The sequence below is a fragment of the Acinetobacter sp. UC24323 genome, from assembly GCF_024151445.1.
GTDB lineage: Bacteria > Pseudomonadota > Gammaproteobacteria > Pseudomonadales > Moraxellaceae > Acinetobacter > Acinetobacter baumannii.
The window spans coordinates 283,016-340,079 of the sequence record NZ_JAHIBY010000002.1; the positions used below are offsets into that span (position 1 = coordinate 283,016).

The window sequence follows — 57,064 nt, forward strand, 5'->3', positions numbered from 1 at the left end:
AATTGCCTGTTTGTCACCAGATCCAGCAGGCGTTATATTATTTTCAGGGCATGGGTTGCCATTGAAAATCTGAGCTTGTGGATATTTATTTTTGTACTGAAGGAACGTATATAAAATACTATCAGTATCTATGAAATATTGGTCGGATCCATCAAGTGCATTATTAATGATACAAATTCGGCTCATAATAACGAATCCTTCTAAATATCTTTTTAGCGTGATGCAAAGTTATCCGCTGTACACTTTGCTCGGTTAAATGAAAAATCTTATGACGAAAAAAAAGCCCAACATGTGAGCTTCCATTTAGATGCGTCATTAAGACAATGCAGCCCTCAATAGGCATCTTAATCAGCTTATTTTTATGAACAGTTTCACGAGACGTTTTTAAAGTCTCATCTATTGAGCCAGTTAACCCAATAAAACACGGAGAGTAGTCCAACTGATAAATATGCTTTGCCGCTGCAATAACAAAGTGAACACAATGAAAATTTATTGGATCATATCTAAGATGAAATAAAGGACCAATATCCATCAATAAAACCCTTTTAAACTTGGATCAGTACTTGCCACATAAAGCTCACCAGTGCCCGAATTATTTAAATTAGGTGCATTCGCCTCAAAAGTGGACCCCTTGTAGCTTCGAGAGACATTTTCAATAAGCAAACCTTTATCAATAAAAGATGGCTCGTTATAAACACCTGTGAGATAGGCTCTATAATTCAACACAGGCAGAATGGGCACATCATCAAGATAAACCTGATCAATTAAATCAGGGATTTGCTGACCTAAATCCCCCACTGATACTCTTATAGACTGATCAAGATTGTCCTGATCGCTTCCACGCTCAACAGTAAGTACAGTTGGTTTATATTCAAATGCCTGACCATCTTCATGAGTTAAAATCAATGGCTCACCTGAGTTAACAACATAACGGAGAGCCTCAGACCAGTTCGGATGAGTAACCTCAATTGACTCAACTAAACCAACTGCTCCACTTGATTGATCCAAGAGGGAAAGCATAATTGGTGTGATCTTAGCCATTGTTGACTCCAGTAGCTTCAGGGAACCATTCATTAGGGATTTTAGAGACATCAGGAGTTAAACCTCCTTGGTGATAATTAACGATATTTCTATCATCAATTTCACTTCGGTGGATTGGTTTAACTAAGACTTCAAACGTCACTTTTATGACTACCTTATTTCGATATGATTCAATTGGTAGCGAAGATGAAATAAAGCGGCATTCACACTCTTCAGAAATCCCATTATCTAATGATAATTTCCAAAGCCAGTTTTCAGGTTTCCTTTGTTTAAGCCGCCAAAATGCCCAAAAGTATTGACGTTTACCTTTTTTATCCAACAGCACTGTGACTTTTACACGGTGGTAAGCACCAATAAAAAAGGGGACCTGCCTAGGCGGTCCCCCTTCTGCTTCTTGTTCTCTCAGGTTATTCCCTGGTGTGAAGCTATAGCCCTCTTTCATAGGGCAAAGCATAAATCTATCCACCTTTACCCTCCTCGATTTCGACCAACATTAAAGTTATCCATGATCGCCCTAGACTCATCGCTATTAGCCCGACTCAAATTTTCCCAAGATTCAGCAATACGCTGATCAACAACCTCAATTGTTACTCCGCCATTTGAGTCTTGACGGGCAGTAACCTTTGAATTGGTATGGTTGTTAATCGTAATATTGACCTGAGACTCAAACCGCTTTTCAGCCATTGCACGAGTAAAATCTTGGTTCTGCTTCGGACTTAATACACGCTCACCCTTGTTTAATAACCAAGTCCCTTCTTCAGGTACATAATCAATACCATCGTGAGCCATACCAGTTAAGTTTGTTGACTTAATTTGTGCAACTTGAGCCAATTGAACTGCAACCGCAGCACCAGCCATTACAGGAGCCAAATAAGGCCCAACATATGGAATTGCAGCAACCGATGCATAAACGTCCGAAAACGTTTTCGGTGCATTAATAATTGCTTGAGCAATGGCGAACGCTTTCGACATCGCAAACATTGCTTTATAACCCGCTGACTGCTCACCCAACAATGCGCCCATTAAGTCCGTCATGCCCGATAAAGTATCAGCAGCTGCTTTTGTTCCCAAGGAAGCCTTATCAAGTTCATATTGCTGATCAATCATAAGCATACGTTCAGCATGCGCTTGCCAGATAGCTTCCCTTTCTGCTGCTGTTTGTGCCAATGCATCTTGTGCATTTGCCAAAGCCATCGATTGAGAAGTTCTCCCCTGCCGCTGCTGATCGAGCTGGTAAAGTTGAGCCGTACCATTCATATCAGCGTAAGTAGCATCCCACGCACTACTCGATTGAGTTGCATGATCTAAAAGACCTAGCTGCTCTTGAGCCTTTGATAGTTCAATTCGCTGTTGCTGCTCATCTTTAGCAAGTTGAGAATTAAGTAAAATTTGCTCACGCTCAAATGCATACCGAAGTTGAATATTTTCAATATCAGTTCGCAAAAATGCACTCGCATCACTTAATCTTTGCTGTTGCTCAAGCTTTTCCCATGCAATTTCCTGTTCTTTCTGACGATCTAAAGCCGCAGTAATTTCTGCCTTTTTAGTCTTGTCATACTCAACATTGGCTTGGACGAGCTGCTTTTGATTTTCATAATCACGTTCAATTTGCTTAATTCGATCAGTTTCAAAAGCAAAGTACTGGTTGTACTCGTTTTGCTTATCAGCCATTAATTTCGCTGATTGAGCAGCATATAGTGCATTCTCCTTATCAATCATTTCCTTTAGCTGAGGCGAACCAGCATAAAGCATTGTTGCTTTTTCTAGGTTATCTTTATGGTCCTGTAAAAGCTTCTGTGGCTCGGTCAGATAATTGCTTTCATAATCCTTGCGAGCATCATCTAGTTTTTTCTTAGCCTCCGCAGCATCATCAATCAAACCAAGTAGGTCTGCTTGTGTAGGCATCAGAATTGAGTCGTCTACAGTAGATTTACCATTTACAGCTGAAAAATATTTAGCAAACTTTGGATAATACCCAGCTACTTCCTTGGCTTTTTCTGGCGACATTTGACCTTTTCCATAGCCAATATTGCCATTTAAATACCTTTTAGTCCCTGTAATACCAGCATTAATTGACATTAATGCCTTATCAAGACTACCGAACTCTCGTATGCCCAAAGCAATAGCATCTGCTACCGCAGTAGCTTGAGATTCAATGGAATTGCCACCTTTGGACAATATGTCTTTATACTGTCTCCTAAAAATACTGGTTGTTTGAAATAACCCAGTCGCTCCAGTAGGACTAACGGCTTTTTCATTTCCACCAGACTCACCCAAAACATATGCAGCTAGAGTTCCTGCGGGCAAACCGTACAATCCTTCAATCTGCGCAAAATTATTTGCCTTGGCGATACCTTGAACTTTTGCAATAGCCGCCAAATCCTGCTTACCAAAGGTATAGTTCTTAAGGTTAAATTTTTCACGTGTAGCAAGCAAAACATCATTCGGCAATGGTGCCTTGAATGCATTTTCCTTATTTGCCGCTACTTGAGCATCAGCGAAAAGATTTGCTTTCTCTACACTTACCCCATCCCTGACAAGAGTCTTGATGTAGCCTTCCCTTAAAACATCTTGCTTGGCCTGTGTTATATAATCACGCTGTGCCTTGGCTAATAACTGATATCTAGAAACAGCATTATCTAAAGATCTATTTTGGTCCTCTTGAGTCTTTGTCACTTTGCGATTTGCATCGGACAAACTATCTACCAAACTCTTTTGATTACCTAGTTTAGTATTTGCCTTATCAGCAACAGAGGCATACTCAACCATATGAGAATTGTAAGCGCCCTGAACATCAGTAAGTGACCCAATCAAATTTGATAATTCTGTAGCAGTCATTTCGCCTGCTAAATACTGTTTACGCCATTCCTCAATGAGGTGAGCAGACTGACTACTAACCTTTGCTACATTCGCTATGCCACTTGCATATGCTGCAACTTGGTTTTTTGCTTGTTCATACTCTTCAGTAGCTGTAATCAGTTTTTGCTGCTCATCGAACAAAAACGCTTTCTGTTTTGCGACACTTAATGAATCATACTTAATAATAAGATCATCAATAGACTCACCCTGATTATCTAAAGATTTCGTACTATCTTCAGTTGCAGACTTCATTGCATAGTAAGCACTACCAGCAACAACGGCCTGAACAGCAAGCATAGCTAAACCTGCTGGGCCACCCAAGAAAGCAATCGCACCGCGCAAAATGCCCATTGAAGTTGCAGTAGATGCTGCTGCACCCTGCATACTAATTAAAGTAGCTTCCATTACCCCAGCACGGATAGCTGCCATTGTAAATGTGCTAGCTAAAATAGTGCCCTGAACAACTAATTTTGTACCAATCGCAGCCGCTGCTGCTACTGCTACTGCTTTAATCGTATCGGTGTTTTGTACAACCATTTCAAGAACTGGTATAACATCAGCAACTAGGCCATTTTTCAGACCTTCCCATTGCATTTCAAAAATCTGTAAATTCTTTTGAGCTTCAACCAAACTTCCAACCATGTCATCTGACATAACTGCGCCAGTTTCTTTAGCCCTATCACCCCACTCTTTAAATAATTTTCCATTATTTTCTAAAAGTGGAATAAGCTGGGAAGAGTCAGAAATAATCTGCTCCATATAGAATTTAATATCGTTTTTTGTAGCGCCAACTTTCTCTAATGAATTATAAAAAAGTTGTAATGCTTCAGGTCCAGATAACTTTTGAAACTGCTGAATAGTCACACCAACTAATGGGGCGATATTCTCAAAAAAATCGGCCAGTGGTCCACCGCCTGTTTGCTGGAAGTCACCGATACGATCTTGCATATCCTTCATTTGATCGGCGAATTTTTCAGTGCTAATACCAGCAGTTAAAGCACCTTTAGAATAATATTGAAATTGCGAAACTGAAGAATTTGAAAGCTTTGCAAGCTTGTCTATTTCATTACCTGTTCTAATTACTTCTAAAGCGAATGATGTAACACTCGCTACAGATAAACCAGCAACAACACCTTTAAGAACAGTTAATGATTTGCCCACCAAATCAAAGCCATCGGCCATTCCCCTTGTACTATTACGTGTTTGACGCTCGGCTCGTGACAAACCTTGGATATATGACCCAGTATTTGCCAGCAAGTTTAAGGTCAAAGTACCAAGATTAGTTGCCATAACTTTTCTCCAGACACAAAAAAAGCACCCGTTAAGGTGCTTTTTTAAGATACGTATTTCTTAGAAAACTAAGATTCCAATAAACACAAAAATCGCAATGATTCCAATAATCCACCAAATATAGGTGTATTCAATATTCTCTTTTACCGCATTTTCAACTAAATCAATTTCGGTATCTGCAATCTTTGCATCAATTTTATTAATATTTTCTTTAAATTCACTTTGTACAATTGATTGCTCTCGCTCAACCAAATCAAGAAGCTTTTTGGCATTTTCAGAACTTAAAGTTTCACAAAAACTTATAAGCTCGTCTTGGGTTATTTGGGAAGCTCTATAAATTGAAATCCCTTTATATTCAGATATTAATTTTGATTTTAACCTTTTAGCTTTCACCAAGTCGGAAATTTTTTCATGTGTTAATGGCTCAACTAGCTCAACATCAAACAAGGTCCCTAAATACATTTCTTTCAACTTTATAAACCCAAATTTATCATGAGATTATCAACATGTTTTTCAAAAAGCCATCCTTAGATGGCTTGTTGTCTTCTACGTCGCTTCATTGCTTCTTCTTCAAAGGTAGTTTCAACCTCATCCTCATGAGGCATAAAATCATTTGGATCTGCATGATCTTCTGGTTTTACTTTCCCATTGTGATAGAAGGCCATTAAATTACCTATTGCCTGCTCAACTCTACGACCAACAAAAAGCGAGCCTCGTTTTGCACGATAAGCTCGCCATATATTAACTTCCCAGTTACTTAAGTTTCGCCATGTGTCTTCGATTCGGTTTCCACCGATTCCGCAGATGACAAGTTCACACCAGAATTCGTACTCTTCGAATTCTTTTTCTGAGACTTTCCCGAAAACTTATTCACCGAGTCAGCAACTTGGTACAAGGCTTCAACAAAGATTGGGTCAGAATCAAATACATCGTCTACAGATTCAAAGAACTTAGTGCCCTTTTCATCTTCACAAACCGATCCCAATAACTGAGCAGCACGTAAAAGGCGGTGGTTAAGACCAATAACTTTTGAGTTTTCAATATTTTCAAAATCAAAGTCCCATTGGTAAGCTTTTGATGTTGCTTCAATATCTTCAAAGCTCAAACGCTTAATAAAGACTTGACCCGAAAGGTCCACCATTTCACCTAATTGAAGCTCAAGGTTTTCTGTTGAATCTCGAAGAAAATCAATGTTTTCTTCAGTAACTTCAACAGCCCAATTAACCGTCCGCTCAACTGGAGCAGCGATTTTTGTTACCCCTTTTAATGATTTGAGCTTCATGCTGTAACCTTCCACTCATCAATAATTTCAGATTGACGACGTAACGGCAAACTATGATTAAGAAGCGATTTCGCTTCAATGACTGGTTTACCACGACGCAATTTAACTTCTGCATATGACCATGAGCGCGTATCTGGTAGGTCGACATTACCACCTGTCAAGGTCGGAACACCTGTACCATCCGAATAACCAGCATACAGAATAAAGTTTTCAAGCGATTTTGCAAAATCAAGCACTAATAAGTGAGTTGCATTTTTTGGATCGGTATCAATTGCAATTGAACCGTCGCCCGGCTTACCGAGTACAAATTCACTTTTGTCTACATCAGGATCGTCAAGACAGCCACTTTCAATTTCATCGTAGTTTTCATCCCCCCAATCGAAGGTTTTAATACAAAGTAATTTGGTTAATGTCGGAACAGTGCCATGCAAAGCCCAAAATTCTGTACCCTTACCTACAATACCTTTTTTAGCCATGAGATTTGCTCCTATAGGCAATAAAAAAGCACCCGATTTGGGTGCCAATGTTTAAATAATTTAATTAAGCTTCATGAATCCAACTGGCATCAAAGCCGCGGAAATATTGTTTAGTTTGAGGGTCTACACCGCTAATCCGCGGATTCATGATGAAACAATAAAGCTCTAGAGCCTTGCGGACAGCAGTTCGTACTTCTGAAGCACGATTTGCCTTAGTGTCATATACTTTTACCTGATACATAACTTCATCATTATCGGCTGGCATATTATCTACATAGTTTAGGGATTTACCCCCCAACTCTTGCCAAACAACATATGGAACCTCTGCCACAACTGGTGCAACATCTTCATAAACTCTTGGCTCTATACCCAAAAGTGCAACAACAGCAGGAGATTCTTTTAAAGTTTTATAAATTGGCAGATAACTCATAATGTCGCCAACTCCTTATCCAATTCATCACTAAAGACTTGGGCGAAGGTTTCAATCACGTCATCCATTTTGCTGAAGAAAGCAATACGCATAAAAGGAATAGCTGGTACAAAGGCAGTACCAAACTCAACAAAGCGCCAGTGACGAGTATCACCCCCACTGGTAAGCTTGAGTGCTGCGGCAAATGAAGCACCGCCATCAACACCAACACGCATTTTGATCAAGTCTCTATTGCCAGTTTTTCCTGCGGCAACCTTTATATTTTTTGCAATATTTGCCCTAGTTTCAGGGTCATCAATTAACTGAGCATTTTGCCGTGCAGCATCACGCACTTTATTCACGCCCTTTCGAGCAGCTTTTCTTGCTATACGCCTTGTTACTTTCGGATCAGCTAATTGTTGTAATTTACGTGATACATTTTCTTCACCACTCCAAATTGCAAAGGATTCCAATTAATCCTCCTTGAACTTTTCCACCCCACTTGAAAGCAAAAAAGTACTGTAAATATTCCCAGTCTCAGGATCGTCTAAAGCAGGGCCATCAATTGCATATTTCACACCACGGAAAATGACACGCATTGAACTATCAATATCCGTCCGATGTCGTATCTTTAAACGTGCAATGACTTGTGACTGATTCCCTTGAGCTGCAATTAAGTCACGTGCAGACAACGGTGTAAATTTGGCCCATAAATGTAAATAATCCTGCCAATTAGCAGGATCTGGATAACCATCATCATTTCTTTTCGAGCCTTCATCACGTTGTATTGTGACTCGATGGCATAGCTCTCCAGCACTAACACCCGACATAATTATTCACTCAAATATTCAGGATTATCGTCATCATCTTCATCATCAGATTGCAACATTGAGATTAACTCACTGTTCTGATCCATGATTTGGGCCATCACTTCGTTCTGCGCCTTGACCCCCTGAATTAAATCCCGAACCACTAGAATCAATTCGCTGACCAGCGAGCCATTGCAACAGCAATTTCCGTTTTCGCTCTGCTCGCTGGAGGTTTTGTTTAAGCCATTCACGTCTCGCCTCGCATCCTGAACATGTCATTTTGTCCAAGCCTCATAAGCCAATTGAATTGCCAAAATCTTAAAAACCCCATTTTCACGAATGAAGAGACAATCTCCATGCATAAAAATGAGGTTTTTATAATGTGGCGTTTGTTTTACCCACTCTATGAACTCGTCCATAATTAAATCGCCAATGGCTTGTAATATGGATTGAGTAGGACCAATACAGGTTGTGGCAGGAAAAAACCATTAGTGGGCATTTCACCCTCCAAATTTCGATATTTATCGTAATACCCGCACAATAATAAAATTGCACGTTGCTGAGCTTTGTTTTCTGCATCGTACTTAGTCAACACATGATCTTTTACAGCCTGTTCAGCTACATCTAGCAAGCTTTGCAAATCATCTAGATCAGCACTGCCGTCATCGTACTTAAGATGACGGACAACATCATTCACTGTTAGCGGCATTATTCCCTCCATTGCTTTTTGAGAAAGGATCATCTTGCGAGTCTCGTTTCGCCAAAGCTTCCAATGAAAAGTTTTGCTGTTGCATATAAACAGACCAGCCACCAGCCACAGGTTTAAGATTGAATTTAATGCGGGCTTCATTAGGTGCAATAACACCACCCTTTACACCTTTGGTGTAAAAGTCCATTTTTGATGAAGAATCCATGCGAATAAAACTTTCTACATCTAAAAAGACCTCATAACCTAGCTCTTTTAAACCCAGCTCATCATCTAAAAGGTTTTCAATAGCTTCAATTGGACTTTGAAGACAATCAACGTAATAAATTAAGTTAATATCTTCAACTTTATAGCCTTGCGGTAGCCCACTTACACCAGCTTTAAAAGGTGGAACATGAAATGCAGAACAAACAACCTCAGCACTCATCTTGTGTTGTTCCAACATTTGAGCATCAGCGGCAGGAATTGCCATTGGGACATATTTCATATCACCGCCAAGAATTGCAGTTTTACCCACATTCCCCGATGAATAATTCTGATTCCATGCATCACGAATTTTCTTAGCATCCTCTTCGTCAATCTTCCCTGCACTTGTCAAAATGCCACTTGGTCGACTCATGTTTGCAAAGAAACTTGCTCCATATTTTTGAATGGCAATGCCTTGGGATGCAGCCAAAGAACAAGCAATAATAGGACTCAATCCCACAAGAGGATGATAAAAACAATTCCAACGATCATGAATGATTTCTGAAGCTGGCAAAATGATGGACTGATCTACTTGAGCCAATTTATCGATACTGATTTGATAAAAAACTTCACCAGTTTCACTAACCAATGGCTTAACTAAATCTGGATTTAATACAATTAATCCAATAATTTCACCGAAAGCATCTCGAAACTTTAAAACATAGGTATTGCCACGCGTAACCTTTGAAATAATCCAGTATTCCAAAAACTGTTGCATTGTTTGAAAGCGATTAGGCTTTTCAAGAAACTCAAATCGCTTATCTTTTGTAGGAACCCAGATTTCACCTTCTTTTTTACAAAGCTTTAAAGGTAGTTTCCCAATATCTTTTGAAATTAACGAAACACAGGTAAAAACAGCATGAAATGAGAGCAAATCTTCACGCTTCAACTCCATATTTCGTTGCCAAGCACCCGTAAATGGTTCACTTATTACTGAAGTCCAACCACCAGAGCCAGAAACGGGCGATATGGACTTTTTGCGGAAAATATTGCCTAAAAATCCCATTTATTTACCCTTTCTACCTTTTTTAGTCTGCTTTTCTTCATTGTCAAGAACGACCAATGAACCGAAATCATCAACTACAGCTGCACCATTTTTGTTTAATAACAAATCAATTTTTTTAGCAAAACCCAAAAGTGTAAGAACTCTCCCTTCATATTCCTGCACTGTAGCAATCTGACCCTTTTTTCCTAATGGCGCATCTTTGAGATATTCAACTAACATAGAGACCTCTCACAAACAGGAATAAAAAAAGCAGCTAAAGAGCTGCTTTTTAAATCTAAGTGTTTATTCAATTGTTTGAGCTGAATAATCGATGTAGCCAGCTGCATTCGCGTGACGTTTTTTCCAACGCACATAACGCTCAGCGCGCACCCCAACCATGTTTTCTTGCCATAAATTGACGGATACGTCATTTGTACCATCATTAAACTCAAGAGTAGCTTCAGTTGATATAGAGAGATCAATACCACCGTCATCGGCTAATAAAATTTCAGAAGGCTTAACTAATGCGATCCACTTCCCAGCTTTCTCTGATTCAACAACAGGCAAACCTTTTAAAGTTTTTTCCCCAACTGGTGCATCCATACCTTTAAAGATTGGATTACCCAAGGCATCAACCAAGTCGGATAAGAAACTTGCCATAGTTTCACTCATCACATAATAAACCCCTGTCAATGAGATATTTGCAGAGATTAACTTGGCTCGAAGTTTACGCAAATCAGTACGAATTGCATCTGCTGTAACACCTGAAGCGGTGATTTTGTCCACCCCATTCAATACTGAAGCAGGACTGTCTGTAGTTTCTGCTTTTGTTGGATTAAGAAATTGATCATCCATGAATTCAAGGATCGTATCTTGTAAATCACGCAAAACCATTTCATCAACATTAGGATCTGAAAAACGTCCCAATTCATCTGTAAAAGGAACAATCCCTGCAATTTTAGCGAAGGTCAGACTTGTTTTACCAAAAGAGAGATTAGTGACTGGTTTTTTTTGCCCCTCACCAACCCAATTTACAATACTTGAATTAGTTTTAGTTGGGACTGTGATATTAAATGGTACTTTTCGGAATCCCTTCATTTGACCAATGATTGTCCGTGGACGTAAAAGATCAATAAATTCAGTAGCCAAAACTCGAGAGTTAACTAAAGCTGAATAATCAGAACTCGTTGTAGTACCTACCACTGCTTTTGCAACACTTAATACGCGTTCTGGAGCATCCCATGATTTGAGTAAATCACTTGCACTTACATATTCACTATGATTTTTTGCTAATTGTTGTGAAGCTACTTTTGCTCGTACCAACATTGCAAGGCCGATACCTTTAGGTAAATTTTCAACTACTTCAATCACACCACCTGCTGAGTCTTTACCTTGTTTTGCGGTCTGCCCATTTACGGGTGTAGATTTTCCCCATTCTGCTTGAGATTTTTCAATATCCTCAAGACGCTGTAAATTTGCCTTTAATACATCAACTTCGCCTTGAATACTTTTGATTTTATTTTCAGTTTCTTCATCAGGTGTTACACCCTTTTCAATTGAAGCACCCGATAGTTTTACAATCTCATCCATCTTTTCACTGATAGATTTTTTGATTGCTGCGATTTGTTCTGCAAGCGTCATAGCTTTACTCCTTGAGATTCTTCATTAAACAATTTCACAACGACATGCTTTGACGTTGGAACAACAGGTTGAGGTGGCACACAAGGCAAAGTTTTTTGTTGTGGCTCAGTTGGTGTTTTTTCTGGAGCTTTATTACATAAGGATTTAATTCCAGTAATAGTTGCTTCCTGATTTGCAGGAATAGTTACGGCTGACAGCTCGTACCAATCCCATTTAATAAATTTGTAGCCCCATGTTCCCTGAATGTCGGCAATTTCAAGCCCACGAAATCCAATCGACAAACCACGAACAAGGCCAGTTTTTATACTGTCCCATGCTTCCTGAAGACGGGCTTTTAAGGTTTCTGATTCAACTTGATCAGGCTTAGTCAGCTGAATTTTGACTTGAATTCCTGCATCAGTAACGATTGCCTCAGTAACCTGTCCAATTGGTTGCCGTTTATCGTGCTGCCAAAGAAATGGAACTGGTAAGGTGAATTGAGCACCTTTAGGCTCCACAACATCATCAACACGGTCAGGCGTTGGCGTTGTTGCAATCCCCTCAAGCACCCATTGCTCTTCATCAACTGCTTTGATTTCGAGCAAACTATAGGCTTGCTTCATCTTTTTAGACTCCAAAAAAAAGCGACCTATTAGGTCGCTCGAAAATTAGAAAACTTAAATAAAAAACACACTAACTTTTGATGATGGAGGCTCAGGATTCATTGACATCAAAGCCACCCCGTTAAACGTTGCAATTAATGGGTCAATTTTTCCCTTCCCTGATTCTTGCTTACGGATCGTCAAGGCATTCCCTTGATATACCCCCTTCGCATTTCCTACACACCAGTTCATCATGCGTTGACCAGCGTGTAAAAATTTACCTTCGGCCACTTTCCGTTCCGTAGTCTGTACATATCCAGACAATGCAAAACCTTGTGGAACGGCAATAAGCAACTCAAATGGCAAACCAACTTCAAGCAAACCATCTTGTAAGGACGGCATGCCCAATTTATCCAGCCCAATTGCAGCCTTTTCAGGAAGTTTGCCAGCGTCATAAATCCGCTTTACGATCATACCTGCTTGACGGACATCGTCACCAACTTCATTAACGATGACTAAATCACCATCTTGCTGAAAATCTCTTAACGTTGGAGCAATGTCTTTTCGACGTTCAAGCGCAATAGGATGTGCCCATGCTCGGTTCCAGCAGTACCAAAGTGAGCGATCATTTTTATCACGACCAATCACGCCCATACCAAACAAATCATCAAGGCCGCCACCATCGAAACCAACAGTGCAGATTTCACTTAGATCAAGAATAGACTCTACAAATAACTTATCTTTGTAAGCTGATAACATCCAAAAATCAGCACCAGCCCAACGGTCAGCTCGCTTATTCATGCCGATTTCGACATTCAAATATTTAGCTAAAAATAATTGAAGAGACTCATCGCCATTTTCCTTCGCCTGCTCAAACTTATTCAACAAATAACGAACATGTGTTGAACGTCCAAGGTTCGGATTAGTGACATAAAAATAATCAGGGTCTAAGTATTTTTCCTCATCAAGTAATTTTTGCGGGAACTCATACAAAACAGGTAAGAATGAAGGGTTTTCAATTTCCCCATCACGTACCTTACGGGCATAATCTAATTTCTTTTTAAATATCCCTGCTGGCGGCTTATCAGATTGAGTTGATAGCCAAATCAAGAAGCCTTCAGGAAAAGAAGTCATACCACCCGTTGCCTCTTCCAACATTGACTCCGCATTGGCACGTTCACCAAATACCCAAAGCTCATCCACTAAAATATATGCACCTTTTGCACCAGCACTAGAACCTGTTTCCGCGGCTACCACGGTTAAAACAGCTTTAGTCGCAAGATGCGTAATCGTTCTGGTATGCGGTGAAACACTAAAAAGGGCTTTTAATTCTGGATCATTCAGAATCATATTTTTCATTGGTATGAATGAGTTATCAGCTACCTTTTTAGTCGGTGCAAGGATGATAAATTCTGCTGCTTCACGGCTATTTAAAATAATAGCAGTGAGCATAATCCCCGCTGCCATTGTTGATTTTGTGTTTTTCTTACTTATGAGCAGGAAAAATTCATTAATTAACCGCTGGTTGCTTTGATAATCATAAGCACCAAAAATAGTTCCAACGAAATCAAAAACCCATTGAGCTGTAATCTCGCCAATTGTTGGTTTACCAGATACATCGACAACGATTAATTCTTTAAATACACGCAAAGCCATTTCGGCTTCATCTGGAAATAACGGCTTACAAGCAATTAAAGATTCTTTGGCTAAAATCTTCTTTTCCCAATCTGGGCAAGCTGTACTCCAGATCGGGGACATCGAAGACATATCAACTCACTCTTTGCTGTTGTTTACGCTGCTCATCTGCTGTTGCAAACTTACTAGTTTTTGCTGTCTCTTTAGCTTCATCTTCACGGCCTTCTTTAAGTCCCTTATCACCGACACGACCAAACTCATAGGGCAAAGCAGCTTTCGCAGCTTCTATTCTTGTTTTTTGATCAATACGTGGATTTTTGTAAATTGTTTTCAAAAAATCCAATGAATTTGATACATTCTCCATCGCTCGGAACTCGGCTTGAATAGCTGCTTCACCTAAAGGTGTAGCGTCCAGCCCCCCGCCCCCCTGAGAATTCAAGCTCGCCAGATATGCAACTACATCAGGATCGTTCTCCAATTGGCATCCTTTAGCAGCTGCCGAGCGTTCCGAATAGCCCGCCAGCACCGCAGCTTCCTCTTTTTTCTTACCCTGTAATCTTGCATGGGCAAACGCTTTCTTTCTTTGAGTCAAAGCCATATTTACCTCCATTGTGCAAAATATTGGCAAGAATTATCGAAATTTATCTATTTTCTAAAAAAGTTTATTTACTTCTTTGAAAATAGGAAAATTTTTTACAAATGAGAAAGGGGGGCGGTGTCCGCGGAGACCCAAAAAATAATTTTTGGATACCCCCCGTCATGCAAAAAATGCACCACAAAGGTGCATTATCTTTTAACTAATTTTGATGTTCCACGAGTTATTGCTTTACTAATCCTTTCTCTAAGTTCATCAGCCTCAGATGAGGTTGAATCGGTTTTATCAATATCACGTACAGTGACAGTTATTGTTGATGACTTAACCCTTGTTGCCTTTGGAGCATTTAGGACCTTCTCACCTCTAGGGACTATGAATGTACCTTCAGTCGGGATATCACGAATATCACCATGAAATACTCCACAACATTTAGCGCGCTGTTGCTCATCAGTTAAAGTTTCAAATGAATACTTGGAGTCAAGAACAACCACTGTCTTACTTACTTTGCTGAAATGCTTTTTAATAAATGCAATTTCTGCACGAGCTTGCTCTGAACTGTAGAACTTTGAGTAATCTACACGCACCAACACAAGCGATACATCTTGAGGAACCAATGTAAACTCAAGACTTAGTTTGTATTCTAAGTCTTTAACCTTTTGGCTTTGCTCGTTGTATGCTTGGCCCTGCTGGATTAGTAACTTGTCTTTAGCATTAATCTTAGCCTGCTGATATAACCATGAAGTCCAAGCAATATTGACAAGTGATGCAGCTATTCTTGATTCCTCGTCACTTCCTTTGGGTACATATGAACTCATTTGATTTGAATAAGATACATATGCAAGCAAGTGCCGAACTGGAGCAAACTCTAATTCAAACTGATTTCGAATTAATTCATCATGTTTTGCAGCTGTATTCATCGCATACCTGCCTTGCTTTCAGCTAATGATTTCTTGTCATGACATGGCTTGCACAATGACTGGAGGTTATCCAGATCATCAGTACCACCTTGAGCCGTGTTTACGATGTGGTCACATTCAAGCTCCATGGTTATGCAACCACAATGGCAGCAGGTCCAATCATCACGCTCATGCACTTGTTGTTTAAGCTTCCGCCATGAACGACCACCACGACCCTTGCCATAATTCTTTTCAGGTTTTGGTAAAGTCGCATGATTGCTTTTAAGCGTTGGTAAGTTTGATGAACCAAGTTTAGGTAGTCTCATTTTTAATAATCCTTTGCCCTGCCTCAACTTCATCCAGATCGGCTAAGCGTAGCTGCCCGATGACTTGAACTCGTGGATGATGCTCACCATTCCACAGCACCTTGAAACATGATCCTGTTTGAACCACCACACCAACCTCATCAAATCCGTTGTTGATGTCATCTCGGTATACAACTGGATCACCCAGCAATATCACTTCTTCAGACATTTCAATCCTCGACTAGATATAAATCAGCCTTGGTCGAAATAGGTTCCAGAACAACCAAGGGACAATCAGCAATCTTGCGTTCATAACAACTTTCGCAAAGAGTCAGCCAGTTATTACGATCCCAAAATAAAACCCGATCTGTTTTCGGGTCTGTTTTGTGAGCAACCTTGCATGCAACTGAAACAAAGCCACGACGGGCACAATCACTGCATAATTCGTTAACAGCAATGAAATCCGCTGTTACTCCGCGCCAAGTCTTTTCTTTGCTGCCTTTCTTACTTGCCCGTTCTAAAACCTTATCGGCTTTAGCTGCCATCGCCTCTTGATGTCTCCAATGTTCCTCTCGATCTTTTCGGCCCATAAATAATCCTCAAAAAAAGAGGGCTGTATGCTTTCCGAAACATACAGCCCTTTGAAAATGAGGCCGTGGCCTCCAAGGAATTAACTTTAAAACTTACAATTATTCATTATGGTGAAATGTAGATCAAAACTGGCTCACCCGTCAAGTGATTTAATCACTATTTTAGTGATTTTTTAATGCTCCCTCAATTTTCTGTGCTGCTTTGTTGATTTCATTTTCTAAAAGTTCTTTGTAGAAGTCTGCTAATTCATTTAAATAACGTTGCACTTGCATACGACTAACACCAGCTAATACTGCCCTGTTTCTCTCACTTGGTTTGTAAGTAGCTGGAACTTTGCATAACTCAAGCAATGCAATTAACAAAGCCTTCTCGCGTTTTTCCTCAAAAATAATTTGCTCACCTTTGTGGATTAAATTAAAGATTGGATGAATTAATTCCAAAATTTCAGATTCCTCATAAGCATTTAGTGCATACATACCAAAAAGAATTGTTTGCACTTTGGTCAATTTTGCATAACTAATCGCCAAAATTACATCTTGAGCCGTATATAAAGGCCTAGTGTTGTCGACTCTAATCGCTTCATAATTAACAGTTTTTGGATTCAATAACCGTATTAAATTTTCCATTCAAATCACCACTTATAATTATCAGTGTGTACCATGTGTACAATCTGTTTATGATTTTTGGAAAAGGTAAACACTGGAAAGCCTTTATATATAAAGCTTTCACTTAAATGTGTACCATGTGTACCATTTATATAAAGTTCTCTTACGTGAGAATGCTTTTTGAGTGATGGTTTAAGAAGTGCTTTGAAGGTTGTTAATTCAATATAGATATTACTTTTACGTATACGCGCGCGTGCGCAAATGGTACACATGGTACACATAGGATTAAAAGCATTGATATATAAGGCTTGCAGACGTGTACCATTGTTTTGAATGGTACACATAAAGGTACACATGGTACACATAAAGCTTTGATTTTTATATTTATATAGGCATCGGAACATTATCACCACCATCGAACGCCTTGTCAAATTTATCTATCTGTTCACCCAGCCAGTCCTGCAATGGCACATCTTCAGGAGGCACCCCAACAATAATCACTTTAGTTTGCCCTCTTGTGCCTTTAGGCTTGCGCCAATGCTTTTGATCTGTAGTAGAAACAATTCCATATTTCTTTGCCTCACCCATAAAGCGCTTTTGGCTCACAACGTGTTCATTTGTCCTTTTAGACCACTTTTGGTATGCATCATAGAGCTGCATAGACGTACAACTCACATATGGAAAATCCGTTTCACCCTTTATCCATTGAGTGACAAACGTGTCATAACCCGCTTTGGTATATTCAATAATGTCCCTTTTGGCCTCTGTCATCGGGGGCTTTGTGTGAGCATCAAAACCAGTTAAATCCACTTGTAGCAAAGCTGTGTAAAATGCTTGAATTACTTCTTTTGAATCGAGATCACGTGCAACTCTCTCCAGTAGGTCGGGTGGTAAAGTTGATTTCGGGTACAAGACTAAAAAACGACGGTCATTTTCTTCAATCGGTAGCGGTTGAGTATGGTTGGATAAAAATACACAATTCATGTGGTTCGCTTGGCGCATTGAAGCCAAGAATTTTTGATGAATTGATAGCGTGCTACCAGTAATTAAATGCTTAATAAAACCCATCATGCCATGCTTGGTTTTGTTGTTTGATATTTCTTCAAATAGCAAATACAACACCTGTTCGGCCCAATCATTGTATTGGCTCTCTAAATCGCGCTGATCTAAAGTTTTATGGTAAATAGTGTAAATTTTCTCCATGACAGCCCCAAAAAACAAAGATTTACCAGCTCCATGAATATTTCCGTGCATTAAAACAGAGGTTGCCATTTTTGCCCCTTTGTTTTGTAGAGGGTACGCTAACCATCTTAACAACCACCCAAATGCAGCCTTTTCTTCACCACAAAGGTGACGCAGTAAGTCGATAAAACTTTTGGCCTTATCATATGCAGTCTTGAGCGGCAATAATTGATCTGCCGAGTCTGGATCAACTAAAGCTGTAACCTCTAGACCAGTAAAAATATTAATTTGATGCTCTTTGGTTGAATTGGTCGGATCAAAAACTAAATCAACATGACGAATCATTCGACGGTGGGGCGATTTGGCCCAAATCTCATATTGATTTGGATACGCCTCTTTAATCGCAATATTTTTAATGCGTTCTCGGTTAATGGTATCCCATGACTCCAAAGTCCCTTCAAGATGCACAAAGCGCCCAAGGAGATCGGTAGCATCACTTGCATTTTGATCATCAATTTGTTTTTTCAAGGCATCAGCATCAATCATTTTTCTTTTGGGATGGGCTTGCCAGCGATTGGCAACAGATTTACCCACCATTTTTGTGAAAGCTAAAGACTTAATGACCTTCTTTTTGTAGTCATCCCAAATATCTGTTTTACCTTCCACAAGCATAAATCGACCTAGACACTTTTCTAGCGAGAATTCAGGACGTTCAAATTCAATGATTTCTCCCTTATTCTTGTTAGTAGCCGAATCTACACTAGGCTTTTCATTCATTGGTGGTGCAAAATCAAGCTCAAAATCACCTTTCAAATCAATAGCTTGAACTTTATTTTCCGCACTATTTTGGCACATTACCCCCAAATCTTGGCTTGCCTGAGCGGGAGGGGTGCGGGGAGAAGGCGCAGTAATGGTCGAAGAGTTAATTTTCTCTTCAATCTGCCTCCGCACTTCACTCAACCCCACTAACACATGTAAGTCATTAAAATCGGATGGATAAGAAGATGATGCTTGCGGCTGCCCCTCATTACCGTCATGACCCATTTTGCTGTTAACTGTACTAAAGTCGGGTAAAATCACCAGCCCGCCTGTGGCAGCCACAGCTTTATTCGCAGCTTTTAAGCCTGCATCTGGAGGATTACTGTGACTGTCATCATCTGCACAATAAACAATTTGAGCTTCAGGAAACTTAGAACGGATTGCTATCCCTACCTTGTCCACATTACTTGACTGGAAAGAAACAATAGTTGTGTAGCCTGTCGCCTCATAAATACTTGCAGCCGTCGCGTAACCCTCGGCGATACAAACGACCTGTTTAGGTTCAGCAATCTGGCCTAACATATAAAAACAGTGGTTGATTCGGCCCCCATTCAAATATGGTTTAAAACCGTCAGGATGAATTGTTTGAAGGTTCCAGATTTTCCCATTTATATCAAAAAGTGGAACAATTAAATGGCCGTTCCCATTGATACGGCATCCAAAATTTTTGACCTGTTTACGTTCCAAATATGGACAATCACGGTCAAAACTACGCCATTTAGACTCACGTTCTGCGCGCTTTGCGGCAGCCTCGTTCGCCTTAATCTCCTCTTGTTCAGCCTTGATACGATCTGCTTCTGCTTTATCTTTCCAGCGTTGTTTATCAGCTTCAGTTATTTTGGAGTCACCAGATAACCCCAAAATTGCTCCAACCTCTTGAAGTACTGCCGAGTAATCCATGTTCCTAGACTTTTCAATAAGCGCAAAACCATCACCCGCATTACATTGGTTGCAGATCCATGTACCCTTCCCTTGCTTGTCATCACATCTAAAACGGTCTTTACCCCCACAAATTGGACAAGGTCCATGCTGGTTTTTCTTCGCAGGAACTTGAATGGCAAAAGCTGGGAAAATTAAATCCTTCCAACGGCCCTCGGCTGCTTCACGTACTTGATCAAACCTTAGAGCCATTATTCTTTCTCCATAAAAGCTTCAACCATTGCGTAAAGATTCAATGCAACACGAATTAAATTTAAAACGTCTTTTTGAATTACAGCCGCTTCATCCCTTGTAATAACTTTATCGGCTATTGCCTGTGCTACAGATTGGGAAAGATCACCCTGTTCACGAGCAAGCATTCCGATAGACGTCATAAAATTCGCATCTACCAGCAATGTAGTTTCGGGAAGCTCAAACCAAGCGGCATTTCCATGAATAGCGCAAACACTATCCATAATTCGCTCATCTTTGGTTTCTGAAAGAATCGCTTCAAAGTGGTGGATATTTGCTTTATGAGTTGTAGTTGTCGGATTAATAGAATTGCGGAATGTATTGATATTAAAACCGTTATTTTCTGCAATTTGGGCCATTAAGCATTCATTGCTATTTGACACAGCAGCTTTTAAAGCCTGCTCAAGTGTTAACACAGCACGTTCACGACGTTCACTAAGCGTTAATTGCATGTTTAAATCCTCCTGAAATAGTCATGTTTTCAGGACTTGGAGCAAGATAAGATGCGTCCAGTTCATAAAGCCATGCAATAAATTGGATTTTGTTGAATGCACCATTTGACGCATTAACTAAAGTTTCAATCATCTCGATACGAGGTACGCGAGTTTTATGGATTAAATGTCGCTTTAAATACAAGACCGTTGTTCCAGCTCTTTCGGCATATGCCTCAAGCTCTTCTGGATTTTGATCAGAGATAAATTTATGAAATGAAAAATCAGAATTTGACATACTAAATCACCATAATGGTCACTTTAATGGTGAGAATATTGATTTTTTTGATTGATTTGTCAATACAAAAATCAATTTATTTTGATTTTTTGGTGATTTTTAATCAGCGATTTTTGATTGATAATTGCCTTCCAAGCATTTAAATGCAACGCTTTTACTGTGGCGATTGACAGTATTGAAAGAAATAAGTTGGGAAACTATGCAAATTTTATCCGATGTATATCAAACCCGAAAAAGAAATCTCCTACTCCTTATAAAATATTCTACCAGTAGAAGCGATTTCGCAGACCTTATTGGTAGTGGCTATAATAATTTAAATCAATATCTTAGCCAAAAGAATCCTAAGCAAATTGGAAGTAAATTTGCTGAAAAAGTTACAACAGCATTAAAATTACCTCGTGGCTGGTTAGATAGTCCTCAAGACGAGAATACGATTAAAGTTATTATGAAAGCGCATAATACGACAGGCTATGACGCAGGCCCTCAACAAAATCAAAAAAATGATGATGAAACACCTAGCTTAAATCAAAATAATCCGCTTAAAATGATCCCACTCATGAATATTCTGAAAATATCGAAGGGGGAAAATTTGGAAGTAACGGAAAATATTGATGAAACTAAAAATATATATGCTCCACCAGGGATTGCTAACCCAGTAGCGTATCTTATTAAAGGGACTGGATATTCAAAACCTTACCGAAATGGATACACAATTATCTGTGAATTTTCTGGAGCAGCTACATCTGGAGCTGAAACACTGATATTCACCAAAGACGAGAAAATATTCGCAGGTGAATTTTTATATGAACAAGATATTTTGATTGCTCTTGATTCAATCGACGGTGAAAAAATCAATATTCTCAAAGAAAATATAGCAAGAATTTCACCTATTAAGGCATTTCTAGCACCAGATTTATAGTTATTAAAATCACCAAAAAGTGGCTTAGGCCACTTTTTTTATATCTTTTTATTATATTTTTGATATTTTTTTCATAATTAAATCACCATTTTGATGATAAAAACATTTTTTCTATATTGACACTTTTGATTTTAGTGATTAATAATTCAATCACCAAAGTGACCATAATGGTGATTATTTTGATTAATGTAAAAAATCAACCTAGCCCAGTTGATCAAATCAACGAAGCTATTGAACTTATCAGTGAAGCAGTAACCAGCAAACAGCTCGATGAGGCTCGCAACACAGCAACCGCATTTATTGATGCAGCTTATGAAAGTGAAGACATCAATTTAGCCCAAAAGCACCAGCTACTTAAAAAAGTACGCACTGCTTACCGCATCCAGTACATAGGAGCAGCACGATGAAAGTATCTCAAGTTGCTGTCTTCAATATTGCCCTATTTGCAGCCTTCTCAGCTTGCACGTTTCTCGGTCTGAAATACGGCACAACAACTTTAAACCCTGTAAGCGAGTCTGTGGCTTACCAAGCACTATTCCAAAATAAGAATGAAGGAGACAAGTGATGATAGCTCCGCTACCTAATCGTTTTGTTTGTGTTGAGGATGATGAATGGGGCACAAAATGCGACCGACATCATGACCGCGAAGCAGTAAGCCGCATTTGTGTAGAAGCAGATAGTTTTGGAGCTGAATATTCAAATATGTGTCAAGAATGCTTAGATGAATATAAAGCTCACAAAAAACAAAAACTAAATGACCCTTCACAATGGGAACAATGCCCTCGTTGTAAAACTTTAATCCCTGAACTTTCTTCCTATCGCGATCCAGACGAAGGGAGCCATGGACCTGTATATCAAAGATGTTCTGATTGCGTTTCTAAATTTTGGAAACGTTGGGAAGAAGAAAATCTTGATGATGATTACTGGAGAGATTGATATGGAAAAGTTCCAAGGTTTTTCGTTTCTTACAGTATTACTTGCTGCCTATTTCATTGTCAGTCACTTGGAGGGCCTTTAAATGCTTATTTGCCCGTTACATTCTTATTTAAAGCAAAGCCTTAATGATCAAGTTGAAGCTTGGTTAGCACAAGGCAATGAAATTAAAAAGCTAGCACATGGCGAAAGTGGTCTTGACTGGTCTTTCAACAATCAGCCAATCAGCGCTCAATCAAATTTGCGTGAAATGATGACTAAATCTATCAAAAACCACAAAGCAAAAAAGGCTGAAAAGAAAAGTAGTAAACGAGCTACCAGAGCGCAGATTAATGAATTGATCAAATGGCTAGGCCAAAGCACAGGCCGCGGCACACTCTTAACTCAAAAACTAGATTGTGCCCCATCTTTTATTTCACAAATTAAAAACTTCACCCGTCCTTGTTCTGCCGAGAATTATAAAAAGATCAAGGAAGCAATGTTGGAAATTGAACAGGATGAAAAACAATGAATAGACTAATGGTTGATTTTGAAACACTTGATGTGGGTGAATGCCCTGTCATTTTAAGCATGGGCGCTGTTGTATTTAATGAGACTGGTATTGTTGACTGCATCAGCGAAAAGATTGATCAACAATCATGCCTAGACCTTGGTTGCACAATCTCTGAAAGCACTCTTGCGTGGTGGAAAGAACAATCAGAAGAAGCCCATAAAGCTGCTTTTGGTGGAACAACCAATATTGGCTATGCAATGGGAATGCTTGTAGGACTTTTCATGAAGCATGAATGCACTGAGATTTGGAGCGCTGGCTCACTCGCAGATATTCGATGGACTAATAATATTCTTGAAAAACTGCAAATGAAAAAACCATGGGAATTTTATCATGAAATGTGCTTTAGAACTTTCCGTGTGTTTATGCCTCAAATTGAATTTGAAAAAACAGGCACAGCTCACAATGCTCTAGATGATGCGATCAACCAAGCAATGTACTGGATCGAAGCAACTAAGCAATTAAAAACCATACTTTTTCAAGGAATGGATCTAGCCCTTATTGATGATAAGGATATCAGCATTGCAGTTCATTTTGATGAAAACGGCAAGATGTCTTTTTATCCAGTAGAAGGAGTTAAGGCATGAAAATTAGACCAATTCGATTTAGTGATACACGCAATCACACTAAAAACTCAGTAGCAGATGATGTTACCGAGAGATACTCAACCTTTCTTTATGATAGTGCTGCACATGGAAAGTCATATTACATGGTCCGTTGTGCATTTTGTAAAGATGATTTTAAAGCTTTCAAATGGTCCTTAAGAGGTGGAGGTAAACGCTGTCCAAATTGCAAAGCAATAATGGGATCAAATGGTCAAACCTACCAATGGTCAAGTTTAGTTAAGGATAAACCATGAAAAGAATTTCAAAAGACATGAGCTATCATCCTTTAACTGAAGCTGAAGTTTTGGCAGTTCTTGCTGAAGGCAAACTTGATGCAAGCGATTTGCTTTACACGGCTAACCCGAACTTTGAAAAACGCTTTATGCGCTTAAATACAGCACTTGCAAAGCTTCTTGATGAAGTACGTGAGTATTTTCCTGACGCCAATTATTACAGCCCTAATGATGGGATGGCCCTGCTTTTAGGGGATTCCCATGCATCACGGCATGGAGAGCCATCACAAAAAGAGCTAGTTGCAATCTATAGCGATGCTTTAGTAGGCCGATTAAGTGGAGGTGACTGGTAATGGCTACATATATCGAAAAGCTGCAAGACCCAAAAACCATTCAAAAGCTGGAGTCGTTGCTAGGTGGGCACATCATGAGCGTGTATAGAAATGCAGGCTTTAATCCACCTGTACCTGTTTCACATGGTGGACGTTTTATCTATGCCGATCCAGCGCCAGAAAAATACGCGCGTCATTTACGTGAAGGCATGAAACTGTTTGCTCAAGCGTTGGATGAAATGTCTCAAAATGATGGAGGGAATAATGCCTGAATTTATCGTAACGATTGAAGCAGATTCAGCACCTCAAATCGTTCTCGGTCAAATGCTTCTTGGCGGTACAGTTACCGCCTTGAAGCTTGAAAAGCGTAAGTTGGTATCTGTGGCCGAGCTGGTTGCTAAATATGGCCTATCAGATGAAACCATTCGCACAAAATGCATTTCAATCAACCAAGGTACTAACGGCAAGCATATGTACGATCCAGACGCAGCCGATGCGATATTAAAAAATCAAAAAGTCCGACGTGGACCTAAAAGAAAAAATTAATTATATGCCCGCTTTATGCGGGCTTAGTTTTATCCGTTAAATGCTTCAATCAGATCGGTTGCATCAGGGTTATAGTAAGTATTTACCAAGACATCAATTTTCTTATGGCCTGTTATTTTGGCTAATACCTCAACAGGTAATTTTCTGACTCTAACCATACGTGTAATTGCTTCATGCCGAGTATCATGAAAATGAAGGTTATTAAGACCAATACTCGCTTTTCTTTTTTCCCACATTAATCTAAATGCATTTTCAGACTGAGGGATAATATTGCGTCCAGTGTGCTGAATTAATTTTAGTAATTCTTTTGCCTCTTCAGATAAAGGTACGTTTCTTGAATCTCCATTCTTAGTTTTTGGCAGGTGGACATAACCGTCATAAATATCTTTCTTTGCCATTGCCAACAATTCACCACGACGTAATGCAGTCTCTATGGCGAATAAAAAACCCCAAGCAACATAGTGCTGTGGCAACACTGGAACACTGCCCCTTTCATAATCTAAAGCCTTTAGCATTAAATCTATTTCTGAAGGATGTATGCGACGGTCCCGAGCTTTTGGCTTTTTGGGTTTTGTCATTTGCATCCAAGGGTTTTCATCAATCAAAAACAGTTCTTTCTGCGCGAATGTAAACATTGCACTGTAGTGTGATATTTCTTTTAATACTGTATTTTCACTAACTTCTGATAAGCGTTTATTACGCCAATTAGTTAAGTCTTTGGGAGTAATTTCATAAATTGATTTTTGAGCCAAAGCACCAAACTTCATTTCAAAATTTTTATGCTGCCCTTTTATCCAATCTCGTGAAGATTTAGAAGGGTTAAACTGTCCAACATCCTGAAAGTACTTATTGCTCAAATCACGAAATAAAAACTTTGGCTTCTCTTCACCAGCATCTATACGCGATTGTGATTTTAATTCTAGTAATTTTAATGCTGCCCATTGCAAGCATTCTTTTGGTGTATCTCTGGTACAGTAATACCGTTTCCCTTGATGAGAAACGGTAATTGTATATGTCTCACCTCTTTTACGCGGTGTAGGTAGCTTCATGTTGTCGCAGATTTGTCGCAAATGGCGTGGAAATATTGCCATTTTTTGCCAAAATTTCCAACTCTGCCAAGTACTGAATGCGTCAAACAGGCATAAAAAAAGACTTATAAGCTACTGAATTGCTTATAAGTCCTTGATATATCTTGGTAGGCATATCCAGACTCGAACTGGAGACCTCTACGATGTCAACGTAGCGCTCTAACCAACTGAGCTATACGCCTAAGATGGAAAGCATCATATTCATTTTTCAAAAGCAAAACAAGTGATTTACCAGTGAAAAAAATACAAATGAGCAGACTTTGAGCAAACTCTTTTTCATTTCCCAAAAAGTAAAACGGTACATGGTTCAACCACATACCGTCTTTGTTTAGCCAAATATCAAGGTCAACTTAACAAGGGCACTTCTTCAAAGTACCACCTGCAGATGGGTATCTTGCATCAACACAATGTCGATAGAAAGTTTGTGCATCCATAGGTGTTAAATCTGGATGATGGGCTTTCATATGCTCCAGATACGTTTGATAGTCCGGCACACCAACCATGAGTCGGAAGCTTTGCTGTAAACGCTGCCACAAGGTTGCGATACGTGACCAGTTCTTTGGAGAGAGTAATATCTCTTTTTGCGAAAGCACGGTCATTTTGATGATTTTCGCAATAATGACAGTACCATTTTTTGCAAATTTAAAGTTCATCTTTATTCTCCTCGAGTGGTAACCACTTCAGGATCGGTATATACCGCAGGCGCTTCATTTACAGTCGGTGTTGGACTTGCTAAAGCACGACGAACAATACCAATTGAGGCAATAATCATGACAATCGATACAATCATAAAGAAGCCACAAAGTGCAGCATTAATCTGGTTCGACATCACAATAGTTTGCATTTCGGCAATGGTTTTTGCAGGCTTAAGAATTTCACCACGAGCAATCGCATCGGAGAACTTATGTGCTTGAGCCAAGAAACCGATTTTCGGGTTTTCGTGGAAAATCTTTTGCCACCCTGCTGTCATACACGTTATGAACAAGAAAATGGTTGGAATGATCGTCACCCACACATACTTCTCTTTTTTCATTTTGAACAGAATCACGGTACCCAAAATGAGTGCCATCGAAGCCAGCATTTGGTTACCCACACCAAATAAAGGCCATAATGAGTTGACGCCGCCAAGTGGGTCAATCACACCTTGATAGACGAAGAAGCCCCATCCACCTACCGCAACGGCCGTACCTAACAAGTTACCAAAGAATGAACCTGAAGATTTAACCGCCGGAATAACAATACCAACCGTGTCTTGCACCATAAAACGACAAGCACGTGTTCCTGCATCTACCGCAGTTAAAATGAACAATGCTTCAAATAAAATCGCAAAGTGATACCAGAATGCCATCATGGCACGGCTGTTAAAGATTTCAGAAATGATATGAGCCATACCAATAGCAAAGGTAGGCGCACCACCTGTACGTGAAAGGATTGAGCTTTCACCCACTTCTTGAGCTAAAACTGTCAACATTTCAGGCGTAACAACAAAGCCTAAATTACGTACAGCTTCCGCTGCAGATTCTACGGTTGTACCGAGCACTGCTGCTGGCGCATTAATCGCGAAGTACACACCTGGATCTAATACTGTCGCACAGATCATCGCCATGATCCCGACAAAAGACTCCATAAGCATACCGCCGTAACCAATCATGCGGATATTAACTTCGTTATCAACAAGTTTTGGTGTCGTACCACTCGATACCAGCGCATGGAAACCTGAAATGGCACCACAGGCAATGGTAATAAATAAGAACGGGAATAAGCTACCTGAGAAAACCGGACCTGTACCATCAATAAAATGGGTAACAGCAGGCATTTTAAGGTCAGGCAATGCAATCACAATACCGACTGCCAAACCAAGAATAACCCCGATTTTAAGGAAAGTAGATAAATAATCACGTGGTGCTAATAGCAACCAAACCGGTAGTACCGATGCGATAAAACCATAAATGATGAGACACCAAGTGAGCTGTGTTCCAGTTAAAGTGAAGAACTCACCCCAATATGGATCTGCGGCAACATGTCCACCATACACAATTGCCAGCATCATTAAAACGAAGCCAATAATTGAAACTTCTGCAATACGTCCCGGACGAATAAAGCGCATGTAAACGCCCATGAACAATGCAATTGGAATAGTGGCTGCAATACTAAAGACACCCCACGGACTATGTGCAAGTGCTTTCACAACAACTAAAGCCAATACTGCAAGGATAATAATCATTACCCCAAGTGCGCCCAACATGACCACAATACCGGCAAAAGGACCAAGCTCCTGCTTTGCCATTTCACCCAGTGAACGGCCATCACGGCGTGTTGATATAAATAAAACTAGAAAGTCTTGTACTGCACCCGCCAGAACGACACCAACCAATAACCAGATGGTGCCCGGTAAAAAGCCCATTTGTGCAGCCAAAATCGGCCCGACTAATGGCCCTGCGCCGGCAATCGCGGCAAAGTGGTGTCCAAACAGTACATACTTATTTGTTGGCACATAGTCTAAGCCATCGGCTAAACGATGTGCAGGAGTTAACCGTCTCGGGTTTAATTCAAATACTTTAGTTGCAATAAATAGACTATAAAATCGATATGCGATGCTATACACACATGCAGCTGCCAGTACCAACCATACTGCATTAACATGTTCACCACGACTTAGCGCCAGCATCCCGAAAGAAATAGCACCTATAATTGCTACTAGGCTCCAGACCAGTTTGGAGGGAAGCGTAGATTTCGCTTGCATTGTGTCCATTCTTAACCTCTCAATAAATAATTACAGCAGTTTTATATTGTTATGTACTGTTCTCTGCTCAATCCTTGTGACTCTACTCCTCCTTTGTTCTTTTTCCTCTTATACTTTCGCATAAAAAAAGGGATGATTGACATCATCCCTTCGATAATAGTTTATTTTTTAACTATTATGCACGCTCTAAATACTCACCAGTACGAGTATCTACACGAACGCTTTCTTCTTGCTGAACAAATAACGGAACACGAACAACCGCACCTGTTTCAAGCTTAGCTGGCTTACCGCCACCGCCAGAAGTATCACCACGTACGCCCGGATCAGTTTCAACAACTTTCAACACAACGAAGTTAGGTGCATTTACGTTTAAAGGAACGCCGTTGAATAACATGATTGTACATGTTTCATTTGAGTCGTCTTTTAACCATTTAGCAGCATCACCCATTGCAGTTTTGTCAGCTGCAATTTGTTCGAAGCTTTCTGGGTCCATGAAGTGCCACATTTCGCCATCGTTGTATAGGTAGTTCATTTCTACTTCTACGATGTCAGCAGCTTCTAAAGTATCACCAGATTTAAAAGTTTTTTCTAAAACTTTACCAGTTTTAAGGTTACGTAATTTTACACGGTTGAACGCTTGGCCTTTACCCGGTTTTACGTATTCGTTTTCCATGATTGAACATGGGTTACTATCAAGCATGACCTTAAGGCCTGGCTTGAAATCATTTGTAGAATAATTGGCCATGACTGGCACACTCCAAACTTAACAAGTCAACTATGCGATATAATGCGCTGTTGCATTATCTTAATCGTGTCGCATGATAAACTATTTACACCAAGAGCAAAACTGGCAATCACAACTCAGTGACCTTATTACCGATCCTTTAGAGTTGTTGAACCTGCTCGAGTTATCCACTGATCAGCTATTATCAGGGGCGATTCTGGCTTCTGAAAAGTTTAAATTGCGTGTTCCGCGTGCGTTCGTCGGAAAAATGAACGCTAAAGATCCTCTTGATCCGCTTTTACTCCAAGTGTTGCCACATCATTTAGAACTTGAGGAACATCCTGAGTTTGTCACCGACCCTTTAGGTGAAGAAGCAGCCAATCAGTTACCGGGTGTTTTACATAAATATAAATCTCGTTTTTTACTGACTTTGACCGGTGCATGTGCGGTCCATTGCCGTTACTGCTTCCGCCGCCACTTTCCTTATCAGGAAAATTTACCTAAAAATGAAGATTGGCTAAACATTAAAAATTATATCGAGTCGAACCCCGATATTAACGAAGTGATTTTAAGCGGAGGTGACCCTCTTACGCTTTCTAACCGTAAATTAGCGCTTTGGCTAGAACGTTTATCATCTCTCAAACAAGTGAAGATTCTGAGAATTCATTCACGCGTTCCAATTGTCATTCCAAACCGTATCGACGAAGAGCTTATTTCTTTATTAAAAAACAGTAGGCTGCGTATTATTCTGGTGGTACACTCAAACCATGCTTCTGAACTCGATGACTTTACTTGTTCAAAATTGTTGCAGCTATCTGAACACCACATTACTGTTCTAAATCAGGCAGTATTGCTTAAAGGGGTGAATGATTCTGCTCAAACTTTAACTGATTTAAGTTATCGTCTATTTGAAGCTCGCGTTATGCCATATTACTTACATGTATTAGATAAAGTAAAAGGCGCACAACATTTTGATTTAATACCATCTGAAATAGATGCGATATATCAAGACGTGTTAGCGAGCCTACCAGGATATTTGGTTCCTAAACTCGTCAGGGAAATTGCGGGCGAAAAGAATAAAACACCGCTTTTTGGGGCTACAACTTTTTGAGTTATATAATAAGTGATGATGAATAATGCGCTTTCGGACATTTTTCACAATCAAACCGCACTTACTCGTGAACGGTTAAGCTTTTGTGAAGCCAACATTAAAGATCTTAATGAGTGGGTCACTACCCTTTCTATTATGCAATTGGCTGATACTTCAAAAGCGCTATTTACAGCAATTTTGGAGCTGAATGAGTTAAATTGTAGTGAAACCTTACGCTTTGACTTAATTCAGACACTTCACCCAACCATTAATAATGTGTTGGCGAGTTTAGAAAAAAACTTCTTTAACCAAGGCGTCATTAGTACCGACCGTAACGAGCACATTATTGAACTGGCTATGCTTCTGCGCTGTTATTTTGCCAGTATTTATTTAAATATTGCGCAAACAAGCCACGAACAGCTACAAAAGCAGAAGTTTTCTTTATTCTCTTTTAAACAAAAGAAAAATTTACAAACCGCACGAATTCTGGCGACATTCCACGCATTGCAGCAGTTGACCAATCTTTTATATCAACAGCATATGCTCTATAGCGAACCTGTCAAAGGTCAATGGTTAATTGCTCACCAGCTTTACGAAACAGCAGTTCAATACAAATATCATTTAACCAATATTAATCATATTCAAGGTGTACAGCATCCGCTAGCCAATATTACGCAGGCTTATGCGCAGCTTATTTTATTAGATATTTTTAACACCAATCAGATTCGCCAGTCAGAAATTCAGGCCTTGTTTCAATGTAGTTTTGATTGGGCACGCATGATTCAGATCTTGCCGAAAGACACTGCTTCAACAAAGTATGTGGTCGACCCGACTAAAGATCATCCGCCTGTATATAACAAAAAACAAAGCTCAAACTTCAACCCAAGCATTTTTATTAGCACGCAAGCTTTGCTTGAGCATGTCACTGCCACCATGCATAAAAATGCTCAATATATGTCTAAAAATGAAAAGATTTATTTAAGTCCCGCATTAAAGTTTCACGTTCAAACGATTTTGGGAACCACAGCACAGCGCCGTCATGAGCGTTATGAATATAATGCAGCTTTACAAATTTGTTTTGGCTTAAGTACCGTACATTTTTATTTATCTAAAGCCAAAAACTTTGAAGAAACGCTACAACTGAGTAATAACTATAATTTACAAAGTGAATCGAAAGTTTTATCCAATTTAGAGAAAAAAGAACAACAAACCTCGTCTTATCAACGCTTAAGCCGTGAGAGTAAAACCATTTATCAAACTACCGTGCTTGATATTAGTGTTAATGGCTATCGTATTAAATGGTCCGGCGAAGCACCTAAAAACTTAAGAACCGGCGAATATATTTTGGTGAAGGAAACGCTACATGGTCAGTGGCGTGGCGGTGTAATTCGCTGGATTAAGCAATCTACAGAAAAAAGTCTGGAACTGGGTTTAGAAATTCTTTCACAGGCCATGTTCCCTTGCGCTGTACATATTCAGGCAGAGCGTCATACGCGTAATTATCACCCTGCACTATTACTACAAACTCAAAACCTAGAAGAAATACAAAACACGCTTATTTTACCGGGGTCTCAAATTTTTAGAGAGCAACAAACAATTCATTTACGATTGGGGACAGAAGAAATCAAAGTGTATCTACTCAAAGCACAACTCATTACTCAAAGTTTTATTCAATTTCAATTTGAGCTTCTGAATGAGCAGCAACAGTACCTGCTTGATCAGTTCATGCTGAAAAAGAATAACACCGTGAATAGCCAAGATTTATGGGAAGCATTAAAGTGAGAAACTCTTTACTATCTAAAAGGTTAAAACGTACTGAAATACGTTTACTCATTATTGATGATAACCAGTTACGTTATAACCAAATTTTAAATTTATTATCGGGGAATGATTATCAAGTTAATGCCTTATTACTTGATGATTTAAAAAGTTTTGAAAAGCAGCTCAATACATCTTGGGATGTCATTATTTTTGGTCGCGCCTATGATTTGAAAATTGAACAAACTCTCTCCCTTGTTCAAGCCTCAGAACAGCCGCAGCTTCCAATATTACTTTTACAGCCAGATGATTACCAAGCGCAGCAATATCAAAGCTATATTCAAAAAGGGATTTATGATGTAGTCCCATTAGAACCGCTAGATTATTTCTATATTACCTTGGTTCGGGCACTGTCATACAGCCGCCTTTTACAGACGGAACAACGTCTTTTGGCCGAGCTTGATACCATTCATACGCATACGCAAACACTGGTCGACAACAGCCATAAAGCCGTTGCTATTTTCCAAGAAGGTATCCACATTAAGGCTAATACCGAATATTTGAATCTTTTTGGTTTCCAGCAAGAAGAAGATATTATTGGATTACCGATTTTAGATGTCTTACAACCTAACGATTTAAATGTTTTTAAGCAGCGGTTTAAGAAAATTTCTTTAGGCCAGTTCGATCAAGCACGCTTTGAAATTCAGAGTCAGCATCAGGCTATTTCGGGTAATAATGCGCTAAAACTCGAGTTTATTCCAAGCCAAGAAGAAGACGCGGTACAACTCACCATCGACTATCAAGTTGATTTAACTACTCCAGCAAATAGTACTCCGTCCGAAAAAAGTGTTGGGTTGAGTGCAGCTTGGCCGCAGATTAATCGTCATTTATCGACCCACCCTGCCCAAGCAAACGCCGTTGTTTTATTTAGACTTGCACAGTGCCCAGAACGACTTTTTCAACAGGGTTGGCAAACTTTAGGACAATATTTCAATCAGCTCCATGGTTTTTTAAAAGACCATGCACAGATGCCAATTTTCCAAGTCGACTTGGGTAGTTATGTCGGGATTTTACAAGCCGAAAATAGTTCAGTTTTAAACTCACAGCTAACGAGTTTACAAACTTTGCAAAAAGAACATTTGTTAAAAGTAAATGAGCAAAACTTTTCAGTGCAGTTAAAGCTTGGTTATGCTTTTCTCAACCAGCCCTTAACTGAGAACTCTTTTAGCTCATTATTGAATGAGGCGGAAAAGCAAGGCTTACCTCAGGTTACACCTCAACTTGAAGTAATGCCAACCGTAGACAAAACGGTTTCACCGAGCATTGAAGCTGTTCCTCTTGATTTAACAATTGAACATTTTGACCATACGCCTCAGTCCTCTTTGCTCCAGCAGTTAAGACAAAAACTAGCTCAGGGCGAAATACATCTGAAGTACCAGCAAATTTACGATAAGCATGACCAAGAAACTCACAACTATGAAGTGACAAGTGGTTTTATTGCGGGTGAACAATGGTATGACTTAAATGATTTAAGTGATCTTAAAGAAGATGCAGAACTTTCAATTCAGTTAGACCGCTGGATATTGGTAGAAGCGTGTAAACAGCTTCATAATTTCATTGCTCAGTATCCTAAAGCGAAACTCATTATTAACCTTAATATTGATATTTTGCTGAAAGATAAAACATTCCCTGAGCTGATTTCCAAACTACTGACTATTATCGGAAGTAAAATTGAAAGCCCACTGATTTTGCAATTTTCAGAACAAGCTCTTCAGCCTTATCTTCCAATTGCTCAACAACACATTGCTCGCTTACGCCAACATGGTGCAGAAATTTCAATTCGAGATTTTGCTTCTTCTATGTATAGCGATTCAATATTACAGCAGCTTGATATTCAACTTGTAAAATTACAGTCCAGCAAAACTGATCTATTAAGCTCAGACCAAGGGCTTAATAACTTACAAGAAAAAATATTGAACTATTTGACTGTAAAACCGATTGGAATTTTATTAGCTCACTTGAATGATATGAACCTGTTTGCCAATGCATGGAATGTAGAAGCGCGCTTTCTACAAGGTGATTATTTTCAGAAAAAACTTGACCGCTTAACAGACGTACAAGACCAATAATGGTCTTGTATATTAAAAACAAAAAACGGGCATAAGCCCGTTTTTTGTTTCGTTTTGAAGTATTAACGCTTGATAGAGCGAGACATACCAGCAAAACGTTGTTTGAATTTGTCGATACGACCACCAGTGTCTACATTCTTTTGTTTACCAGTGTAGAAAGGGTGGCAAGCTGAACATACGTCAAGGTAAATAGTTTCTTTACCTAAAGCAGAACGAGTTTCGATTACGTTACCGCAAGAACAAGTTGCAACTAATTTTTCATATTTTGGGTGAATATCGGCGCGCATCGTCGATTACTCCTAATTGAAGAAAGGCTTAAGCTGTCATCGCAATTGATCACTCTCAATTAAATTGAGGAAAGCTTTTACAAGCAGATCAACACCACAACAGACCATTCTTTTGGCCCACCGAAACCTCAAGGGTTAGAGCTAAGCACAACAAGTGGGCAGTATTATACGCCATATAAATTTTTTTTGCGAATTAATCTTGGGATTTAGCCAAGTAATTTGCAATTACCCCACAGACCATTAACTGGATTTGGTGAAAGATCATAATTGGTAAAACAATCATACCTAAAGGTTGGCCAATAAATAAGATTTGTGCCATAGGTACACCACTGGCCAAGGTCTTTTTTGAACCACAAAAGAACACTGTAATTTGATCAGCTCGGTTAAAACCAAAAGCGCGCGGTAAATAAAGTGCAAGCAGCATAATAATGGTGAGTAAAACAGAACAAGCAATGGTCAAAAGCAGTAAGGTTTTCCAACTCACCTGATGCCAAAGCCCCGCAACCACAGCCCCACTAAATGCGCCATAGACCACCATCAAAATTGAACCTTGGTCAAATGCTTTTACAATACTTGGTACTTTTGCCATATATGGAAAAACATAGGGACGAAGTAATTGCCCTAAAACAAAAGGCACTAATAGCAACAAAGTAATTTGTATAATTGAAGATGTAGGATCAAATCCGTGCTGACTTTGTCCTAAAATAAAGAAACTGACTAAAACTGGCGTAATAAACATACCTACCAAATTTGAGAAAGATGCGCTACATACCGCCCCTGCCACATTCCCTTTTGCAACCGAAGTAAATGCAATAGAAGACTGAACAGTAGATGGCAAGAAACACATAAACAAAAAACCCCAATAGAGCTGCTGCCCTAATAAAGGTAAAAGAATAGGTTTAGCCAATAAACCAATAGCAGGAAAAATAAAGAACGTAATTGCAAATACCAGTAAGTGCATTTTCCAATGCAAAATACCTTCAATGACTGCCTCACGAGACAGCTTGGCACCATGCAAGAAAAATAAAATAGCAATCGCGACTGTAGTTAATGTATTGAAATACTGCGCAGCTTGACCACTGACTGGAAAAAAAGTTGCTAGTAGTACCATGCCAACCAACAAAATTGTAAATCGATCAAGTGCCAAGAACTTCAGCATGTTCACATCCTATGATTATTTTAGATAAAGAAAAGCCCAGTTGATAAATTGACCATTTGGTCAAGCCTTCATCATACTGGGCTATAAAAATAAAGCTAGACTTTTAAGACCTAAATCTTAAAGCGCCTGAGTCATTTATTTAATTATTTCTAGCATTTGCGTCTTGTTGAATAAGCTCGACTTTGTAGCCATCCGGATCTTCAACAAATGCAATCACCGTTACACCACCCTTCATTGGGCCAGCTTCACGAACGACTTTACCGCCACGTGCTTTGATTTCTTCACATGCTTTATAAGCATCTTCAACACCAATCGCAATGTGACCATAGCCATTTCCTAAATCATAACTTGAGGTATCCCAGTTATGAGTAAGTTCAAGCACGGTATTATTTTCTTCATCGCCATAACCAACAAATGCCAGTGTAAAGCGACCTTCTTCATAATCACGCTTACGAAGTAACTTCATCCCTAATACTTCGGTATAGAACTTTAAAGATTGTTCTAAATTGCCTACTCGCAACATTGTATGAAGCATTCGCATGTTTATTCACCTGCCTTTTCTATGTCATGTGTTTGATGATCTTTAAGCAGTTTTCCAACCCAAACAACTAAAATTAAGATTGGAATCCCGATCATTGTGGTCATCAAAAAGAAGTTTGGGTATCCAATATTACTCACTATGGTACCCGAATATCCACCTAAAAGTTTTGGGGTAAGGGTCATAAGTGAGCTAAAGATCGCATATTGAACAGCAGTAAATGACACACTGGTCAAACTTGAAAGGAACGCAATAAATGCCGCACCGGCTAAGCCTGAAGCCATGTTATCAACGACAATGGCAAAATAAAGCCATAGTGAGCTATAAGGTTTAATGACTTTACCACTAATCTCAACTTCTTGACCTGATTGAGTATCAATGTACGGTAAAGGATCGATATTCACATCTAATTCAGGTTTTGGTACAGAATTTGAAGCGACTTCATAGTGGTGAGTAATCGATAATATTTTTTGATTTCCATCGACAATTGAAGCAGTAAGTTGCTTACTTGGTGATGACAATAATTTTTGCATATCAATTGCTGCGTTAAACACACCCTTTTGATCTGTCATTTTTGCATCAAAATTTTGTCCATCAAGATTCACCACAATCTTTTGAGTAGGTGATAAGGCTTTACCAAAATACTGCCCACGAATCACGACACTGCCTTCGGAAGAGTTAGCCGATATCTGATCACTTCCCATTAAAGGTAAAATTTGTAAAGGAACACTCTCAGAGTGAGTTGTCAATAGAGGTTGAGCCCGAACGATAGTCTCGGCTTGTTGATCTTGCAAAGCATAACCAGCTTTGACATCAATTTGTTGGGTGCCATTAAAACTTGAGCTTGGCACTTTTAGCTTCCAATACCCCACTTCATCTGGCTTCACTTTATAATGGTGATTCCCAATTTGGACATCCACCATATCAAGCGGTTTTCCAGATTTTACTAAGCCAATGAAAATGAGATTAGTAGAGCTTGCCAATACAGCACCAACGAACATCAGTTTCATGATGTTCATACGTTGAGCTAATAAGCCACCTAAGAAACCACCCACCAAACTGAAAATAACACCATAAACTTTTACGGCTTCAGCAATTTGTTCTTTGCTAAAGTTCAGATCTTGATAAAAGACATTAGAAATCACACCAGCAATAATGTCTGAAATACGGAAGAACCCAATCAAGAATAGAAGTACTAAGGCAAGTTTGACACCATAACGTTTAAAGAAATCCAGAATTGGGGCAATCCAAGTTTCCTTAGCCATTTGCTGGTTCACCACACCTATTTTTACTAATAGATAACCAGCTAGAATGGCAACGCCTGTCGCCGTTAAGAACCTTAAAGCTTCTAAACCAAATAAAGCAGCACTATCTTGAATATTGCCAGCTTTTGAAATTGCTTCGGTAACTTGGCCTGAGTAAATATAGGTTAATACAAATGAAATAACTGCAATAAAAAATACTAAAACCAGACGGTAATAATCACTTGATTTATAGTTTTTATATATACGATCAACTTTAGGTTCACGAACGAGTAAAGTTGTAATAATACCGACCAACATGACTGCTGCCATCGTTAAATAGGTCGTCTTCCAAGCCTCGTAAATATAATTTCCTTTTGCGGTCCCCAAATGCGCCGCTAAGAATAATGCACCAGCACCAGCTACAATCATACCGATCCGGTAACCCGCATTATAAGTTGATGCCAACACTGTCTGCATTTCTGTTTCAGCCAGCTCAATACGATAAGCATCAATCACAATATCTTGCGTTGCAGCCGAGAAGCCAAGTAAAACTGCGCCTGCTGCCATTTGAACAAGGTAACTATGACCTAAAGCAGGGTCGGCAAAAGCCATTGTACATATCGCAAGTACGATTAAACACTGCGCAATAAGCAACCATGCACGTCTTCGGCCTAAAGCTTTAGTCAAAACTGGTACAGGTAACTCATCAATTAAAGGAGCCCAAACAAATTTAAAGGAATATCCTAAAGCCGCCCAACTGAAAAAAGTGACTGCACTTTTATCAATCCCTGCTTCACCTAGCCATAAAGAGAGACTAGAGAAAATCAATAAAATAGGTATTCCGGCAGAAAAACCCAGAAATAGCATAATTAATGCACGACGGTCTAAAAATGCTTTAAACGCCGAGACCCAACCAGAGGTTTGTGTGGTCATTCGTTTTTTATTTTCCATAAATTATAAATGCGCCTATTCAATCGCTTCTTACAATTGCTTTCAAGATTCTTTATGCAATCAAGTTTTGTTTTGATGATAAAAACGGCAAGTTTGCTTGATATTTTATGCTAAACCTGTATACCTTTAATCTTCAACCTTCGTTTTCTTTTGCTGGATATCAACAGTGACACAAAAACTTGATCAAGTGACATCTTCAACTTTATCACTCGCTAAAACAAACACCACAAACGTCACAATAAATGCATTTCCTTCAGCTTTTGAGCAACCTGATATTAAAATGACTTTAGATAAAACAGCGTTAAAACCCGAACAACTTACGCATATTCCAAATTTTGAAAATATTCCAGCCTCAACAAAACGCATCAAGCCGCTCAACAACTTTTTAGGGCAAGACCGCGCCAAAGCTTCGGTAGAAGCTGGCATTTCCTTACCCTACTCTGGTTATAACATTTTTGCGGTAGGAACAGCAGGCTTAGGTAAACGCACCATGATTAAGCGTTTACTACAACAACACGCCAAAACAATGCCTACTCCAGATGATTGGGTATATGTTTATAACTTTAAACAGGCTCGTCAGCCCATTGCGTTACGCTTCCCTGCTGGACAAGGAACCAAGTTTCAACAAACTCTTCATCAAACTTGGCAAATTATTTTAAAGCAGCTTGAACGCCGTTTTAGCGCAGAGACTTATCATAACCGTATCGAGCGAATCCGTCAGGAAACTGGTGATGAACAGCAACAGGCACTTGTCGAATTAACAAAAGAAGGCGAAGAACTTGATCTAAAATTGATTTCTCGAAATGAGAAACATGGCTTTGTACCTGTACAGTTAAAAGATAATCAGGTTCAAGAACTGACTCAAACAGAAATTGACGCTTTAAATAGTAAACAGCGTGCTGAGATTGCAGCCAATATTCGCTATATGGATAAAAAGCTTGAGCGTCTTGGTTTGCATTTGGGCGACTTAGAAGATGATGCACGCGACAAAGTTTCTGTTTTAAATCGAGACATCGCCACTCAAGTGGTTATGCCACGCATGGACTTAATTTTAAATAAATATGGGCAAGTGAAAGGCCTTGAAGATTATTTAAAACAGTATGCTCAAGATATCATTGACAATGTTGAGTTAATTTTAGAACAAGAAGAAGATGACTTTGCTCCTGCTATGTTCAATCGCGTACCGGCGCGTTATCAAGCAAATGTGATTGTCTCAAACAAGCCAAATAGCGGTGCTCCAGTTATTTTTGAAGATTTCCCAACGCACTACAACTTGCTGGGTCATGTAGAACAACTCACCCACAACGGCACAATTACTACAGATTTCACTCTTATTCGCCCCGGTGCCCTACATCAAGCCAATGGTGGTTTTTTAATGCTTGAGGCCGAGCAATTACTCGAACAACCTTATGCATGGCAAGGTTTAAAGCGTGCCTTAAAATCGGGCCAACTCAAGCTCTCTTCTCTTGAACATATGTTGACTTTAACCGGCAGTATCTCGATAGAGCCTGCTGCTATTCCACTTGATATTAAAGTGGTACTGATGGCAGAGCCTGAGATTTATTATGAAATTTTAGAAGTAGAACCAGAGCTTGGTAGCGTATTTAAAATTCGCGCAGATTTTACCGATACATTACAACGTAATGACGAAAATGAACAAGCTTATATGCAGCTGATTGCAGACTATGTACAAGCCGATAAACTGCTTCCATTTGACCGCAGTGCTCTAGCGGCATTACTGACAGACTCAAGCCGTCAGGCCGAAGACCAAAGCTCATTGTCGTTACATGCTTCAACGTTGGGTGATCTTATTCGTGAAGCGCATCATCATGCATTTAAAGCCAATGATAAGATGGTAACCGACCAGCACATTAACCTTGCCCTACAACACCGACAATATCGCTTAGGCTATTTAAGAGAACTTTACTGGCAAGATTTATCGCGTGGAACCCAGTTAATCGAAACTTCTGGCCATCGTTTAGGACAAATTAATGCCCTCTCTGTCATTCACTATGCAGATGTTGAGTTTGGTTTACCTTCACGTTTAACTGCCTCGGTTTATCAAGGCGGTGGTGATATTCTTGATATTGAACGTAGTGTAGAACTAGGCGGTTCATTGCATGCCAAAGGCGTGTTACTCATGTCTAGCTTCTTAAAAGCTCACTTTGGCCGTGAACAGATTTTACATTTTTCTGCTGCTCTGGCTTTTGAACAAAGTTACGGACAAGTGGACGGCGACAGCGCAACCGTTGCCGAGCTTTCTGCATTAATCTCTGCAATTAGTCAGTTACCAATTGATCAGTCATGGGCAATTACCGGTTCTATGAACCAGTTAGGTCAAGTTCAACCAATTGGTGGCGTAAATGCAAAAATTGAAGGCTTCTATGATGCATGTAAGCTACAAGGTTTAACTGGCAAACAGGGTGTCATTATTCCACGCCAAAACATGCAACACTTGATGCTACGTCAAGATGTGATTGATGCGGTGCGAATGGGTCAATTCCATATCCATGCAATTGATACAATTGATCAAGCACTTGAGATTTTAATGGCTCGCCCTGTTGGTACCCTCGACAAAAAAGGCAAATACAGTAAGCATTCTATTTATGCCGCTGTAATGGAACAACTTGAGTACTGGCAAGCGATCGAAGATGGCGCAGAAGTTGAAGAGGAGCCAAAGAAGAAAAAGAAAAATAAGAAAAAAATTAAAAAGCATGAAGAGCTCACAGCCGATGATCTTCCTCAAGAAACTCAAGAGGAAGTTGCTACGCTAAAGCAAAAATAACACTGACATAAAAAAGGGCTTGTAATAACAAGCCCTTTTTTATGAATAAGGTAAAAATTAACGAACAATCTGCATTGCTCTTCCGCCAGCCAACTGACTAAAGTATTGCTTAAGCGCTTCGACACAACGTTGAATCTTCATTGGCTGTTGATCGTGTTTTGCAATCTCTGCATATAAAGTGAAAGCTGGGAGTTTCCAATCTGGAAGAATTTCAATTAAAGAACCATTCTTTAATTCTTTTTGAGCATCTAAATATAAAATTCTGGCAATTCCATGCCCTTGCTGGCATAGCGCTTTAGCCACTTGTAAATTATTACTTTGCAAACGGCTTGTCATCTCGATATTTAATTTTTCACCAGTTTTAGCGTGCTGAAAATTAAAACTACGTGAATCATTCATTGCATTGATAGAAAGCAACTCATGGTTGTTTAAATCATTTGGATGCAAGATCGGGCTTGTTTGATTGAGATAGCTGGGAGAAGCTACCAAAATCTGATCGACAAAAGCCATAGGAATAACAGAGTCGCTCTCTTCTACCGCTGTAGAACTCATGCGCACTGCAATATCAATTCGCTCTTCGATTAAATCGATATATCGATGCCCCACTTCAAAATGAACAGATAGACCACGGTGGGCAGACATCCAGTGAGATAAAGCAGGAATAATGTGCTGAACCGCTAAATCAGGGGTAGTTGCAATACGCAAGTCACCAATCAAATCATCTCGCAATTCATTGATTCTGATTTTGCCTCTTTCTGCTGCTGCCAACATTTCTTGGCAACTTGAGAAAAAAGCCTGCCCTGCTTCAGTCAAACTAAGTTTTCGCGTAGAACGATGTAATAAAATTACATCCATTTCATTTTCAAGAGAACGGATTTGCTGACTTACAGCACTTGTTGTAATGCCTAATTCACGTGCCGCACCACTAAATGAACTTTTTTCAACCACACAAGCAAAAACACCCATCGCACGAAGCTGATCTAACATAGGTTTCCTCAAATCTAATTCTAAATTTATAAAAAATGCTTATTGTTGTAATGAAAGCAACCAATTGTATTATACGAGGAAACCTATATTTAATGCATTAGCTAATTTGGTAAAAGATTTGCAGGGTTGATCGGTTTACCGTCAAGGCGAATTTGGAACTCAAGCATAACGCGAGATGCCCCTGAAGACCCCATTTCAGCAATCTTTTGGCCTGCGGTTACATTGTCACCACTCTTGACCATCATCTTGCTATTGTGGGCATACGCACTGATGTAACCATCAATATGTTTAATTAAAACTAAGTTACCATATTCTTTCAGACCATCGGCTGCGTATACAACTTGACCATCAGCCGCCGCATAAATCGGGTCACCTTGGTTACCACCGTAACGGATTCCTTTGACATTATTCGCCAAATTAAAGCCTTGAATAACCGGACCGTTATTTGGTTTCACCCAACGTAAGCTTGAGCTTGGAATAGATGCTCCCACTGTTGTATTGGTTGATGGCGCAACAGTTGCTGGTGGCGGAGTGGTTGTGGTTGGTGCAGTAGTTGTCGGTAAAGCAATTGTTTGACGCTTAATCGGTTCCGGTTGCGCCATGACTTGTGTCGACACGGTTCTTGGTGAAGAAGATTTCTTCAATCGTAATGATTGATTAACATAAATACGATATGGCGGTGCAATACCATTCATCTCTGCAATACTGAGATAGTCCAGACCATAACGCATTGCAATACCACTTAAAGTATCACCTGAACGGACCGTGTAATAGTTAGGAGCCATTGCATAGCGAGAACTATTATTAATTTGTGGTTTAGAAGCACATCCTGCCATTGCAACAGTAAAACCTACAGCTACAGACAACATCATAATTTTCATTATTTTGTCTCTTTGAATATGCAATCTGCTTTGTTGCCCAGTTAAATGCATCGATCTCCCTCACTAAATGCTACAAATCATTTCGGCTAAGAGTACCAAAAAAGTAAGAGGAAACATGATCCTCTTTTTCTTTATTCACAAAGTTATAACATTCGGCTCAGTTTATTACCCCAAACTGGCCTGTAAATCTTCTAAAACCGCATAGTTTGTTGCATCCATCTGAATTGGCGTCACGCTCACAAAACCATTCGCGACCGCAAAAAAGTCAGATTGAATTTGGCTAGCAATACGCTGTGGATCAGTTACCGCCTCACCAGCAAGACCAATCCAGTAAACCTGTCTTCCTCTAGGGTCTACATGGCTGGTGATAGGTTTAGATTGGGCACGGCGGCCTTGGTAAGTAATTTGTGTACCTTTAAGCTGAGGTACATCTGGAATATTAATATTAAAAATATGTCGCGGTGGCAATGCTGGTAGTCCTTTTGCGATAAAGTCATGTACCCATTTGGCAGCTTGCGCATAATCATCTTTATGGTCGTATGAACGTACATCAGGCCCAGCCAAAGAAACCGCAATTGCAGGTTGTTTCATTAAACGACCTTCAAAGGCAGCGCCAACAGTTCCTGAATATAAAACGTCATCGCCTAAATTTGCGCCACTATTGATTCCACTGACAACCAAATCAAATTCGAAATCAAATAATCCATTCATGGATAAATAAACACAATCGGCTGGTGTGCCATTAACAGCCCATACATCTTCAGCAATTTGAATAGGACGTAAAGGACGATCTAAAGTTAAGGCACTCGAAAACCCGCTTCTTTCACTTTCTGGAGCAACCACCACAACACGGCCTAGTGGTTTTAACGCGTCAGCTAAAGCTTGTATACCTGGTGCAAATACACCGTCATCATTGGCAATTAAAATATTCACAAAAAATCTTTCTCGACAAATAAACCCAGAGGTTTTCTCAATTGAATTATTTGTTGAATTATATATATTTATGCCTCCATAGCATTATAAAATTGTGAAAAAATGAAAACTTTCGCTCCTTTTTTTCAAGTATTGGGGATCAGTATCACATTGTGTACTCAAGCGGTTTTTGCTGACGAGGGTATCTCAACACAAGAAGCTGACAGCTTAATTAAAGATGACATTGCCTCGACTCAAGTCTTACAAGAAATTTGCCCTAATTTTGTTGGCGCAAATAAAAAACTTGAAACCAATACCCAAAAGATTATTGCAATGTATCTGGGTGGTTATTCCAATAAATCAATCACCTTCTCTGCGCTGCAAAATGATTCAGAATATAAAACCCTGTTAAGTGAAGCACGTCAGGCTGCCAAAGAAATGGATCACCACGAACAACATGAACTTTGTGAGGAAGTGGTAAATTACAAAGATTAAGAGCTTAGCTCAATCAGTAAGCTTATCTTTGGGGTTTTCTGTTGAGATAAAGCAGAAAACCTACATAACAATACATTTTTTCCATTTTTTTAGCGTTTAAATTGTTTAAGCTATCGGCATATTTCAAATTTTTGTTTCAGGTTATCCATGTTTATGAAAAAAAGCTTAGTTCAATCACTTTCTGTTGTTTTACTCATGACAATGGCAACAGTGGGTTATGCTGCTGACAAGAAAAAAACAGCTGAAAAGAAAACTGAAAATGAAAATGTTGTTGAAGTTACACCGACCAAAGGTACTACACCGGAAGAATTAGCAGCAATTCAAGTACTTTCTGAAATTTGCCCAAGTTTAATTGGTAAAAAAGATGCCGAATTTGCTCAAGGTTATGAGCGTCTTGTAAAAGACTATTTGCCAAATGAAGCCGATCCAGTTGCAGCTTTAGAAAAACGTAGTAAAGACAAGAGCTTCAAGAAAGTCTTAAAAGAAGCACGTAATGATGCAAAAGCTGCTGGTAACGAACAAAATACGTTAGTTTGCCAAGACGTGAAAGCTTATCAATCGCAAAACTAAATTAGTTAAAAACTCTCTAGTTACAATACTGTTTGAAAAAGCCGACTTCCCCCATAGAAGTCGGCTTTGCTTTATCCTAAAATGCTAGGCTCTTCTGCTTCATACAAGATATTGGAATTACCTAGAATGACTCGAAAAAGCGCTATTGCTGCACTCCTCCTCTTACCAAGTTTTTCTTATGCAGCAACTGTCTTATCAGCTCCGCCAGAATTAAATAATAAGTCTTATGTATTAATGGATTACGAGACAGGACAAATTCTCGCTTCTAAAAATGAAAATGAAAAGCTTGCTCCTGCTTCTATGACTAAAATGATGACAAGCTACATCATTGAACAAAAATTATTAAAAGGTGAGCTTACCGAAAATGAACAGGTTCGTATGAATGAATCTGCTTGGTGTAAAGGCAGTAGTTCTGAATCATGTATGTATGTTCCATTAAATGGCACAGCAACTGTTTTAGAAATGCTTCGCGGTATTATTATTCAGTCAGGTAATGATGCATCAAAAGCAATGGCTGAACATATTGCTGGGAATGAAGGTACTTTTGCTCACATGATGAACCAGGAAGCAAAACGTATCGGAATGACCAATACCCAGTTTATTAACTCAACAGGTATGCCAGCTGAAGGTCATTACTCAACTGCAAAAGATATGGCTGTTTTAGCACAACATATTATTAAAGACAGCTCAAAATACTACCCGATTTATTCTGAAAAAGAATTCACATTTAACGGTATCAAACAAGGTAACCGTAATGCTTTACTTTACACTGACCCAAGTGTTGATGGCTTAAAAACAGGCCATACTGATGAAGCTGGTTACTGCTTAACGACTTCAAGTAAACGCGGTCCAATGCGTTTAATCTCAGTTATTTTTGGTACACCAAGCATGTCTGAACGTGCTGACCAAACTCGTGCATTATTGGCATGGGGTTTTGCAAACTTTGAAACTGCAAATGTACAACCTGCAAACCAAGTTCTTGCAAAAGCTAAAGTTTGGTTTGGTAAAGAAAATGAAGTTCAGGTTGGTTTAGCTGAAAACTTTAATGTGACTATGCCTAAAGGCAAAGCGGACGGCATTAAAACTCAGTTGGTTGTTCAACCGAACCTAAATGCACCACTTCAAAAAGGTCAAGTCGTTGGTAAGCTTGTTGCTAGTTTAGATGGTAAAGTTATTGCTGAAAAACCATTGGTTGCTTTAAAACCTGTTGAAGAAGCTGGTTTCTTCGCACGTTTAATTGACCATATCAAACAATTCTTCAGCAACTTATTCTAAATTTAAATAATTTTAGAATAGTTGAATTAAGCACTCATGCTATTAGCGTGAGTGCTTTTTTATTTTATACTTTTACTAAATTTTCTATTGATACTTCTCATGGCAAAAAACATCCGTCCTTATTTAGACCATCACCCACAAATTGATCCAAGCTGTTACATTGATGAAATGTCCGTGGTTGTAGGTGATGTTAAATTGGCCGAAAATGTTTCGGTGTGGCCTTTTGCAGTCATTCGCGGAGATGTAAATAGTATTCAAATTGGCAAAAACAGTAATGTACAAGACCACTGTATGCTACATGTCAGCCATAAAAATGATGCAAAACCTAATGGTTCACCTCTTATTATTGGTGAAGATGTCACAGTAGGCCATCATGTGACTTTACATGGCTGTACTATTGGTAACCGCGTACTAGTCGGAATCAATACGGTTATTTTAGATGATGTTGTTATTGAAGATGATGTGATGATTGGTGCGGGAAGCTTAGTTCCGCCTCGTAAAGTCTTAAAAAGTGGTTATCTTTATGTTGGAAGCCCCGTACAACAAGTACGTCCTCTAACCGAAAAAGAATTGGCATTTTTACCTTACTCAGCAAGACATTATGTAAAAGTGCAAAATAACCATAAAGATAATCAAATAAATTAAAACAAATCGAGTTTTTCAAACGATAGAGTTCTTAGCATGCTCTATCGTTTGTAAGATGACCGTAGCCAAAAACCCCTAAATTTCGTATCATACGACTTTTAAATTCATGGTGCTTTTTTATGGCCGCATGGACTCCTCATGTCACTGTCGCTACAGTCGTTGAAAAAGATGGACGCTATCTTTTTGTCGAAGAACATAGCGAAGGTTTTGTACACACAGTGTTTAATCAACCTGCTGGTCATGTGGAATGTGGTGAAACACTAACAGAAGCAGCGATCCGTGAAACGCTTGAAGAAACAGGACATCATATAGATATAGATGCCCTACTTGGTATTTATACTTATACCCCCCCTATGTTTCCGGACCGTACTTATTATCGCTTCTGCTTTTTAGCGCATGTGACCCACGTCGAAAGCGACCCAAAACTTGATACAGGTATTGTTTCTGCTGTCTGGATGACTCTAGATGAACTTAAAGAATCTGCCCGTGCACGTAGCCCTCTTGTCATTAAAGCCATTGAAGACGCCATGAAAGGACAACATTATCCTTTAGCTCTTATTTATGAGCACCCTTTCTCTCCCTCATTAACTTCTCATTTGGATGCCTAGTCCTATGCAACAACGTGTCATCGTCGGTATGTCTGGTGGCGTAGATTCCTCTGTTTCTGCGGCGCTCTTACTTCAACAGGGTTATCAAGTTGAAGGCCTTTTCATGAAAAACTGGGAGGAAGATGACGGCACGGAATACTGTACGGCAATGGAAGATTTAGCCGATGCTCAAGCAGTCGCAGATAAAATCGGTATTAAACTTCATACTGCAAACTTTGCTATGGAATATTGGGACCGCGTATTCGAACACTTCTTGGCTGAATATGCAGCCGGTCGCACTCCAAACCCAGATATCTTATGTAATAAAGAAATTAAGTTTCGCGCATTTTTAGATCATGCCATGACCTTAGGTGCAGATTTTATTGCAACAGGTCACTATGCTCGTCGTGCTGAAACTGCTTATAACTCTAAAGGTGAGGCATATGCACCTTTATTACGTGGTTTAGATAACAATAAAGACCAAACTTATTTCTTACATGCAGTGCATGGCCGTGAAATTAACAAAACGCTCTTCCCTGTAGGTGAAATTGAAAAACCGGAAGTTCGTAGAATTGCTGAAGAACTGGACTTAGCAACTGCGAAGAAAAAAGATTCAACTGGTATATGTTTTATCGGTGAACGTCGCTTTAATGACTTCCTTAAGCAATATTTACCCGCTCAACCAGGTAAAATTGTACTTGATAACGGCAAAGAAGTTGGTGAACATCACGGTCTGATGTACTATACGCTCGGTCAACGTGGCGGTATTGGTCTAGGCGGTATGAAAGGTGCATCAGAAGGTGCATGGTTTGTACTTCATAAAGATGTTGCCAATAACCGTTTAGTGGTCGGCCAAGGACATGATCACCCACTTATGCAAAGTACACAGCTTTGGAGTGAGGCCATTGACTGGGTAGCAGGCGAGCAAAATATTCCGGCTGAAGGATTACGTTGCACCGCTAAAACACGCTATCGCCAGCCTGATCAAGCTTGTACAGTGTTTATTGATGAAAATAGTGAGCATGGTGTTCGTGTTGAGTTTGATGAACCTCAACGTGCAGTTACACCAGGCCAAAGTGTTGTATTTTATTCGGATGAAGTTTGCCTAGGCGGGGGTGTTATTCACCATACAAACGCCCCTACACCAAATTTTATTTAAGGGAATGAATGGCATGGTGGAGTTACCCTTTCAACAATCACAAGCCTTGAGTGTTCGCCAAAACCGTGCCCTTGCCTTGGCTGGGGTATTTCAAGCGACCCAGCTTACGCATATGACCGCCATGACAGGTCAGCAAAGTATTGGTGAAAGCGGTAACTTTTATTTTGAGTTATTAATAAAGGCGAGTTTAAATATTCGCCCTACAACAAATAATAATACTGTTCAGACGTTGGATTTTTTTAATCAATTGGCTGATATTTCGTTGGGTCTTAAAACTCTTGAAAATTGTATCACTCAGCCTTTTACCAATGCGCCTAAATCTCGTTTGCCTAAAATGCGTAGTGCAAAGCTTCCAATGTCTTATGCGATGTCACTTTTGCAGTTAGAGAAAAAGGTCTATAGCAATCCTGAATATGTGGCGATTATTGAAAAAGCGCAGCAGAAGATTTTAAAACAGCTTTCTTTTTTTGATAATAACTATTTACACCCAAGTATTTTAGCCAATTTGGCGCAAACCTATGTTGATACTGCCGGACAGATTAATCCACGTATTCTTGTTCGTGGTAATGCTGAGGCATTTAAAGATACCAACCATACCAACCGTATTCGTGCTTGTCTGTTTACGGGGCTACAAATGGCCCATTTATGGCGACAACTCGGCGGTAGTTCATGGAACATGATTTTTAGCAAACGTAAATTGCTACAGGATATTCAAGCACTTGCTCGTTTACAGTACCAAGTTATCTAAGGCTGTAACGAGATTATTTTTGTTTTATGTTTATTCCAGCATTAAGGAATCGTTATGAACGCTTTAACCGCACTATCACCATTAGATGGACGTTATGCCAGCAAATGTGATGCGCTACGCCCTTTTCTTTCTGAGTTTGGTTTAATTCATGCTCGTGTCACTGTGGAAGTGCGTTGGTTACAAGCGCTTTCTAACCGTCCGGAAATTGTTGAAGTTGCTCCTTTCTCAGCTGAAACAAATGCAGCTCTAGATGCAATCGTAAGCAACTTCTCTGAAGAAGATGCGAACCGCATTAAAGAAATTGAACGCACAACTAACCATGACGTAAAAGCAGTTGAATACTTCTTGAAAGAGAAAATTGCAGGTATTGCTGAATTACAAAATGCAGGTGAGTTCATTCACTTTGCTTGTACATCAGAAGATATCAATAACTTGTCTCATGCACTTATGCTTAAAAACGGTCGTGAAGTTTTAGTATCAAGCATGAAGCAAATTTTAAATGCAATCTCTGCTTTAGCTACAACTCATGCTGAACAACCGATGTTGTCTCGTACACATGGTCAAACTGCTAGCCCAACAACTTTGGGTAAAGAAATGGCGAACGTTGCATATCGTTTAGCTCGCCAAATCAAACAATTTGAAAATGTTGAATTACTAGGCAAAATCAATGGTGCTGTAGGTAACTACAATGCTCACCTTTCTGCTTATCCAAATGTGGATTGGCCAGCGCATTCACAAGCTTTTGTTGAATCTTTAGGTTTAACATTTAACCCATATACAACTCAAATTGAGCCACACGACTACATGGCTGAATTATTTGACGCGTTACGTCGTTTCAATACAATATTGATCGACTTTAACCGTGACGTATGGGGTTATATCTCTTTAGGTTACTTCAAGCAAAAACTTAAAGAAGGTGAAGTTGGCTCATCAACTATGCCACATAAAGTTAACCCAATCGACTTTGAAAACTCTGAAGGTAACTTAGGCATTGCAAATGCAGTGTTGGCTCACTTAGGCGAAAAATTACCAATTTCTCGCTGGCAGCGTGACTTAACTGACTCAACTGTACTTCGTAACATGGGTGTTGGTTTTGCTCAAAGCTTAATTGCTTTTGATGCTTGCTTAAAAGGTATTGGTAAACTTGAACTCAATGCAAACCGCTTAAATGAGGATCTTGACCAAGCTCAAGAAGTTCTTGCAGAGCCAATTCAAACAGTTATGCGTCGTTATAACGTTGAAAAACCATATGAGAAGTTAAAAGCATTAACTCGCGGTCAAGCAATGACGCGTGACATGATGGTTGACTTCGTAAATGGTAACGAACTTGCTCAAGTACCAAGTGAAGAGCGTGCTCGCTTAGCTGAGCTTACACCTGCAACTTACACAGGTAATGCTGCTGAACAAGCTAAACAAATTAACGAATTAATTAGCAAAATCTAATTAAAAAAGTTATAAAAAGCGAAGCTTAGGCTTCGCTTTTTTATTACACTCATACAAATCAGAATAAAGACTTATTTATAAAATGATCGAAAAAGAATTCAATGTTAAACACTATATTGCACTTGGCCTGCTTCTTATTGCCATTATCATTTCAGGTATTCAACCACTTGAGTTTGAGGCTTATTTGCTTCATCAAGCTGGCACTGTTTTTATGGTGATTTTGCTTTTTATTATTTTCAAAAAAACTGGACTCGATTTCTTAAGTTTTACTTTTTATCTACTGTTTTTATTAATCCATATTATTGGTGCTCACTATCTCTACTCCTACGTTCCATACAATGACTGGATACAACAGGTGTTCCATTTCAACCTAGATCAATATATGGGCTGGTCCCGCAATATGTATGATCGTTTAGTTCATCTTGCCTATGGTGTTTTGCTCTATCCTCTTATTTATCGTGTATTCCAAGTATGGTTACCCACTGCACGTCCTTTTTCTTTATTCTTACTTGTAGTCCAGTTTGTGATGGCGTCTAGTGTCTTTTATGAACTGATCGAATGGGCAATTGCAATCGGGCTATCACCTGAACAAGCTGAAAATTATAATGGGCAACAAGGTGATATGTGGGATGCACATAAAGACATGTTACTCGCTACAATTGGCGCAATCCTCTATGGGCTAATCGCTCTTCTCACAACAACAAAAAATCAAACAATAAATTAAAATTAAAAAAGCGCTCATTGAGCGCTTTTTACATGTTGTCTCAAATACCCTAAGCAACTGGATAAGTTTGATCTAAAAGGTTTTGTAAAACCGAAGAAGTTGTATCAGGTAAAGGATGATCAGCATTTGATGTTGTCTGACCAACTGATGCATTTACTTCGATTGGCTCAGATGCCTGAGTCGTTTTTAACGCCGTTGATGAGAGAAGTTTTGCGATTGGGTCTGACTCACTAGCCGTAGAACTTTTTAATAAATCATCTAAAGCAACCGATTTCTGCGGGTTATTCGTCTCAGTTGTTGTATTTTGCGCTACCTTTAAAGTATGCAATCCGACACTATCTGCCAAAGATGGCCCTTCTGTACTTAAAGTATCTACTGAAGTTTCAGACAGGCTCGCAGCTTTCGGTGCAACTACATAAAAGGTAAATGGAGAACTTGCCTCACTGGTAAGGCCTGCCGCATCAGTTTGAGTCAAAGTAATAGTATGCTTACCAAGAGCTAAGTCTTTATCAAATGTAAATGACCAAGATCTACCACTTGTTACCGTCACAACTCCAATTGCAACACCATTATCATAAATCGTAAGAGTTGCATTTGCTTCACCTGAGCCTGTAAGTTTTGGTCTAGCATCGTCAGTTTCAGAACCAGCCGTTATAGCTCCTTTAACAGCGCCTACATCATCATCTACGCTATTTAATATAGGTTTTGCTGGTGGTGTTGTATCTTTTGTACCTACAATATCAACAACTTCAGACTTATTTCCAGCATTATCTATAGCTGATACCGAAGCATGTTTATTATCCGTTAAAGCTGGTGAAATAGAAATTGTAAATTTTCCATTCGCATCTGCTGTTCCACTACCAATTACCTTCCCTGTTGTATCTTTAATTTCAATTTTGGCATTTGCCTCAGCCGTACCGGTTACAGAAGTACCATCTGTATTAATTTGAACAGTCGGTTTATCTGGTGCAATCGAGTCAAAGCCTGGCGTAATTTCAACTGGTTTAGATACATTACCAGCAGCATCTTCCACAACCACTGTGCCCTTTTGCGCCTCTTTTAAAGCAGGTGAAAGTGTAATTTGAAATTCACCTTGAGCATCGGCAGTCCCACTTCCAATCACTTTACCATCGGCATCTTTTATTTGAACTTTTACATTTGCTTCAGTTTTACCATGTATTACCGATCCTTCTTTATTTACTTCAACAAAAGGAGATGCTGGTGGTATGGTATCTTTACCCGCAATAATTTTAACTTCCTCAGATTTGTTACCCGCAGCATCTTCGGCAACCACTTTACCGCCCGCTTCACTGGTTAATGGTGGAGTAAGTTTTAAAGAATAAATACCATCTTTATTCGCAAAAACAGTTCCTAATACTTTGCCAGTGGCATCATAAACAGTGATTTTTGCATTTGCTTCTGCTTTACCTGTCACTAAGGAACCATCATCACTCAATTGAGCTTGTGGAACATCTGGGGCAATTGTATCTTTTGTTCCTGTTACCACAGTAACTTTAGAATTATTTCCAGCCGCATCTTGGGCAATAACATTTAATTTATCCCCATTCACTAACGGCTTATCTAATTTAATCGTGTAATTTCCACTCGCATCAGCAACACCTGAGGCCACTGTATTACCTGCTGCATCTTTAATGTAGATTTTCGCATTTGCTTCAGTTTTGCCAGTCACTGTCACAGTATCATCAGCAAGCGTAGCTGTAGGAGCAGCAGGTGCTATTAAATCGGGGGTACTGGGTGAATCATCTTTGTCATCATTATCAAATGCCCAAAGATATAAACCTTCAGCGGCTAAAACTGCTAAGCCTGCTTTTAGTACATTACCCATCGAAAAGCTTGGATCATTATCAACAGCCATTGTTGCAGTTGAAGGGCTGGTACTGGTATAGGCCAAATCCGTAACATGATTTAAGCCTCTATAATCTATAACCTTACCTTGAGCATCAAATTGTGCTTCAACAAATTTTCCTTGTTCAGTTGGAAAAACGAGTGAATGCTCTGTTGTATTCGTTGCTTCATTAAAGAAATTTTCTAAGACAATTGTTTCTCCATTTTTTAAATGGATGACTAGACTTCCACCCTGCTTTTCCATCGATGCGATATCTTTTTGACTTACACCAATTTGAATAATAGTAGGTTGGTTTAAAACCACCTTATTGAGCTGACCATCTTGCAGAACGTCCAAACCCTCTTTGGATGCTACAATTATTCTTGTCATTATTTCCTGTCCTAAATTTCAGTTATATTTTTAAATGTTTATCTTTTAAATGGATCATCTAAAAGCTATTTTATTGTTGCCTAAAATATCAAAATCACTTATTTATCACAATTCAATAAGTATATTTATCAACAATTTTTTTTGAATCTTTATTCAATATCTATTTTTTATAAAAATGAATTGTCGTTCCGGCAATTCAAATCAAATTCTTTTAACCTTTTGCATAAAAAAGAGCACCCCTAAAAGGCACTCTTTAATTTGAAAATATATCTTAATTAAAATTTAGTATCGCGCATTTGAACTAAAGTTGAATTCGCTTTTGCTAAAGTATCAGCCACTTTATTCATTACAGCCGGAATCAGGCTATCTGCCATTTGAGCTGCTTGCAAACCTAATTTTTCACCCAAAGTTGCTTTTTTACGGGTATTAATTACATATACGTCATGCTGAGGTAACAACGCTAATAGATACTCATCGGAAGTTTGTAGTTTATCTACAAGGTTTAAATCAAGTGCATCTTGACCATACCAATGTTCACCTGTAGCAACCTTGTCTACATTAAGCTGTGGACGATATTTCTCTACAAAGTGCTTAAACAACACATGCGTTTGTTGTAGCTCTTCTTCAAACTTCGCCTTACCTTCAGGAGTATTCTCACCAAACATGGTGACAGTACGTTTATATTGCCCTGCTGTGTAAAGTTCGAAGTCCACGTTATGTTCTTTTAAAAGACGATTAAAATTTGGTACCTGAGCCACGACACCAATCGAACCCACGACAGCAAACGGTGCAGAAATAATTTCATTTGCAATACAAGCCATCATGTAGCCGCCACTTGCCGCGACCTTATCGACACAAATCGTTAAATGAAAACCTGCATCACGCAAACGAACCAATTGAGCTGCCGCCAATCCATATCCATGAACCATACCACCCGGACTTTCAAGACGTACCACAACACGGTCACGTCCAGCTTTAGCCGTTGCTAAAATAAGGGTGATTTCTTCACGAAGGTTTTCAACCGCAGATGCCTGAATGTCACCTTTAAAATCTAAAACAAAAATTTTCTGGTTGTTCTTACGGCGAATTTTAGCTTCTTTTGCAAGTTGTTGAGCCAATTGTAAAAGCTCTAAACGGCTTGCTGTGGTTTGTGCAATTTTTTTTCTCTGTTCATTTACACGTGCATTTAAATGACTGACACGTATTTCCGCAGGGAGTTTAGGCAAATGGAATAACATAAAATTCTATGCTCATAAGTTTGTCTTTATAGCCTTAAGATGTGGTTCTTTTAATTAAAATTCAATAGCGATTTTGCAAAATAGAGTCATTTTCATTTATTAAATAAAAAAAGAGCACTAGGCTCTTTTTCTATTACAACGATCAATTAACCGAAACGGCCAGTAATGTACGCTTCTGTCAATTGGTGGTCAGGCTGAGTAAATACTTTCTCTGTAGAGTTTACTTCAATCAAATCACCTAAATGGAAGTAAGCTGTACGGTCTGAAACACGAGCTGCTTGTTGCATCGAGTGCGTTACAATAACGATTGTGTATTGATCAGAAAGCTCAGAAATCAGCTCTTCCACTTTCGCCGTTGCGATTGGGTCAAGCGCAGAACAAGGTTCATCCATCAAGATCACTTCTGGACTTACTGCAATTGTACGTGCAATACATAAACGTTGTTGCTGACCACCAGATAAGCCAGTACCCGGTTGGTTTAAACGATCCTTCACTTCTTCCCATAGACCTGCTTTACGCAAGCTATTTTCAACAATTTCTTCTAGGTCATATTTGTCACGTGCTAAACCGTGTAGCTTCGGACCATATGCCACGTTATCAAAAATAGATTTAGGAAATGGATTTGGCTTTTGGAACACCATACCAACCTGTGCACGCAGTAATACAACATCCAGATTTGGATCATAGATATTTTTGTTATCTAAAGTGATCTTACCTGTCACACGACAGCCATCAATCGTGTCGTTCATACGGTTTAAAGTACGCAGGAAAGTCGATTTACCGCAGCCTGATGGCCCAATAAATGCAATTACTTCATTTTGATAAATATCTAAATCGATGCCTTTAATCGCTTCAAAGTCACCATAATAAACATGGGCATCTTGTGCACTGATCTTGATTTCGGTTGAGTTTGGCTTTTTTGAAGCATGTGGTTCAAAATGCGAAACGTACGAAGTGCCATGATGCAGTTGTGTATCTGTAAGTTGAGATTGTTCAGTATTCACTAACTTATCCTTTTCTAAGGAATTCGTAATATCAATAGTATTCATGATTTATCCTCTATTACCAACGCACTTCGAACTTTTTACGTAACCAAATTGCAAGGCTGTTTAAACCAATCATTAATGCAAGAAGTACGATAATCGCAGCAGCAGTACGGCCTTCGAAGAAGTTACGCAACTCATTACCCTGCCATAGATAAACTTGGACAGGTAAAGCAGTTGCTTGATCAAATGGGGTGGTTGGAACACTTGCAACGAATGCACTCATCCCGATTAAAAGTAAAGGTGCAGTTTCACCGAGTGCGTGTGCAACACCAATAATTGCACCCGTCATGATGCCCGGCAACGCTAACGGTAAAACATGATGGAAAACGGTTTGTACTTTAGACGCACCTAAACCTAGGGCAGCTTGTCGAATTGAAGGTGGCACAGCCTTTAAAGAAGCACGTGTTGTAATAATGACTGTTGGTAATGTCATTAAACTTAACACCAAACCACCGACAAAAGGAGCTGACAACGGTAAATGCATCCAGCCAATAAAGATTGCAGCACCCAACAAACCAAACACGATTGAAGGTACAGCAGCAAGGTTATTAATGTTGACTTCAATAATGTCTGTAATGACATTCTTTGGAGCAAACTCTTCAAGATAGATTGCGCTGGCAACACCGATTGGAATTGAAATAATGATCACAAT

66 protein-coding genes and 1 tRNA gene (2 of these 67 cut by a window edge) are annotated in these 57,064 nt (G+C 39.3%); 23 read left to right on the forward strand and 44 right to left on the reverse strand.

What is annotated here, in order from left to right:
• The 28 genes from KNQ97_RS03980 to KNQ97_RS04115 all read right to left on the reverse strand — a co-directional run.
• Window positions 1-186: the 5' portion of a host specificity factor TipJ family phage tail protein gene (locus KNQ97_RS03980; protein ID WP_253611882.1), read on the reverse strand. Its footprint begins 2,652 nt before the window's first position; the window shows 186 of its 2,838 coding nt (coding positions 1-186); it begins with the start codon at window positions 184-186; the stop codon falls past the left edge of the window.
• Entirely contained in the window at window positions 164-532 is a 369-nt protein-coding gene (locus tag KNQ97_RS03985; protein ID WP_253611883.1) for a hypothetical protein, read from the reverse strand. Before KNQ97_RS03985 ends, KNQ97_RS03980 begins: the two co-directional genes overlap by 23 nt.
• Window positions 532-1,041, reverse strand: coding sequence for a hypothetical protein (locus KNQ97_RS03990; RefSeq protein WP_253611884.1), 510 nt, complete (start codon window positions 1,039-1,041; stop codon window positions 532-534). The genes KNQ97_RS03985 and KNQ97_RS03990 overlap by 1 nt, the downstream gene beginning before the upstream one ends.
• A complete protein-coding gene (locus KNQ97_RS03995) occupies window positions 1,034-1,495 on the reverse strand; it encodes a hypothetical protein (protein WP_253611954.1) in 462 nt (153 codons plus the stop codon). The genes KNQ97_RS03990 and KNQ97_RS03995 overlap by 8 nt, the downstream gene beginning before the upstream one ends.
• A gap of 14 nt (window positions 1,496-1,509) precedes the next feature.
• Window positions 1,510-5,190: a transglycosylase SLT domain-containing protein gene (locus KNQ97_RS04000; RefSeq protein ID WP_253611886.1), complete on the reverse strand. Its 3,681-nt coding sequence runs from the start codon at window positions 5,188-5,190 to the stop codon at window positions 1,510-1,512.
• Between the two features lie 60 nt (window positions 5,191-5,250).
• Complete coding sequence (locus KNQ97_RS04005; RefSeq protein ID WP_253611888.1) at window positions 5,251-5,661, reverse strand: hypothetical protein; 411 nt, start codon at window positions 5,659-5,661, stop codon at window positions 5,251-5,253.
• Between the two features lie 56 nt (window positions 5,662-5,717).
• A complete protein-coding gene (locus KNQ97_RS19260) occupies window positions 5,718-5,855 on the reverse strand; it encodes a hypothetical protein (RefSeq protein ID WP_367398834.1) in 138 nt (45 codons plus the stop codon).
• Between the two features lie 92 nt (window positions 5,856-5,947).
• Entirely contained in the window at window positions 5,948-6,472 is a 525-nt protein-coding gene (locus KNQ97_RS04015; protein ID WP_253611889.1) for a phage tail assembly chaperone family protein, TAC, read from the reverse strand.
• The gene (locus KNQ97_RS04020; protein WP_253611891.1) at window positions 6,469-6,948 is read right to left on the reverse strand and encodes a phage tail tube protein; all 480 of its coding nucleotides are present in this window, start codon (window positions 6,946-6,948) and stop codon (window positions 6,469-6,471) included. Before KNQ97_RS04020 ends, KNQ97_RS04015 begins: the two co-directional genes overlap by 4 nt.
• 64 nt (window positions 6,949-7,012) lie before the next feature.
• Window positions 7,013-7,378 (reverse strand): DUF3168 domain-containing protein, encoded by a 366-nt coding sequence (locus KNQ97_RS04025; RefSeq protein ID WP_253611894.1) that lies wholly within the window; start codon window positions 7,376-7,378, stop codon window positions 7,013-7,015.
• On the reverse strand, window positions 7,375-7,830 hold the full coding sequence (locus tag KNQ97_RS04030) for an HK97-gp10 family putative phage morphogenesis protein (RefSeq protein WP_111818337.1): 456 nt from the start codon (window positions 7,828-7,830) through the stop codon (window positions 7,375-7,377). Before KNQ97_RS04030 ends, KNQ97_RS04025 begins: the two co-directional genes overlap by 4 nt.
• The gene (locus KNQ97_RS04035; RefSeq protein ID WP_253611896.1) at window positions 7,831-8,187 is read right to left on the reverse strand and encodes a phage head closure protein; all 357 of its coding nucleotides are present in this window, start codon (window positions 8,185-8,187) and stop codon (window positions 7,831-7,833) included.
• Window positions 8,188-8,189: 2 nt separating this feature from the next.
• A complete protein-coding gene (locus KNQ97_RS04040) occupies window positions 8,190-8,417 on the reverse strand; it encodes a hypothetical protein (protein WP_253611898.1) in 228 nt (75 codons plus the stop codon).
• A 170-nt stretch (window positions 8,418-8,587) separates the two neighbouring features.
• Window positions 8,588-8,875 carry a head-tail connector protein gene (locus tag KNQ97_RS04045; RefSeq protein ID WP_114229376.1) on the reverse strand — a complete coding sequence of 96 codons (288 nt, stop codon included), beginning with the start codon at window positions 8,873-8,875 and terminating at the stop codon, window positions 8,588-8,590.
• The gene (locus KNQ97_RS04050; protein WP_253611899.1) at window positions 8,856-10,124 is read right to left on the reverse strand and encodes a phage portal protein; all 1,269 of its coding nucleotides are present in this window, start codon (window positions 10,122-10,124) and stop codon (window positions 8,856-8,858) included. Before KNQ97_RS04050 ends, KNQ97_RS04045 begins: the two co-directional genes overlap by 20 nt.
• Window positions 10,125-10,343, reverse strand: coding sequence for a hypothetical protein (locus KNQ97_RS04055; RefSeq protein ID WP_253611900.1), 219 nt, complete (start codon window positions 10,341-10,343; stop codon window positions 10,125-10,127).
• 63 nt (window positions 10,344-10,406) lie between these two features.
• Window positions 10,407-11,744, reverse strand: a complete 1,338-nt coding sequence (locus KNQ97_RS04060; protein ID WP_253611902.1) for a phage major capsid protein — start codon at window positions 11,742-11,744, stop codon at window positions 10,407-10,409.
• Complete coding sequence (locus KNQ97_RS04065) at window positions 11,741-12,346, reverse strand: HK97 family phage prohead protease (RefSeq protein WP_253611903.1); 606 nt, start codon at window positions 12,344-12,346, stop codon at window positions 11,741-11,743. Before KNQ97_RS04065 ends, KNQ97_RS04060 begins: the two co-directional genes overlap by 4 nt.
• Before the next feature lie 54 nt (window positions 12,347-12,400).
• The gene (locus tag KNQ97_RS04070; protein ID WP_253611905.1) at window positions 12,401-14,092 is read right to left on the reverse strand and encodes a terminase large subunit; all 1,692 of its coding nucleotides are present in this window, start codon (window positions 14,090-14,092) and stop codon (window positions 12,401-12,403) included.
• A gap of 1 nt (window position 14,093) precedes the next feature.
• On the reverse strand, window positions 14,094-14,558 hold the full coding sequence (locus KNQ97_RS04075; protein ID WP_253611906.1) for a hypothetical protein: 465 nt from the start codon (window positions 14,556-14,558) through the stop codon (window positions 14,094-14,096).
• 188 nt (window positions 14,559-14,746) lie between these two features.
• Window positions 14,747-15,472, reverse strand: coding sequence for a hypothetical protein (locus KNQ97_RS04080; RefSeq protein ID WP_253611908.1), 726 nt, complete (start codon window positions 15,470-15,472; stop codon window positions 14,747-14,749).
• Complete coding sequence (locus tag KNQ97_RS04085) at window positions 15,469-15,777, reverse strand: HNH endonuclease (protein WP_032035813.1); 309 nt, start codon at window positions 15,775-15,777, stop codon at window positions 15,469-15,471. The genes KNQ97_RS04080 and KNQ97_RS04085 overlap by 4 nt, the downstream gene beginning before the upstream one ends.
• Complete coding sequence (locus KNQ97_RS04090) at window positions 15,764-15,985, reverse strand: phosphohistidine phosphatase (RefSeq protein ID WP_114229384.1); 222 nt, start codon at window positions 15,983-15,985, stop codon at window positions 15,764-15,766. The genes KNQ97_RS04085 and KNQ97_RS04090 overlap by 14 nt, the downstream gene beginning before the upstream one ends.
• A gap of 1 nt (window position 15,986) precedes the next feature.
• Window positions 15,987-16,346 (reverse strand): hypothetical protein, encoded by a 360-nt coding sequence (locus tag KNQ97_RS04095; protein ID WP_253611909.1) that lies wholly within the window; start codon window positions 16,344-16,346, stop codon window positions 15,987-15,989.
• Between the two features lie 162 nt (window positions 16,347-16,508).
• Complete coding sequence (locus KNQ97_RS04100; protein WP_159141664.1) at window positions 16,509-16,973, reverse strand: hypothetical protein; 465 nt, start codon at window positions 16,971-16,973, stop codon at window positions 16,509-16,511.
• A 363-nt stretch (window positions 16,974-17,336) separates the two neighbouring features.
• A complete protein-coding gene (locus tag KNQ97_RS04105) occupies window positions 17,337-20,084 on the reverse strand; it encodes a DUF5906 domain-containing protein (RefSeq protein WP_253611910.1) in 2,748 nt (915 codons plus the stop codon).
• Complete coding sequence (locus KNQ97_RS04110) at window positions 20,084-20,575, reverse strand: phage regulatory CII family protein (RefSeq protein WP_233749121.1); 492 nt, start codon at window positions 20,573-20,575, stop codon at window positions 20,084-20,086. The genes KNQ97_RS04105 and KNQ97_RS04110 overlap by 1 nt, the downstream gene beginning before the upstream one ends.
• Window positions 20,559-20,852: a hypothetical protein gene (locus KNQ97_RS04115; protein ID WP_253611911.1), complete on the reverse strand. Its 294-nt coding sequence runs from the start codon at window positions 20,850-20,852 to the stop codon at window positions 20,559-20,561. Before KNQ97_RS04115 ends, KNQ97_RS04110 begins: the two co-directional genes overlap by 17 nt.
• A gap of 199 nt (window positions 20,853-21,051) precedes the next feature.
• On the opposite strand from KNQ97_RS04115, the gene KNQ97_RS04120 reads away from it, so the two are divergent.
• The 10 genes from KNQ97_RS04120 to KNQ97_RS04165 all read left to right on the forward strand — a co-directional run bounded on the left by KNQ97_RS04120 (window position 21,052) and on the right by KNQ97_RS04165 (window position 24,970).
• Window positions 21,052-21,771 (forward strand): hypothetical protein, encoded by a 720-nt coding sequence (locus tag KNQ97_RS04120; RefSeq protein WP_253611912.1) that lies wholly within the window; start codon window positions 21,052-21,054, stop codon window positions 21,769-21,771.
• 167 nt (window positions 21,772-21,938) lie between these two features.
• Entirely contained in the window at window positions 21,939-22,178 is a 240-nt protein-coding gene (locus KNQ97_RS04125) for a hypothetical protein (protein ID WP_195196929.1), read from the forward strand.
• Window positions 22,175-22,336 carry a hypothetical protein gene (locus KNQ97_RS04130; RefSeq protein WP_253611913.1) on the forward strand — a complete coding sequence of 54 codons (162 nt, stop codon included), beginning with the start codon at window positions 22,175-22,177 and terminating at the stop codon, window positions 22,334-22,336. Before KNQ97_RS04125 ends, KNQ97_RS04130 begins: the two co-directional genes overlap by 4 nt.
• On the forward strand, window positions 22,336-22,707 hold the full coding sequence (locus tag KNQ97_RS04135; protein ID WP_253611914.1) for a hypothetical protein: 372 nt from the start codon (window positions 22,336-22,338) through the stop codon (window positions 22,705-22,707). Before KNQ97_RS04130 ends, KNQ97_RS04135 begins: the two co-directional genes overlap by 1 nt.
• Window positions 22,708-22,789: 82 nt before the next feature.
• On the forward strand, window positions 22,790-23,215 hold the full coding sequence (locus KNQ97_RS04140) for a peroxidase (RefSeq protein ID WP_253611915.1): 426 nt from the start codon (window positions 22,790-22,792) through the stop codon (window positions 23,213-23,215).
• Window positions 23,212-23,841 (forward strand): 3'-5' exonuclease, encoded by a 630-nt coding sequence (locus KNQ97_RS04145; RefSeq protein ID WP_253611916.1) that lies wholly within the window; start codon window positions 23,212-23,214, stop codon window positions 23,839-23,841. Before KNQ97_RS04140 ends, KNQ97_RS04145 begins: the two co-directional genes overlap by 4 nt.
• Window positions 23,838-24,113 (forward strand): hypothetical protein, encoded by a 276-nt coding sequence (locus KNQ97_RS04150; RefSeq protein WP_032035835.1) that lies wholly within the window; start codon window positions 23,838-23,840, stop codon window positions 24,111-24,113. The genes KNQ97_RS04145 and KNQ97_RS04150 overlap by 4 nt, the downstream gene beginning before the upstream one ends.
• Window positions 24,114-24,130: 17 nt before the next feature.
• Window positions 24,131-24,445, forward strand: coding sequence for a hypothetical protein (locus KNQ97_RS04155; RefSeq protein WP_367398836.1), 315 nt, complete (start codon window positions 24,131-24,133; stop codon window positions 24,443-24,445).
• Window positions 24,445-24,696, forward strand: coding sequence for a hypothetical protein (locus KNQ97_RS04160; RefSeq protein WP_253611918.1), 252 nt, complete (start codon window positions 24,445-24,447; stop codon window positions 24,694-24,696). Before KNQ97_RS04155 ends, KNQ97_RS04160 begins: the two co-directional genes overlap by 1 nt.
• On the forward strand, window positions 24,689-24,970 hold the full coding sequence (locus KNQ97_RS04165) for a hypothetical protein (RefSeq protein ID WP_001113835.1): 282 nt from the start codon (window positions 24,689-24,691) through the stop codon (window positions 24,968-24,970). The genes KNQ97_RS04160 and KNQ97_RS04165 overlap by 8 nt, the downstream gene beginning before the upstream one ends.
• Before the next feature lie 29 nt (window positions 24,971-24,999).
• Here the strand turns inward: KNQ97_RS04165 and KNQ97_RS04170 are convergent, their stop codons facing one another.
• The 5 genes from KNQ97_RS04170 to efp form a co-directional block, all read right to left on the reverse strand.
• On the reverse strand, window positions 25,000-26,019 hold the full coding sequence (locus tag KNQ97_RS04170; protein WP_188139650.1) for a site-specific integrase: 1,020 nt from the start codon (window positions 26,017-26,019) through the stop codon (window positions 25,000-25,002).
• Between the two features lie 144 nt (window positions 26,020-26,163).
• Window positions 26,164-26,240: transfer RNA gene (locus KNQ97_RS04175), tRNA-Val, on the reverse strand.
• A gap of 168 nt (window positions 26,241-26,408) precedes the next feature.
• Entirely contained in the window at window positions 26,409-26,711 is a 303-nt protein-coding gene (locus KNQ97_RS04180; RefSeq protein ID WP_001009533.1) for a YbdD/YjiX family protein, read from the reverse strand.
• 2 nt (window positions 26,712-26,713) lie between these two features.
• Window positions 26,714-28,810: a carbon starvation CstA family protein gene (locus KNQ97_RS04185; protein WP_000380470.1), complete on the reverse strand. Its 2,097-nt coding sequence runs from the start codon at window positions 28,808-28,810 to the stop codon at window positions 26,714-26,716.
• A 166-nt stretch (window positions 28,811-28,976) separates the two neighbouring features.
• A complete protein-coding gene (efp, locus tag KNQ97_RS04190) occupies window positions 28,977-29,546 on the reverse strand; it encodes an elongation factor P (RefSeq protein WP_000035083.1) in 570 nt (189 codons plus the stop codon).
• A gap of 73 nt (window positions 29,547-29,619) precedes the next feature.
• On the opposite strand from efp, the gene epmB reads away from it, so the two are divergent.
• From epmB to KNQ97_RS04205, 3 genes are read left to right on the forward strand one after another with little or no spacing between them, the layout of a single operon-like run.
• Window positions 29,620-30,636: an EF-P beta-lysylation protein EpmB gene (epmB, locus tag KNQ97_RS04195; protein WP_000611579.1), complete on the forward strand. Its 1,017-nt coding sequence runs from the start codon at window positions 29,620-29,622 to the stop codon at window positions 30,634-30,636.
• A 15-nt stretch (window positions 30,637-30,651) separates the two neighbouring features.
• Window positions 30,652-32,397 carry a GTPase gene (locus tag KNQ97_RS04200; protein WP_253611955.1) on the forward strand — a complete coding sequence of 582 codons (1,746 nt, stop codon included), beginning with the start codon at window positions 30,652-30,654 and terminating at the stop codon, window positions 32,395-32,397.
• On the forward strand, window positions 32,394-34,502 hold the full coding sequence (locus KNQ97_RS04205) for an EAL domain-containing protein (protein ID WP_103236193.1): 2,109 nt from the start codon (window positions 32,394-32,396) through the stop codon (window positions 34,500-34,502). The genes KNQ97_RS04200 and KNQ97_RS04205 overlap by 4 nt, the downstream gene beginning before the upstream one ends.
• 62 nt (window positions 34,503-34,564) lie before the next feature.
• Here the strand turns inward: KNQ97_RS04205 and rpmE are convergent, their stop codons facing one another.
• From rpmE to KNQ97_RS04225, 4 genes are all read right to left on the reverse strand, one after another.
• Window positions 34,565-34,789: a 50S ribosomal protein L31 gene (gene rpmE, locus KNQ97_RS04210; RefSeq protein WP_001200845.1), complete on the reverse strand. Its 225-nt coding sequence runs from the start codon at window positions 34,787-34,789 to the stop codon at window positions 34,565-34,567.
• 193 nt (window positions 34,790-34,982) lie between these two features.
• Entirely contained in the window at window positions 34,983-35,954 is a 972-nt protein-coding gene (locus tag KNQ97_RS04215) for a bile acid:sodium symporter family protein (protein WP_001984712.1), read from the reverse strand.
• Window positions 35,955-36,087: 133 nt separating this feature from the next.
• Complete coding sequence (gene gloA / locus KNQ97_RS04220) at window positions 36,088-36,489, reverse strand: lactoylglutathione lyase (protein ID WP_001242511.1); 402 nt, start codon at window positions 36,487-36,489, stop codon at window positions 36,088-36,090.
• Window positions 36,490-36,491: 2 nt separating this feature from the next.
• Window positions 36,492-38,681, reverse strand: coding sequence for an MFS transporter (locus tag KNQ97_RS04225; protein WP_253611919.1), 2,190 nt, complete (start codon window positions 38,679-38,681; stop codon window positions 36,492-36,494).
• A 166-nt stretch (window positions 38,682-38,847) separates the two neighbouring features.
• On the opposite strand from KNQ97_RS04225, the gene KNQ97_RS04230 reads away from it, so the two are divergent.
• Window positions 38,848-41,466 carry a Lon protease family protein gene (locus KNQ97_RS04230; RefSeq protein ID WP_000192286.1) on the forward strand — a complete coding sequence of 873 codons (2,619 nt, stop codon included), beginning with the start codon at window positions 38,848-38,850 and terminating at the stop codon, window positions 41,464-41,466.
• A 57-nt stretch (window positions 41,467-41,523) separates the two neighbouring features.
• Here the strand turns inward: KNQ97_RS04230 and KNQ97_RS04235 are convergent, their stop codons facing one another.
• The 3 genes from KNQ97_RS04235 to surE form a co-directional block, all read right to left on the reverse strand.
• Complete coding sequence (locus KNQ97_RS04235) at window positions 41,524-42,453, reverse strand: LysR family transcriptional regulator (protein ID WP_000886772.1); 930 nt, start codon at window positions 42,451-42,453, stop codon at window positions 41,524-41,526.
• 101 nt (window positions 42,454-42,554) lie between these two features.
• Complete coding sequence (locus tag KNQ97_RS04240; RefSeq protein WP_000550750.1) at window positions 42,555-43,385, reverse strand: peptidoglycan DD-metalloendopeptidase family protein; 831 nt, start codon at window positions 43,383-43,385, stop codon at window positions 42,555-42,557.
• Between the two features lie 114 nt (window positions 43,386-43,499).
• Complete coding sequence (gene surE / locus KNQ97_RS04245) at window positions 43,500-44,267, reverse strand: 5'/3'-nucleotidase SurE (protein WP_001023216.1); 768 nt, start codon at window positions 44,265-44,267, stop codon at window positions 43,500-43,502.
• A gap of 102 nt (window positions 44,268-44,369) precedes the next feature.
• Here surE and KNQ97_RS04250 point away from each other — a divergent pair, with 102 nt between their 5' ends.
• From KNQ97_RS04250 to KNQ97_RS04290, 9 genes are all read left to right on the forward strand, one after another.
• Window positions 44,370-44,741, forward strand: coding sequence for an MCR_0457 family protein (locus KNQ97_RS04250; protein ID WP_000846418.1), 372 nt, complete (start codon window positions 44,370-44,372; stop codon window positions 44,739-44,741).
• A 147-nt stretch (window positions 44,742-44,888) separates the two neighbouring features.
• Window positions 44,889-45,311, forward strand: a complete 423-nt coding sequence (locus tag KNQ97_RS04255) for an MCR_0457 family protein (RefSeq protein WP_000480886.1) — start codon at window positions 44,889-44,891, stop codon at window positions 45,309-45,311.
• Window positions 45,312-45,437: 126 nt separating this feature from the next.
• Complete coding sequence (dacC, locus tag KNQ97_RS04260) at window positions 45,438-46,586, forward strand: D-alanyl-D-alanine carboxypeptidase PBP5/6 (RefSeq protein WP_000197255.1); 1,149 nt, start codon at window positions 45,438-45,440, stop codon at window positions 46,584-46,586.
• Window positions 46,587-46,685: 99 nt separating this feature from the next.
• A complete protein-coding gene (locus KNQ97_RS04265; protein WP_001107199.1) occupies window positions 46,686-47,231 on the forward strand; it encodes a gamma carbonic anhydrase family protein in 546 nt (181 codons plus the stop codon).
• Window positions 47,232-47,350: 119 nt separating this feature from the next.
• Window positions 47,351-47,839: an NUDIX hydrolase gene (locus KNQ97_RS04270; protein WP_000741964.1), complete on the forward strand. Its 489-nt coding sequence runs from the start codon at window positions 47,351-47,353 to the stop codon at window positions 47,837-47,839.
• A 4-nt stretch (window positions 47,840-47,843) separates the two neighbouring features.
• Window positions 47,844-48,977 carry a tRNA 2-thiouridine(34) synthase MnmA gene (gene mnmA / locus KNQ97_RS04275; RefSeq protein ID WP_001187604.1) on the forward strand — a complete coding sequence of 378 codons (1,134 nt, stop codon included), beginning with the start codon at window positions 47,844-47,846 and terminating at the stop codon, window positions 48,975-48,977.
• A gap of 13 nt (window positions 48,978-48,990) precedes the next feature.
• Window positions 48,991-49,725 (forward strand): high frequency lysogenization protein HflD, encoded by a 735-nt coding sequence (gene hflD / locus KNQ97_RS04280; protein WP_213075515.1) that lies wholly within the window; start codon window positions 48,991-48,993, stop codon window positions 49,723-49,725.
• Window positions 49,726-49,779: 54 nt separating this feature from the next.
• Entirely contained in the window at window positions 49,780-51,168 is a 1,389-nt protein-coding gene (gene purB, locus KNQ97_RS04285; RefSeq protein WP_000993080.1) for an adenylosuccinate lyase, read from the forward strand.
• 82 nt (window positions 51,169-51,250) lie between these two features.
• Entirely contained in the window at window positions 51,251-51,892 is a 642-nt protein-coding gene (locus KNQ97_RS04290) for a DUF2238 domain-containing protein (RefSeq protein ID WP_103236173.1), read from the forward strand.
• Between the two features lie 49 nt (window positions 51,893-51,941).
• Here KNQ97_RS04290 and blp2 read toward each other — a convergent pair whose 3' ends face one another.
• The 4 genes from blp2 to pstA all read right to left on the reverse strand — a co-directional run.
• A complete protein-coding gene (blp2, locus tag KNQ97_RS04295; RefSeq protein WP_103236174.1) occupies window positions 51,942-54,128 on the reverse strand; it encodes an Ig-like repeat protein Blp2 in 2,187 nt (728 codons plus the stop codon).
• A gap of 275 nt (window positions 54,129-54,403) precedes the next feature.
• A complete protein-coding gene (sohB, locus tag KNQ97_RS04300) occupies window positions 54,404-55,366 on the reverse strand; it encodes a protease SohB (RefSeq protein WP_000897185.1) in 963 nt (320 codons plus the stop codon).
• A 146-nt stretch (window positions 55,367-55,512) separates the two neighbouring features.
• On the reverse strand, window positions 55,513-56,415 hold the full coding sequence (pstB, locus tag KNQ97_RS04305) for a phosphate ABC transporter ATP-binding protein PstB (RefSeq protein WP_001091973.1): 903 nt from the start codon (window positions 56,413-56,415) through the stop codon (window positions 55,513-55,515).
• Window positions 56,416-56,428: 13 nt separating this feature from the next.
• Window positions 56,429-57,064, reverse strand: partial view of a phosphate ABC transporter permease PstA gene (pstA, locus tag KNQ97_RS04310; protein WP_000107954.1) — the 3' portion only. Its footprint extends 762 nt past the window's final position; 636 of the gene's 1,398 nt are visible here — the last part of the coding sequence; its start codon lies beyond the right edge, outside the window — the gene reads right to left on this strand; its stop codon occupies window positions 56,429-56,431.

Coding starts and splice junctions, on each gene's coding strand:
- KNQ97_RS04120 (WP_253611912.1), top strand. CDS start 21,052: ATGCAAATTTTATCCGATGTATATCAAACCCGAAAAAGAAATCTCCTA.
- KNQ97_RS04015 (WP_253611889.1), bottom strand. CDS start 6,472: ATGAAGCTCAAATCATTAAAAGGGGTAACAAAAATCGCTGCTCCAGTT.
- KNQ97_RS04150 (WP_032035835.1), top strand. CDS start 23,838: ATGAAAATTAGACCAATTCGATTTAGTGATACACGCAATCACACTAAA.
- KNQ97_RS04145 (WP_253611916.1), top strand. CDS start 23,212: ATGAATAGACTAATGGTTGATTTTGAAACACTTGATGTGGGTGAATGC.
- KNQ97_RS04060 (WP_253611902.1), bottom strand. CDS start 11,744: ATGACGCTTGCAGAACAAATCGCAGCAATCAAAAAATCTATCAGTGAA.
- KNQ97_RS04240 (WP_000550750.1), bottom strand. CDS start 43,385: ATGCATTTAACTGGGCAACAAAGCAGATTGCATATTCAAAGAGACAAA.
- KNQ97_RS03995 (WP_253611954.1), bottom strand. CDS start 1,495: ATGCTTTGCCCTATGAAAGAGGGCTATAGCTTCACACCAGGGAATAAC.
- KNQ97_RS04020 (WP_253611891.1), bottom strand. CDS start 6,948: ATGGCTAAAAAAGGTATTGTAGGTAAGGGTACAGAATTTTGGGCTTTG.
- KNQ97_RS04105 (WP_253611910.1), bottom strand. CDS start 20,084: ATGGCTCTAAGGTTTGATCAAGTACGTGAAGCAGCCGAGGGCCGTTGG.
- KNQ97_RS04270 (WP_000741964.1), top strand. CDS start 47,351: ATGGCCGCATGGACTCCTCATGTCACTGTCGCTACAGTCGTTGAAAAA.
- KNQ97_RS04200 (WP_253611955.1), top strand. CDS start 30,652: ATGATGAATAATGCGCTTTCGGACATTTTTCACAATCAAACCGCACTT.
- rpmE (WP_001200845.1), bottom strand. CDS start 34,789: ATGCGCGCCGATATTCACCCAAAATATGAAAAATTAGTTGCAACTTGT.
- KNQ97_RS04140 (WP_253611915.1), top strand. CDS start 22,790: ATGCTTATTTGCCCGTTACATTCTTATTTAAAGCAAAGCCTTAATGAT.
- KNQ97_RS04155 (WP_367398836.1), top strand. CDS start 24,131: ATGAGCTATCATCCTTTAACTGAAGCTGAAGTTTTGGCAGTTCTTGCT.
- KNQ97_RS04025 (WP_253611894.1), bottom strand. CDS start 7,378: ATGAGTTATCTGCCAATTTATAAAACTTTAAAAGAATCTCCTGCTGTT.
- hflD (WP_213075515.1), top strand. CDS start 48,991: ATGGTGGAGTTACCCTTTCAACAATCACAAGCCTTGAGTGTTCGCCAA.
- KNQ97_RS04160 (WP_253611918.1), top strand. CDS start 24,445: ATGGCTACATATATCGAAAAGCTGCAAGACCCAAAAACCATTCAAAAG.
- KNQ97_RS04045 (WP_114229376.1), bottom strand. CDS start 8,875: ATGCCGCTAACAGTGAATGATGTTGTCCGTCATCTTAAGTACGATGAC.
- KNQ97_RS04180 (WP_001009533.1), bottom strand. CDS start 26,711: ATGAACTTTAAATTTGCAAAAAATGGTACTGTCATTATTGCGAAAATC.
- KNQ97_RS04130 (WP_253611913.1), top strand. CDS start 22,175: ATGAAAGTATCTCAAGTTGCTGTCTTCAATATTGCCCTATTTGCAGCC.
- purB (WP_000993080.1), top strand. CDS start 49,780: ATGAACGCTTTAACCGCACTATCACCATTAGATGGACGTTATGCCAGC.
- dacC (WP_000197255.1), top strand. CDS start 45,438: ATGACTCGAAAAAGCGCTATTGCTGCACTCCTCCTCTTACCAAGTTTT.
- KNQ97_RS04125 (WP_195196929.1), top strand. CDS start 21,939: ATGGTGATTATTTTGATTAATGTAAAAAATCAACCTAGCCCAGTTGAT.
- KNQ97_RS19260 (WP_367398834.1), bottom strand. CDS start 5,855: ATGGCCTTCTATCACAATGGGAAAGTAAAACCAGAAGATCATGCAGAT.
- KNQ97_RS04065 (WP_253611903.1), bottom strand. CDS start 12,346: ATGAAGCAAGCCTATAGTTTGCTCGAAATCAAAGCAGTTGATGAAGAG.
- KNQ97_RS03990 (WP_253611884.1), bottom strand. CDS start 1,041: ATGGCTAAGATCACACCAATTATGCTTTCCCTCTTGGATCAATCAAGT.
- KNQ97_RS04070 (WP_253611905.1), bottom strand. CDS start 14,092: ATGTCTTCGATGTCCCCGATCTGGAGTACAGCTTGCCCAGATTGGGAA.
- KNQ97_RS04255 (WP_000480886.1), top strand. CDS start 44,889: ATGTTTATGAAAAAAAGCTTAGTTCAATCACTTTCTGTTGTTTTACTC.
- KNQ97_RS04050 (WP_253611899.1), bottom strand. CDS start 10,124: ATGGGATTTTTAGGCAATATTTTCCGCAAAAAGTCCATATCGCCCGTT.
- efp (WP_000035083.1), bottom strand. CDS start 29,546: ATGGCCAATTATTCTACAAATGATTTCAAGCCAGGCCTTAAGGTCATG.
- KNQ97_RS04115 (WP_253611911.1), bottom strand. CDS start 20,852: ATGTCAAATTCTGATTTTTCATTTCATAAATTTATCTCTGATCAAAAT.
- KNQ97_RS04235 (WP_000886772.1), bottom strand. CDS start 42,453: ATGTTAGATCAGCTTCGTGCGATGGGTGTTTTTGCTTGTGTGGTTGAA.
- KNQ97_RS04165 (WP_001113835.1), top strand. CDS start 24,689: ATGCCTGAATTTATCGTAACGATTGAAGCAGATTCAGCACCTCAAATC.
- blp2 (WP_103236174.1), bottom strand. CDS start 54,128: ATGACAAGAATAATTGTAGCATCCAAAGAGGGTTTGGACGTTCTGCAA.
- KNQ97_RS04250 (WP_000846418.1), top strand. CDS start 44,370: ATGAAAACTTTCGCTCCTTTTTTTCAAGTATTGGGGATCAGTATCACA.
- epmB (WP_000611579.1), top strand. CDS start 29,620: ATGATAAACTATTTACACCAAGAGCAAAACTGGCAATCACAACTCAGT.
- KNQ97_RS04085 (WP_032035813.1), bottom strand. CDS start 15,777: ATGAGACTACCTAAACTTGGTTCATCAAACTTACCAACGCTTAAAAGC.
- KNQ97_RS04100 (WP_159141664.1), bottom strand. CDS start 16,973: ATGGAAAATTTAATACGGTTATTGAATCCAAAAACTGTTAATTATGAA.
- KNQ97_RS04080 (WP_253611908.1), bottom strand. CDS start 15,472: ATGAATACAGCTGCAAAACATGATGAATTAATTCGAAATCAGTTTGAA.
- KNQ97_RS04035 (WP_253611896.1), bottom strand. CDS start 8,187: ATGTCGGGTGTTAGTGCTGGAGAGCTATGCCATCGAGTCACAATACAA.
- KNQ97_RS04185 (WP_000380470.1), bottom strand. CDS start 28,810: ATGGACACAATGCAAGCGAAATCTACGCTTCCCTCCAAACTGGTCTGG.
- KNQ97_RS04290 (WP_103236173.1), top strand. CDS start 51,251: ATGATCGAAAAAGAATTCAATGTTAAACACTATATTGCACTTGGCCTG.
- KNQ97_RS04075 (WP_253611906.1), bottom strand. CDS start 14,558: ATGGCTTTGACTCAAAGAAAGAAAGCGTTTGCCCATGCAAGATTACAG.
- KNQ97_RS04225 (WP_253611919.1), bottom strand. CDS start 38,681: ATGGAAAATAAAAAACGAATGACCACACAAACCTCTGGTTGGGTCTCG.
- KNQ97_RS04135 (WP_253611914.1), top strand. CDS start 22,336: ATGATAGCTCCGCTACCTAATCGTTTTGTTTGTGTTGAGGATGATGAA.
- KNQ97_RS04055 (WP_253611900.1), bottom strand. CDS start 10,343: ATGTTAGTTGAATATCTCAAAGATGCGCCATTAGGAAAAAAGGGTCAG.
- KNQ97_RS04000 (WP_253611886.1), bottom strand. CDS start 5,190: ATGGCAACTAATCTTGGTACTTTGACCTTAAACTTGCTGGCAAATACT.
- KNQ97_RS04110 (WP_233749121.1), bottom strand. CDS start 20,575: ATGCAATTAACGCTTAGTGAACGTCGTGAACGTGCTGTGTTAACACTT.
- sohB (WP_000897185.1), bottom strand. CDS start 55,366: ATGTTATTCCATTTGCCTAAACTCCCTGCGGAAATACGTGTCAGTCAT.
- KNQ97_RS04095 (WP_253611909.1), bottom strand. CDS start 16,346: ATGGGCCGAAAAGATCGAGAGGAACATTGGAGACATCAAGAGGCGATG.
- KNQ97_RS04265 (WP_001107199.1), top strand. CDS start 46,686: ATGGCAAAAAACATCCGTCCTTATTTAGACCATCACCCACAAATTGAT.
- KNQ97_RS03985 (WP_253611883.1), bottom strand. CDS start 532: ATGGATATTGGTCCTTTATTTCATCTTAGATATGATCCAATAAATTTT.
- KNQ97_RS04170 (WP_188139650.1), bottom strand. CDS start 26,019: ATGAAGCTACCTACACCGCGTAAAAGAGGTGAGACATATACAATTACC.
- mnmA (WP_001187604.1), top strand. CDS start 47,844: ATGCAACAACGTGTCATCGTCGGTATGTCTGGTGGCGTAGATTCCTCT.
- pstB (WP_001091973.1), bottom strand. CDS start 56,415: ATGAATACTATTGATATTACGAATTCCTTAGAAAAGGATAAGTTAGTG.
- gloA (WP_001242511.1), bottom strand. CDS start 36,489: ATGCGAATGCTTCATACAATGTTGCGAGTAGGCAATTTAGAACAATCT.
- KNQ97_RS04090 (WP_114229384.1), bottom strand. CDS start 15,985: ATGTCTGAAGAAGTGATATTGCTGGGTGATCCAGTTGTATACCGAGAT.